Source organism: Bifidobacterium castoris, from assembly GCF_003952025.1.
Lineage (GTDB): Bacteria > Actinomycetota > Actinomycetes > Actinomycetales > Bifidobacteriaceae > Bifidobacterium > Bifidobacterium castoris.
Genome location: NZ_QXGI01000001.1, coordinates 115,344 through 172,439, shown reverse-complemented (window position 1 = coordinate 172,439; position 57,096 = coordinate 115,344). Strand labels below are relative to the sequence as shown.

General features: G+C 65.8%; 53 protein-coding genes, 2 tRNA genes and 1 pseudogene (2 of these 56 running past the window's edge). 15 read left to right on the top strand and 41 right to left on the bottom strand.

What is annotated here, in order from left to right:
- From D2E22_RS00750 to D2E22_RS00715, 8 genes are all read right to left on the bottom strand, one after another.
- Positions 1-588 carry the 5' portion of a DUF881 domain-containing protein gene (locus D2E22_RS00750; RefSeq protein WP_420897224.1) on the bottom strand. Its footprint begins 384 nt before the window's first position, so only the first 588 of its 972 coding nucleotides appear in the window; its start codon is at positions 586-588; the stop codon falls past the left edge of the window.
- Between the two features lie 7 nt (positions 589-595).
- A complete protein-coding gene (locus D2E22_RS00745) occupies positions 596-1,216 on the bottom strand; it encodes a CDP-alcohol phosphatidyltransferase family protein (protein ID WP_126031216.1) in 621 nt (206 codons plus the stop codon).
- Positions 1,217-1,228: 12 nt separating this feature from the next.
- Positions 1,229-2,080, bottom strand: coding sequence for an ATP phosphoribosyltransferase (gene hisG, locus D2E22_RS00740; RefSeq protein WP_126031215.1), 852 nt, complete (start codon positions 2,078-2,080; stop codon positions 1,229-1,231).
- A gap of 56 nt (positions 2,081-2,136) precedes the next feature.
- A complete protein-coding gene (locus tag D2E22_RS00735; RefSeq protein ID WP_095613655.1) occupies positions 2,137-2,400 on the bottom strand; it encodes a phosphoribosyl-ATP diphosphatase in 264 nt (87 codons plus the stop codon).
- A gap of 119 nt (positions 2,401-2,519) precedes the next feature.
- Complete coding sequence (rpe, locus tag D2E22_RS00730; protein WP_126031214.1) at positions 2,520-3,185, bottom strand: ribulose-phosphate 3-epimerase; 666 nt, start codon at positions 3,183-3,185, stop codon at positions 2,520-2,522.
- Positions 3,186-3,244: 59 nt separating this feature from the next.
- Entirely contained in the window at positions 3,245-4,213 is a 969-nt protein-coding gene (gene lgt, locus D2E22_RS00725; protein WP_126031213.1) for a prolipoprotein diacylglyceryl transferase, read from the bottom strand.
- Positions 4,214-4,322: 109 nt separating this feature from the next.
- Entirely contained in the window at positions 4,323-5,240 is a 918-nt protein-coding gene (gene trpA / locus D2E22_RS00720; RefSeq protein WP_126031499.1) for a tryptophan synthase subunit alpha, read from the bottom strand.
- Complete coding sequence (locus D2E22_RS00715; RefSeq protein ID WP_126031212.1) at positions 5,233-7,317, bottom strand: bifunctional indole-3-glycerol phosphate synthase/tryptophan synthase subunit beta; 2,085 nt, start codon at positions 7,315-7,317, stop codon at positions 5,233-5,235. The genes trpA and D2E22_RS00715 overlap by 8 nt, the downstream gene beginning before the upstream one ends.
- Before the next feature lie 240 nt (positions 7,318-7,557).
- On the opposite strand from D2E22_RS00715, the gene D2E22_RS00710 reads away from it, so the two are divergent.
- The 4 genes from D2E22_RS00710 (at position 7,558) to D2E22_RS00700 (ending at position 10,111) form a co-directional block, all read left to right on the top strand.
- The gene (locus D2E22_RS00710; RefSeq protein WP_126031211.1) at positions 7,558-7,872 is read left to right on the top strand and encodes a hypothetical protein; all 315 of its coding nucleotides are present in this window, start codon (positions 7,558-7,560) and stop codon (positions 7,870-7,872) included.
- A gap of 228 nt (positions 7,873-8,100) precedes the next feature.
- Positions 8,101-8,250 carry a hypothetical protein gene (locus D2E22_RS10415; protein WP_164518353.1) on the top strand — a complete coding sequence of 50 codons (150 nt, stop codon included), beginning with the start codon at positions 8,101-8,103 and terminating at the stop codon, positions 8,248-8,250.
- Positions 8,251-8,372: 122 nt separating this feature from the next.
- Positions 8,373-9,401, top strand: a complete 1,029-nt coding sequence (locus tag D2E22_RS00705) for an adenosine deaminase (RefSeq protein WP_241218101.1) — start codon at positions 8,373-8,375, stop codon at positions 9,399-9,401.
- Between the two features lie 119 nt (positions 9,402-9,520).
- Positions 9,521-10,111 (top strand): uracil-DNA glycosylase family protein, encoded by a 591-nt coding sequence (locus D2E22_RS00700; RefSeq protein WP_126031210.1) that lies wholly within the window; start codon positions 9,521-9,523, stop codon positions 10,109-10,111.
- Positions 10,112-10,198: 87 nt separating this feature from the next.
- On the opposite strand, the gene D2E22_RS00695 is transcribed toward D2E22_RS00700, so the two are convergent.
- From D2E22_RS00695 to hisF, 3 genes are all read right to left on the bottom strand, one after another.
- Positions 10,199-11,755, bottom strand: a complete 1,557-nt coding sequence (locus D2E22_RS00695) for a chorismate-binding protein (protein WP_126031209.1) — start codon at positions 11,753-11,755, stop codon at positions 10,199-10,201.
- The gene (gene hisI, locus D2E22_RS00690; protein ID WP_126031497.1) at positions 11,752-12,168 is read right to left on the bottom strand and encodes a phosphoribosyl-AMP cyclohydrolase; all 417 of its coding nucleotides are present in this window, start codon (positions 12,166-12,168) and stop codon (positions 11,752-11,754) included. Before hisI ends, D2E22_RS00695 begins: the two co-directional genes overlap by 4 nt.
- Positions 12,169-12,229: 61 nt before the next feature.
- On the bottom strand, positions 12,230-13,000 hold the full coding sequence (gene hisF / locus D2E22_RS00685) for an imidazole glycerol phosphate synthase subunit HisF (RefSeq protein ID WP_126031208.1): 771 nt from the start codon (positions 12,998-13,000) through the stop codon (positions 12,230-12,232).
- A gap of 307 nt (positions 13,001-13,307) precedes the next feature.
- Here hisF and D2E22_RS00680 point away from each other — a divergent pair, with 307 nt between their 5' ends.
- A complete protein-coding gene (locus D2E22_RS00680; protein WP_126031207.1) occupies positions 13,308-14,333 on the top strand; it encodes a helix-turn-helix transcriptional regulator in 1,026 nt (341 codons plus the stop codon).
- A 63-nt stretch (positions 14,334-14,396) separates the two neighbouring features.
- Here the strand turns inward: D2E22_RS00680 and D2E22_RS00675 are convergent, their stop codons facing one another.
- The 14 genes from D2E22_RS00675 to D2E22_RS00610 form a co-directional block, all read right to left on the bottom strand.
- Entirely contained in the window at positions 14,397-14,717 is a 321-nt protein-coding gene (locus D2E22_RS00675) for a DUF5067 domain-containing protein (RefSeq protein WP_164518352.1), read from the bottom strand.
- Positions 14,718-15,187: 470 nt separating this feature from the next.
- Complete coding sequence (locus D2E22_RS00670) at positions 15,188-15,940, bottom strand: ABC transporter permease (RefSeq protein ID WP_126031205.1); 753 nt, start codon at positions 15,938-15,940, stop codon at positions 15,188-15,190.
- Entirely contained in the window at positions 15,937-16,662 is a 726-nt protein-coding gene (locus tag D2E22_RS00665; RefSeq protein WP_126031204.1) for an ABC transporter ATP-binding protein, read from the bottom strand. The genes D2E22_RS00670 and D2E22_RS00665 overlap by 4 nt, the downstream gene beginning before the upstream one ends.
- 3 nt (positions 16,663-16,665) lie before the next feature.
- Positions 16,666-17,244: a TetR/AcrR family transcriptional regulator gene (locus D2E22_RS00660; RefSeq protein ID WP_126031203.1), complete on the bottom strand. Its 579-nt coding sequence runs from the start codon at positions 17,242-17,244 to the stop codon at positions 16,666-16,668.
- 201 nt (positions 17,245-17,445) lie between these two features.
- Entirely contained in the window at positions 17,446-18,663 is a 1,218-nt protein-coding gene (gene rlmN, locus D2E22_RS00655) for a dual-specificity RNA methyltransferase RlmN (RefSeq protein ID WP_126031202.1), read from the bottom strand.
- A 61-nt stretch (positions 18,664-18,724) separates the two neighbouring features.
- A complete protein-coding gene (locus D2E22_RS00650) occupies positions 18,725-19,693 on the bottom strand; it encodes a phosphatidate cytidylyltransferase (protein ID WP_126031201.1) in 969 nt (322 codons plus the stop codon).
- Positions 19,694-19,822: 129 nt separating this feature from the next.
- Positions 19,823-20,377 carry a ribosome recycling factor gene (gene frr / locus D2E22_RS00645; protein ID WP_126031200.1) on the bottom strand — a complete coding sequence of 185 codons (555 nt, stop codon included), beginning with the start codon at positions 20,375-20,377 and terminating at the stop codon, positions 19,823-19,825.
- Between the two features lie 54 nt (positions 20,378-20,431).
- Positions 20,432-21,178, bottom strand: a complete 747-nt coding sequence (gene pyrH / locus D2E22_RS00640) for a UMP kinase (protein WP_126031199.1) — start codon at positions 21,176-21,178, stop codon at positions 20,432-20,434.
- A 200-nt stretch (positions 21,179-21,378) separates the two neighbouring features.
- The gene (gene tsf / locus D2E22_RS00635; RefSeq protein WP_126031198.1) at positions 21,379-22,239 is read right to left on the bottom strand and encodes a translation elongation factor Ts; all 861 of its coding nucleotides are present in this window, start codon (positions 22,237-22,239) and stop codon (positions 21,379-21,381) included.
- An 84-nt stretch (positions 22,240-22,323) separates the two neighbouring features.
- Positions 22,324-23,226: a 30S ribosomal protein S2 gene (gene rpsB, locus D2E22_RS00630; protein WP_126031197.1), complete on the bottom strand. Its 903-nt coding sequence runs from the start codon at positions 23,224-23,226 to the stop codon at positions 22,324-22,326.
- A 259-nt stretch (positions 23,227-23,485) separates the two neighbouring features.
- Positions 23,486-23,971 carry a peptide deformylase gene (locus tag D2E22_RS00625; RefSeq protein WP_126031196.1) on the bottom strand — a complete coding sequence of 162 codons (486 nt, stop codon included), beginning with the start codon at positions 23,969-23,971 and terminating at the stop codon, positions 23,486-23,488.
- 86 nt (positions 23,972-24,057) lie between these two features.
- Positions 24,058-26,154 carry an AMP-dependent synthetase/ligase gene (locus tag D2E22_RS00620; protein WP_126031195.1) on the bottom strand — a complete coding sequence of 699 codons (2,097 nt, stop codon included), beginning with the start codon at positions 26,152-26,154 and terminating at the stop codon, positions 24,058-24,060.
- Between the two features lie 42 nt (positions 26,155-26,196).
- Positions 26,197-26,862 (bottom strand): Rv3235 family protein, encoded by a 666-nt coding sequence (locus tag D2E22_RS00615; RefSeq protein ID WP_126031194.1) that lies wholly within the window; start codon positions 26,860-26,862, stop codon positions 26,197-26,199.
- A 580-nt stretch (positions 26,863-27,442) separates the two neighbouring features.
- Complete coding sequence (locus tag D2E22_RS00610; protein ID WP_126031193.1) at positions 27,443-28,564, bottom strand: GuaB3 family IMP dehydrogenase-related protein; 1,122 nt, start codon at positions 28,562-28,564, stop codon at positions 27,443-27,445.
- A 128-nt stretch (positions 28,565-28,692) separates the two neighbouring features.
- Here D2E22_RS00610 and D2E22_RS00605 point away from each other — a divergent pair, with 128 nt between their 5' ends.
- Positions 28,693-29,910 carry an NADP-dependent isocitrate dehydrogenase gene (locus tag D2E22_RS00605; RefSeq protein ID WP_126031192.1) on the top strand — a complete coding sequence of 406 codons (1,218 nt, stop codon included), beginning with the start codon at positions 28,693-28,695 and terminating at the stop codon, positions 29,908-29,910.
- Between the two features lie 180 nt (positions 29,911-30,090).
- On the top strand, positions 30,091-31,521 hold the full coding sequence (locus D2E22_RS00600) for a substrate-binding domain-containing protein (protein ID WP_164518351.1): 1,431 nt from the start codon (positions 30,091-30,093) through the stop codon (positions 31,519-31,521).
- Positions 31,522-31,524: 3 nt separating this feature from the next.
- Here D2E22_RS00600 and D2E22_RS00595 read toward each other — a convergent pair whose 3' ends face one another.
- From D2E22_RS00595 to D2E22_RS00585, 3 genes are all read right to left on the bottom strand, one after another.
- Positions 31,525-32,109 carry a M23 family metallopeptidase gene (locus tag D2E22_RS00595; RefSeq protein WP_241218100.1) on the bottom strand — a complete coding sequence of 195 codons (585 nt, stop codon included), beginning with the start codon at positions 32,107-32,109 and terminating at the stop codon, positions 31,525-31,527.
- Between the two features lie 204 nt (positions 32,110-32,313).
- Positions 32,314-32,700, bottom strand: a complete 387-nt coding sequence (locus tag D2E22_RS00590; RefSeq protein ID WP_126031190.1) for a transcriptional regulator — start codon at positions 32,698-32,700, stop codon at positions 32,314-32,316.
- Positions 32,701-32,771: 71 nt separating this feature from the next.
- Positions 32,772-32,845, bottom strand: a tRNA-Pro gene (locus D2E22_RS00585).
- A 98-nt stretch (positions 32,846-32,943) separates the two neighbouring features.
- Here D2E22_RS00585 and D2E22_RS00580 point away from each other — a divergent pair.
- Positions 32,944-34,149, top strand: coding sequence for an ABC transporter permease (locus D2E22_RS00580; RefSeq protein WP_126031189.1), 1,206 nt, complete (start codon positions 32,944-32,946; stop codon positions 34,147-34,149).
- 116 nt (positions 34,150-34,265) lie between these two features.
- Here D2E22_RS00580 and glgX read toward each other — a convergent pair whose 3' ends face one another.
- The 6 genes from glgX to D2E22_RS00550 form a co-directional block, all read right to left on the bottom strand.
- Positions 34,266-36,410, bottom strand: coding sequence for a glycogen debranching protein GlgX (glgX, locus tag D2E22_RS00575; RefSeq protein WP_241218099.1), 2,145 nt, complete (start codon positions 36,408-36,410; stop codon positions 34,266-34,268).
- A 44-nt stretch (positions 36,411-36,454) separates the two neighbouring features.
- Complete coding sequence (locus D2E22_RS00570; RefSeq protein WP_420897231.1) at positions 36,455-37,054, bottom strand: NUDIX hydrolase; 600 nt, start codon at positions 37,052-37,054, stop codon at positions 36,455-36,457.
- Between the two features lie 85 nt (positions 37,055-37,139).
- Positions 37,140-38,060 (bottom strand): Nif3-like dinuclear metal center hexameric protein, encoded by a 921-nt coding sequence (locus D2E22_RS00565; protein ID WP_126031187.1) that lies wholly within the window; start codon positions 38,058-38,060, stop codon positions 37,140-37,142.
- Positions 38,061-38,138: 78 nt separating this feature from the next.
- A complete protein-coding gene (gene polA / locus D2E22_RS00560; RefSeq protein WP_126031186.1) occupies positions 38,139-40,964 on the bottom strand; it encodes a DNA polymerase I in 2,826 nt (941 codons plus the stop codon).
- A 121-nt stretch (positions 40,965-41,085) separates the two neighbouring features.
- Positions 41,086-41,853: an ANTAR domain-containing response regulator gene (locus D2E22_RS00555; RefSeq protein WP_164518350.1), complete on the bottom strand. Its 768-nt coding sequence runs from the start codon at positions 41,851-41,853 to the stop codon at positions 41,086-41,088.
- A gap of 126 nt (positions 41,854-41,979) precedes the next feature.
- Positions 41,980-42,576, bottom strand: a complete 597-nt coding sequence (locus D2E22_RS00550) for an NUDIX domain-containing protein (RefSeq protein ID WP_126031184.1) — start codon at positions 42,574-42,576, stop codon at positions 41,980-41,982.
- Between the two features lie 1,242 nt (positions 42,577-43,818).
- On the opposite strand from D2E22_RS00550, the gene D2E22_RS00545 reads away from it, so the two are divergent.
- The 4 genes and pseudogenes from D2E22_RS00545 to D2E22_RS10930 form a co-directional block, all read left to right on the top strand.
- The gene (locus D2E22_RS00545) at positions 43,819-44,247 is read left to right on the top strand and encodes a hypothetical protein (protein WP_126031183.1); all 429 of its coding nucleotides are present in this window, start codon (positions 43,819-43,821) and stop codon (positions 44,245-44,247) included.
- A gap of 152 nt (positions 44,248-44,399) precedes the next feature.
- A complete protein-coding gene (locus D2E22_RS00540) occupies positions 44,400-44,627 on the top strand; it encodes a hypothetical protein (protein WP_126031182.1) in 228 nt (75 codons plus the stop codon).
- Between the two features lie 29 nt (positions 44,628-44,656).
- Positions 44,657-44,956, top strand: coding sequence for a hypothetical protein (locus D2E22_RS00535; protein WP_126031181.1), 300 nt, complete (start codon positions 44,657-44,659; stop codon positions 44,954-44,956).
- A 531-nt stretch (positions 44,957-45,487) separates the two neighbouring features.
- Positions 45,488-45,751, top strand: a pseudogene (locus tag D2E22_RS10930) (tyrosine-type recombinase/integrase); the annotation flags it as partial.
- 183 nt (positions 45,752-45,934) lie between these two features.
- On the opposite strand, the gene D2E22_RS00525 reads toward D2E22_RS10930, so the two are convergent.
- From D2E22_RS00525 to D2E22_RS00495, 7 genes are all read right to left on the bottom strand, one after another.
- Positions 45,935-46,011 (bottom strand) — tRNA-Leu (locus D2E22_RS00525).
- A 141-nt stretch (positions 46,012-46,152) separates the two neighbouring features.
- Complete coding sequence (pyk, locus tag D2E22_RS00520) at positions 46,153-47,595, bottom strand: pyruvate kinase (protein WP_095613692.1); 1,443 nt, start codon at positions 47,593-47,595, stop codon at positions 46,153-46,155.
- A 123-nt stretch (positions 47,596-47,718) separates the two neighbouring features.
- Positions 47,719-48,705 carry a TerC family protein gene (locus D2E22_RS00515; RefSeq protein WP_126031180.1) on the bottom strand — a complete coding sequence of 329 codons (987 nt, stop codon included), beginning with the start codon at positions 48,703-48,705 and terminating at the stop codon, positions 47,719-47,721.
- A gap of 67 nt (positions 48,706-48,772) precedes the next feature.
- Positions 48,773-50,884, bottom strand: a complete 2,112-nt coding sequence (gene uvrB / locus D2E22_RS00510) for an excinuclease ABC subunit UvrB (protein ID WP_126031179.1) — start codon at positions 50,882-50,884, stop codon at positions 48,773-48,775.
- An 8-nt stretch (positions 50,885-50,892) separates the two neighbouring features.
- Positions 50,893-51,531 carry a dephospho-CoA kinase gene (gene coaE / locus D2E22_RS00505; RefSeq protein WP_126031178.1) on the bottom strand — a complete coding sequence of 213 codons (639 nt, stop codon included), beginning with the start codon at positions 51,529-51,531 and terminating at the stop codon, positions 50,893-50,895.
- A 159-nt stretch (positions 51,532-51,690) separates the two neighbouring features.
- Entirely contained in the window at positions 51,691-53,172 is a 1,482-nt protein-coding gene (gene rpsA, locus D2E22_RS00500; protein WP_024541270.1) for a 30S ribosomal protein S1, read from the bottom strand.
- A gap of 176 nt (positions 53,173-53,348) precedes the next feature.
- Positions 53,349-54,239: a bifunctional methylenetetrahydrofolate dehydrogenase/methenyltetrahydrofolate cyclohydrolase gene (locus D2E22_RS00495; protein ID WP_126031177.1), complete on the bottom strand. Its 891-nt coding sequence runs from the start codon at positions 54,237-54,239 to the stop codon at positions 53,349-53,351.
- 132 nt (positions 54,240-54,371) lie between these two features.
- Between D2E22_RS00495 and D2E22_RS00490 the strand changes: the two genes are divergently transcribed.
- The 3 genes from D2E22_RS00490 to D2E22_RS00480 form a co-directional block, all read left to right on the top strand.
- Positions 54,372-55,403 (top strand): metal ABC transporter solute-binding protein, Zn/Mn family, encoded by a 1,032-nt coding sequence (locus D2E22_RS00490; RefSeq protein WP_126031176.1) that lies wholly within the window; start codon positions 54,372-54,374, stop codon positions 55,401-55,403.
- A gap of 89 nt (positions 55,404-55,492) precedes the next feature.
- Positions 55,493-56,389, top strand: a complete 897-nt coding sequence (locus D2E22_RS00485) for a metal ABC transporter ATP-binding protein (RefSeq protein WP_126031175.1) — start codon at positions 55,493-55,495, stop codon at positions 56,387-56,389.
- Positions 56,386-57,096: the 5' portion of a metal ABC transporter permease gene (locus D2E22_RS00480; protein WP_126031174.1), read on the top strand. Its footprint extends 123 nt past the window's final position; only the first 711 of its 834 coding nucleotides appear in the window; its start codon is at positions 56,386-56,388; its stop codon lies off the right edge, out of view. The genes D2E22_RS00485 and D2E22_RS00480 overlap by 4 nt, the downstream gene beginning before the upstream one ends.

Here is a 57,096-nt window from a genome sequence, read left to right as displayed (position 1 = left end):
ATCCGATGCGGCGGCGACCGGATTGGCGATCGTCATGACGATGCCCTCGCCTTCGACCGGCGTGGCGCCGGCCGCGGCTTCGTTCTCCTCGACGACCTGCTCGATCGGCGACTTCGTCGCCGACTTCGACTGCTCGTCCACCTGCTTGCGCAGGTCCGCGATGTCCTTGTCGAGCGCGTCGACGTGCGCGTTGTTCGCCACAAGCTGATTCGCAAGCGATTCGCGGACCTGCTTGCGCGGATCGGTGTTGAGCAGGCGGACGAACTGGCTGCCGAAGAAGCCGACGACGATGCAGATGAGGAACACGACGACACGCGTGCCCCAGTAGACGATCTTGGAATCGGGCTTCGTGACGAGGCGCGAATCGCTGTACAGCTGATCCATCGGCCGATTGATGAGGTCGTCGATGAGCTGGAGCGAATCGTCGCCGTTGCGCCGATGGCGCGTCCGGTGACGCAGCTCGTCCGGTGACGCCGCATGATGGGACTCGATCGACGCCCAGCCGCGCGAGAAGACGGCACGCCGGCGCACCGGCTCATGTCCGGGCGCGATCGGCTGGACGGGCGGCATCGGGGATTGATCGGCCAACGGGCACCTACCTGTCGACGGCGCGGCGCCGAGCAGCGCGGTCGGCGCGGATGAGCGAGACCCCCTGGCGCAGATAGATCACACCGGCGAGCCAGTAGAGGCCGATGCCCCATATCGCACATGCGATCGCGCCGTAGTGCAGGATGTCGAGCGGGACGAACGAGCGGCGGATGTCGGCCACCATCAGCCCGATGATCGAGATGAACAGCACGGCGGTGCCGGTCTTGCCGATGAAATGCACCGGCAACGGCCCGTAGTCATGCTGGGCGAGGACGAGCGTGAGGACGCCCAGCATGATGTCGCGCAACGCGACGAGTACGAGCATCCACCAAGGGACGACGCCGCAGACCGCCAAAGCCAGGATGCTGCAGATGATGAGCAGCCGGTCGGCGATCGGGTCGAGGATCTGGCCGAGCTTGCTCACCTGGTTGAAGTTCCTCGCGATGAGGCCGTCCAGTCCGTCCGACGCCGATGAGACGGCGAGCAGAACGAGCGCCCACACCATGTCGTGCCTCGCGATGAGCCAGGCGATCACCGGGATCGAGATGATGCGCAGCGCGCTGATCAGGTTCGGGACCGTCAGGATCACGTCGCGCGGCTCGGGGCTGTATTTTCCTTCAGCGGCCATGGGCAACCACCGTCACATGCGGGTGGCCTGGATCGCCGTGACGATGATGCCGCGCGCGCCCACCGCATACAGCTCGTCCATGAGCCCGTTGACCTTCGCCTTGGGGACCATGACGCGCACGGCCGACCACTGCTTGTCATGCAGCGGCGAGATCGTCGGGCTTTCGAATCCGGGCGTGATGTCGACGGCGGCCGAGATGCGGTCGACCGGGATGTCGAAGTCCATGAGCACATAGCGCTTGGCGGTCAGCACGCCCTGCAGGCGCCGCTCAAGCCGCTCGAGACGCGTGTCGTCCGGCTCGAGACGCGGCGAGCGAATGAGCACGGCCTCGGAATGCACGATCGGGTCGCCGAAGATGCGCAGGCCGGCGTTGCGCAGCGTCGTGCCCGTGGACACGACGTCGGCGATGAGGTCCGCCACGCCGAGCTGAACCGACGATTCGACGGCGCCGTCGAGGTGAATCGTCTCGGCCTGGATGTCATGCGCGATCAGATAGTCGTGCACGAGCTTGTCGAAGGACGTCGCGACACGCTTGCCGTCGATGTCGGCCAGCTCGCGGATGTCCGAATCCTGCGGCGCCGCGAAGCGGAACGTGGACGCCCCGAATCCGAGGTCCATGACCTCCTGCGCGTCGGTGCCCGAATTGAGCAGCAGGTCATGGCCAGTGATGCCGACGTCGATCGTGCCGCGGCCGACGTAGACGGCGATGTCCAGCGGACGCAGATAGAACAGCTCCACGTCGTTGTCCGGATCCTCGACGACGAGCTGACGCGGGTTGCTTCTGAGGCGGTATCCGGCCTCCTCGAGCATGTTCCAGGCAGGTTCGGACAGCATTCCCTTGTTCGGTACGGCGATGCGTAGCATGGGCTCCTCCAAAGATAGTCATGCGCACGGGCGGCCGGCCGCGTGCGCGGTGCCGGTCACAGGTTCTTGTAGATGTCGTCGAGCGTCAGGCCGCGGTCGATCATCATGACCTGCAGATGGTAGATGAGCTGGCTCATCTCCTCGGCCGTACGCTCGGCGCCCTCGTATTCGGCGGCGATCCAGGTCTCGCCGGCCTCCTCGACGATCTTCTTGCCGATGAAATGCGTGCCCTTCTCAAGCTCCTGCACGGTCAGCGAGCCCGGCGTCTTCGCGGCGGCCTTCGCGCTCAGTTCCTCGAACAGCGATTCGAACGTCTTCATGATGGTGGTTCCTGTCAGTCTGGGCGCGCGCCCAGACGGGCGCGCATGGTCATGGTCATGGATCCGGCCGCGGCGGATGCGCGGCCGGTGATATCGGATGGGATGCGTCGGGGACGCGTTCAGTCGCGGTAGGCAGCGCGCGCGGCGTCGCGGATCTCGTCGATCGCCTTCGCCGGGTCGTCGGCGCCGTAAACGGCAGATCCGGCGACGAGGATGTTCGCGCCGGCCTCGGCCACGATCGGCGCGGTCTTGACGCCGACGCCGCCGTCGACCTGGATGTTCGTCCCCAGACCGCGGCGCGTGATCTCGTCGCGCAGGCGACGCACCTTGCCCATCTGGTTGGCGAGGAACTTCTGGCCGCCGAATCCAGGTTCAACCGTCATGATCAGGATCGTGTCGAACTCCTCGAGGATGTCGAAGATCGGCTCGACCGGCTCGGCGGGACGCACCGCGAACCACGCCTCGCAACCCATGTCGTGCAGCTGGCGAGCCAGACGCACCGGGGCGTGGGTCGCACCCATATGGAAGGTGACGGAATGCGCACCGCGTTCGGCGTAGCCCGGAGCCCAACGATCCGGGTCGTCGATCATCAGATGGACGTCGACCGGCAGCTTCGTGACCTCGCAGATGCGCTTGACGACGGGTTCGCCGATTGTGAGGTTGGGGACGAAGTGATGGTCCATGACGTCGACGTGGACGAGGTCGGCGTTCGCGATGCGATCGAGGTCGCGCTCGAGATTGCAGAAGTCCGCGGAAAGGATGCTGGGTGCGATTTTGATATCCATGTCTGTCATTCTAAATAGGGCAAGCGACGAACATACGGGCCGCCGTGGGTCCGACGGTGTCAGGCGCCGCGCCGGCCGGAGACCGATTCGCCGCGCGCCGCGCGCCCGTCATGCGCGGCGCCAGAGCCTTGGACATCATGCGGGCGTTCCTCGAGCTCGGTGACGGTGCGCAGCTTCTCGGCGAGCAGCGGCGTGGGCTTGCCCGCCCGTTGGACGACGATGAAGGCGATGACGCCGAGGATGAAGACGATGATCGAGACCCAGACGTTGACGCGCAGACCGAGGAACTCGTGGGAGAAGTCGATGCGCAGCATCTCGATCCAGGTGCGCCCGGCCGTGTACCAGACGACGTAGAGCGCGAACAACGAGCCCGCCTTGAGCATGCGCACGGTCCTGCGCCCGATCCAGATGATGAGCGCCGCGCCGATGAGGTTCCAGATCATCTCGTACAGGAAGGTCGGATGGAACAACGTGCCGGTGGGGCACGTCGCGCCGTCGTAACACTGCTCGGCGTTGCCGATCGCGGAACCCTCGGTGTTGAGCCTCAGGCCCCATGGCAACGTCGTGGGCTTGCCGTAGAGCTCCTGGTTGAACCAGTTGCCGAGGCGGCCGATGGCCTGTGCGACGAGCAGCGCGGGCGCGATCGCGTCGGCGAGCAACGCCATCGGATAGTGCCGGTGGCGCACCCAGGCCCAGGCGCCGAGGGCGCCGAACACGATCGCGCCCCAGATGCCGAGTCCGCCGTTCCAGACACGGAAGATCTCCACCCAGTCGCCGTCCGGTCCAAAGAAGCGCTCCGGTGTCGTGATGACGTGGTAGAGGCGCGCGCCGACGATGCCGCACGGCACCGCCACAAGCGTCGTGTCGAGGATCTGGTCGAAGGTGCCGCCGTAGCGTTTCCAGCGTGCGCTCGTGATCCACACGGCGGCGACGATGCCGAGCAGCATCGTCAACGCGTAGATGTGGATCGTCAGCGAGCCGATGTGGAACTGCGAGACCGTCGGCGAGGGGATGTAGGCAAGGTTCATGGTTCCCGATGGTAGCAACAGGTGCATCCGCCGCCCATATGGGGGCGGCGCGCGCCCTCCGGCCGTAGGGGCCGGGGCGTGCGCCGCCCGGGGAATGACGTTCGGCGGCTTATCGCCTGCAGCCGTGGATCGCCTCGGCCAATGCGGCCGTCGTATTCGCCAGCGCGCCGATGCCCTGGACGGGGTCGCGCACGTCGCCGTTCTCGTCGAGAAGCGTGTGCACGAGCGCCGATCCGACGATGACGCCGTCCGCGTACCGTCCGACGACGGCCCCCTGGGCGGGCGTCGAGACGCCGATGCCTACGCAGACGTTCTCGGCGCCGGCGGCCCCCGTGCGTTCGACGAGTTCGCGCGAGGAGTCGTCGAGTGTCGAGCGCTCGCCGGTCACGCCCATGCGGGCGGCCGCGTAGACGAATCCACGCGCGTTCCTGGCGACGAGACGCAAACGCTCGTCGGTCGAATCCGGGGAGACGAGGAAGATGCGGTCGAGCCCGTGACGGTCGGAGGCCTCGATCCACTCCCCCGCCTCGTCGGGGATCAGATCCGGGGTGATCAGGCCCGCGCCGCCGGCGTTCGCGAAGTCGGCCGCGAAACGCTCGACGCCATAGTGGAAGATGAGGTTCCAGTAGCTCATGATGAGCGGCACGCCGCCGGCGTTCGCGACCGTCTCGACGGCCCTGAACACGTCGGCGATACGCTCGCCGTTGCGCAGCGCGATCTGGCTGGCCGCCTGGATGACGGATCCGTCCATGACCGGGTCGGAGTACGGCAGGCCGATCTCGACGATGTCGGCGCCGTTGTCGACCATCGTGCGCAGCGCCTCGAGCGACAGGTCCGTGTCGGGGAAGCCGAAGGGCAGGTATCCGATAAACGCCGGCATGTCCTGCGCCTTGTGCTCGGCGAACAGCCGGCGGCACGGACTCGGCCGGTGCGAGATGCCCAGCGGCTGGCCCGACGGGGTCGCAGCCTCGGTCACGTCGGCGACGAAGCCGTCGCCGTTCTCGATGATTTTGTTCGTCTCACGCATTGTCACCCTGTGCTCCATTCGCTTCCAGTGCCTTGCTCTGCTCATCGGTCAGATAGCCGAACCATTTGCCCGCGGTGTTCATGTCCTTGTCGCCGCGGCCGGAGATGTTGACGATCATGACCGGATGCTCATAGCCCTTCGCCTTGAGGTCGGCCGCCGCCTTGTAGGCGCCGGCGACGGCATGGGAGGATTCGATCGCCGGGATGATGCCCTCGGTCTCGCACAGGTCCCTGAACGCGCTCATCGCCTCGCCGTCGGTCGCCCACGAGTAGTTGACCCGGCCGATCTCCTTGAGCCAGGCGTGCTCGGGTCCGACCGACGCGTAGTCGAGGCCTGCCGAGATCGAGTAGGTGTCGAGCGTCTGCCCCTCGTCGTTCTCGAGCAGATAGCTCTTCGCACCCTGGAACACGCCGAGCTCGCCGGTGCCCGGCGCGAAGCGGATCGCGTGGCGTCCCGATTCGGGGCCGTCACCGCCCGCCTCGTAGCCGTAGAGGTTGACGCGCGGGTCGTCGAGGAAGGCGTTCATGATGCCGATCGCGTTCGAACCGCCGCCGACGCACGCGCAGATCGCGTCCGGATGGTCGATGCCGTACCAGTCGCGCAGCTGCTCCTTCGCCTCCTCGCCGATGACCTTCTGGAAGTCGCGCACCATCTCCGGGAACGGATGCGGCCCGGCGACGGTGCCGAGCAGGTAGTGCGTGTCCTTCACGTTGGTCACCCAGTCGCGCAGCGCCTCGTTGATCGCGTCCTTGAGGATGCGGTCGCCGAGCGTGACCTCGACGACCTCGGCGCCGAGCATGCGCATGCGTGCGACGTTGAGCGCCTGGCGGCGCGCGTCGACCTGCCCCATGTAGATGCGGCATTTGAGGCCGAGCATCGCGCACACCGTGGCCGTCGCGACGCCGTGCTGTCCGGCGCCGGTCTCGGCGATGACGCGCGTCTTGCCCATGCGCTTGACGAGCAGCGCCTGGCCGATCGCGTTGTTGATCTTGTGCGCGCCGGTGTGGTTGAGGTCCTCGCGTTTGAGGAAGACACGCGCGTCGAGCCCGGTGCGTTCGCGCAGGCGCTCGGCGAAGCGCGGCGCCTCGGTGAGCGGCGAAGGACGCCCCACGTACTGCTTGTTGAGGCGCGCGAGCTCCTTGTGGAACTCCGGGTCGCGCTTGGCGTCCTCGTACACCCGTTCGAGCTCGTCGAGCGCGGTGATGAGCGCCTCGGGAACGTATCGTCCCCCGAAGCGGCCGTAGTACGGACCGTGGTGGGCGCCGAGCGGCTGAGCCTGCGAGGCCTTCACCTTGGCGCCTGCGTTCACCAAACGTTCCACCGCCAGCTCATGGTCGTCGGCCGTGGCCACGCCTTCGCCGACGAGTACGGCGTCCGCGCCGGCACGCGCGTAGTCCTCGACCTCCGTTTCGCCGAAGACCCCCGATTCCGCCACCTTGATGACGTCGTCCGGCAGCCCGTCGGCAAGCGCCGCGTACCTGCCGACGTCGACGCGCAGGTCCTTGAGGTCGCGCGCGTTGATGCCGATGACGCGGGCGCCCGCCGCGACCGCCCGTTCGATCTCCTGGCGGGTGTGCGTCTCGACGAGCGCCGTCATGCCGAGCTCATGGGTGAGGGCGAGCAGACGTCCGAGCACGTCGTCGTCGAGCGCGGCGACGATGAGCAGGACGATGTCCGCCCCGTGCGCGCGCGCCTCCCAGATCTGGTAGTCGGTCGTGATGAAGTCCTTGCGCAGCACCGGCACGCCGACCGCGGCGCGCACGGCGTCCAGGTCGTCGAGCGATCCGAGGAAGCGACGGCCCTCGGTGAGCACCGAGATCGCGGCGGCACCGCCGCGTTCGTATTCGCGGGCGAGCGACGCCGGATCGTCGATGTCCGCCAGACGTCCCTTGGACGGGGACGCGCGCTTGATCTCGGCGATCACCGGCACAGCGCCGTCGCGCCTGAGCCATCGCTTCGCGTCCATCGGGGCCGGAGCCGAGGCCGCCATGGCCTTGAGCTCGTCCAGCGACGTGACACGTGCACGGTCGCGCTGATCCTCGAGCGCGCCCGCTACCAGTTCATCCAAAACCGACATGCTCCTCCTTGGGGATGCGATGGCGAAGACGGGACCTTCCCGCCATGGCACACTCTAACGGAAGACGGATGACGGGCGCATGTCGGCGTCTGAATGGTGGTCGCCCGGCCGCGGCGCACCTAACATGTCGGCGTACGCGCCGGACATAATTTCACTTGAGAGTGGAAAAGCCGCTGATGCCGCCATCGACGGTGGTCTAATGGGACGTAACCCATAACCGTATGGCGAAAGGAGCCGATCATGGCAGACATCAAGGAGCATTTCGAGGAATTCAAGGACCACATGGAGGAGCGTCACGAGGAGCATGAGGCGAACCGCGACGAGAAGCGCGCCGAACGCGCCGAGGAGCATGCCGCCAAGGTGATCGCCAAGGAGGACGAGAAGATCGTCAAGGCCGCCGGCGACCCGCAGGCCAAGCTCGAGAAGATCACCGACAAGGCCGACGACAAGAAGGACAAGGCCGAGGGCAAGGCGGCCACCAAGGAAGCCAAGGCCACCGAGGATCAGGTCGAACTCAACGACCGCTTCGGCCGTCAGCTCGACCTCGACGACTGATTCGGATTCCGGTCCGTCCGTGAAAGGCGGGGCGTGGTCGCGTGCGACCACGCCCCGCCTTTCGCATGCCTGACGGGCGACATGCCGATCCGGAGCATGTGCAGCGTAGCGGATGAAACTGGGAGAACGCCGTGTTGCCCCGAGCGAGGAACGAGCCATGGCGCACGCCCATCCCTGCTGTAATGGAGGAAGCGGCGCATACGGCGCCCGACACGAAAGGAGCCAATCATGGCTGATATGGCTGAAAAGATCGGCGAACTCAAAGGCAAGGCCGAGGTCAAGGCGGACAAGGTCAAGATGAAGGCCGGCGAACTCAAAGGCAAGGCCGAGGCCAAGCTCGACGAGTTCAAGAAGGACCACGAGGACAAGGCCGAGTGATCCCGCGCCGGCACGGCGCCGGCCGCATACGGTGAGGGCAGGACGCGAAACGGTCGGAGGACCGGATATCCTGCCCTCACCGTATGCACGGGAGGAACGGGACCCACACGGAAAGGACACCGATGAGCAACACGACGGACATGCAGACCGCGCTCGCGACGATGCCCAAGGCGGAGCTCCACCTGCACATCGAAGGCACGCTGGAGCCTGAACTCGCGTTCGAGTTCGCCCGCCGAAACGGCGTGAGGCTGCCCTGGAGGACGCTCGACGAGCTGCGGGCGCAGTACCGGTTCGCGAACCTCCAGTCGTTCCTCGACCTCTACTACGCGCTGATGAGGACGCTGCGGACCGCGGACGACTTCCGGGACCTCATGCTCGCCTACCTCGAGCGCGCCGCGCGCGACGGCGTCATGCACGCCGAGATCTTCTTCGACCCGCAGGTGCACGTGTTCACCGACCACGTCGACTACGACACCGTCCTCGACGGCCTGCGCGAAGGACTGCGGCTCGGCGCCGAACGCTACGGCGTCACCGGCGCGCTGATCCTGAGCCTTGTGCGCGATATGGACGTCGCCACCGCCGACCGGATCCTCGACATGGCCCAGACCCGCAGCGACGAGGTCATCGGCGTCGGCCTCGACTCCGCCGAGGCCGGCCACCCCCCGTCGATGTTCGTCGACCAATTCGCCCGCGCGCGCTCCCTCGGATGGCACGCGGTGGCGCACGCCGGCGAGGAGGGCCCCGCCGACTACATCCGCCAGGCGCTCGACCTGTTGCACGCCGAGCGCATCGACCACGGCATCCACATCCTCGACGACGACGAGCTCGAGGCGCGCGTGATCCGCGACCGCATACCGCTCACCTGCTGCCCGCTGTCCAACCTGCGCCTGCAGGTCGTCGGCTCGATCGACGACCATCCGCTGCCGCGCATGGTGCACGACGGACTCGTCTGCACGGTCAACTCCGACGACCCGGCCTACTTCGGCGGCTACGTCGCCGCCAACTACGCCGCGCTCGCCTCGACCGGCATGCCGCTCGACATGCTCGCCGCGCTCGCGGCCAATTCGATCGAGGCGTCCTTCGCCGACGATGCGGACAAGGAGCGCATGCGCGGACGGCTTGCCCGCTGGCGCGACGAGCACGGCCTGTGAGCCGGCGCATCCATGCGCCGCGACGACGGGATTGACGCCCTCGGCGCAAAACCGCCGTATCCCGCGCCCGCCCGGGCGGCGCATGCTAAGCCGGTAGGAAGTACGACCAAGGAGCGCATATGGCAACCATCGCATCCATCACCAAGCAGATCATCGACGACCCGCGTGACGCCGAGTTCACCGCACGCGGCGAGAAGCCGGTGTTCTCGGCGCCGGCGGACGCCGTCATCACGATCGTCGGGCAGTCGCCGAGCCTCGACGCCCAGACGCATGGCCTGTGCTGGGACGACCGCAGCGGCGACACGCTGCGCGCATGGCTCGGCGTGGATAGGAAGACCTTCTATGATTCGGGCAAATTCGCGCTCGTGCCGATGGATTTCTACTATCTTGGGGACACGCCCGCAGACAAGGGCATGGAGGCGCCACGCGAATGGGTGGCGCCGACCTTCCATCCCGAGATCATGAAGCTGCTGCCGAAGGTGCGGCTGACGATCCTCGCCGGATCCTATGCGGTGCGTTACTACCTCGGTCAGGATTCGAAGGCGCGGCTCGAGGACACCGTCAAGGACTTCGAGCGGTATCTGCCGCAGTACTTCCCGATCGTGCATCCCTCCGGACGCACCGACATATGGCGCGCCGAACACCCGTGGTTCGACGAGACGGTGGTCCCGGCGCTGCGCGGGCATGTGCACGCGCTGCTCGGCGTCTGAGCGACGACGGCATGAACGGCGGTGGCCCGGGGAACGTGATCGTTCCCCGGGCCACCGCCGTTCATCGTCTGTGCCATGCGGCGCAGCTCACACGCGGCGCAGCTGTGCGGCGATCTTGATCGCCTCGACGCTCGCGCCAGCCTTGTTGCGCGTCTCCAGCCACTCGGTCTCGGGCACCGAGTCGAGCACAAGGCCCGCCCCGGCCTGCACTGAGGCCTGATGGTCGCGGATGAAGGCGGTGCGGATCGCGATCGCCATGTCCATGTTGCCGGAGAAGTCGAAGTAGCCGACGGTGCCGCCGTAGATGCCGCGATCGGCCGGTTCCATCTGGTCGATCAGCTCGATCGCCTTCGGTTTGGGCGCGCCGGAGAGCGTACCGGCGGGGAAGGCCGACGTGAACACGTCCATGACGGTCATGTCGGGACGCACCCGTCCGGTGACCGTCGAGCAGATGTGCATGATGTGGCTGTAGCGCAGCACATCCATCAGCGAAACCACTTCGACCGATTCCGGTTCGCACACGCGGCTCAGGTCGTTGCGCGCCAGATCGACGAGCATGATGTGCTCGCTGCGCTCCTTGGGATCGGCGAGCAGCTCGTCATGCAGCCGCTCGTCCTCCTCCGGCGTCGCGCCGCGCGGACGGGAGCCGGCGATCGGGAAGCTCATCGCCAGGCCGTCGTCGACCTTGATGAGCGTCTCCGGCGACGAGCCGATGACGTTGAAGTCGCGGCCCTGCGCGTCGGTGAGCGTCATGAAGTACATGTAGGGGCTCGGATTGAGCGTGCGCAGCACGCGGTAGACGTCGAAGGGGTCTGCCGGCGAATCGATGTCGAGACGCTGGGAGCCGACGACCTGGAACACGTCGCCGTCGATGATGTGGCGCCGCGAACGCTCCACCATCGCGAGGAAGTCCTCCTTCTTCGTGCGGAAACGCAGTTCGGGCTGCTCGATCGAGGGATCAAGCACGTTGACGCGGAACTCGTCCTGCGTCGGCGTGGCCGCCCGCAGCTCCATGCGCCCCACACGGGCGACCGCCTCGTCATAGGCGGCGTCGGCGCGCGTCGACCGGTCGTCGACGTTCACGGCGTTCGCGATGAGCCACACCGATCCGGTCTTGTGGTCGACGACGGCGATGTCGGTGGCCAACGCGAGCGTCAGCTCGCTCTGTCCGGTCTCGTCGGGCGCGTTCGCCGGCAGCGTCGGCTCCCAATGGCGGATCACGTCCCATCCGATGTTGCCGACGAGGCCGCTCGTCAGGTTCGGCAGCCCCTCGATCCTCGGCGAACGCAGCACCTCGAGCGTCGCGCGCGCCACGTCGATGACGTCGCCTTCGCGCGGAACGCCCGCGGGCACCGTGCCGAGCCAGTCCGCGCGCCCGTCGTTCGAGCGCAGCTGCGCCATCGAGTCGACGCCGATGAAGCTGTAGCGGCTCCAGGTGCCGCTCGTCTCGGCCGATTCGAGGATGAAGGTGCCGGAACGGTGTCCGGCGAGACGCTCGTACAGGCCGACCGGCGTCAGCGAATCCGCGAGGATCCGACGCACGATCGGGATGATGCGGTAGCCCTCGGCCGCCAGCGCATGGAACCGTTCACGACTCGGCCAGGTCTCCCCCCAGCCCAGGTCTCGCACACTGTTGCCGCTCATGACCGCTCCCCCAGTCCCTCGGGGCGCATGCCGACGGCGGCCGGCAGCGGGCCCCCTTCGTCGAAGCAGCTGCGCTTGCCGGTATGGCACGCCGCGCCGACTTGGTCGACCTCGACGAGCAGCGCGTCGCCGTCGCAGTCGAGACGCACCGACTTCACATACTGCACATGGCCGGAGGTATCGCCCTTGCGCCAGTACTCCTGCCTGGACCTGGACCAGAACGTCACGCGGCCGCCCGTCAGAGTGCGGCGCAGCGCCTCGTCGTCCATGTAGCCGACCATGAGCACCTCATGCGTGTCGTACTGCTGGACGACGGCGCACACGAGCCCTTTGTCGTCGTACTTGAGCCGTGCCTTGATCCGCGGATCGAGCGTCACGGAATTGTCGTAGGTCTTCTCAGCTTCGCTGCCCATCATGCTCCCATATCATCATCGTTCGCAACGACAAAACCACATCATCATACCCGTGCCCGGCTCAGCGCACCGTGTAGCCGGCGGCGCGCAGTGCGTCCTTGACCTCGCCGATCGTGACCTTGCCGTAGTGGAAGATCGAGGCGGCGAGCACGGCGTCGGCGCCGGCGGCGATCGCCGGAGGGAAGTCGTCGGCCTTGCCGGCGCCGCCCGAGGCGATGATCGGAATCGATACGACCTCGCGCATCGCGCGGATCATCTCCAGGTCGAAGCCCTGCTGCGTACCGTCGGCGTCCATCGAATTGAGCAGGATCTCGCCGGCGCCGAGCTCCTCCGCGCGCCTCGCCCACCACAGCGCATCGATGCCGGTCGATTTGCGCCCCCCCATCGTCGTTACCTCGAAGCCCGAGCCCGTGTGGCGGTCGCCGCGCTCGCGCCGCGCATCGACGGACAATACGAGCACCTGGTTGCCGAAGCGTTCGGCGACGCGGCTGATCAACGTCGGATCGTTGATCGCGGCCGTGTTCACGCTCACCTTGTCGGCGCCGCAGCGCAGCAGCGAATCGACGTCCTCGGGCGTGCGCACGCCGCCGCCGACGGTCAGCGGGATGAAGATCTGCTCGGCCGTGCGCGTGACGACGTCGACCATCGTCTGGCGGTGCGAGCTCGATGCGGTCACGTCGAGGAAGGTCAGCTCGTCGGCGCCCTGACGGTGGTATTCGGCGGCGAGCTCGACCGGATCGCCCGCGTCGCGCAGGTTCTCGAAATGGACGCCCTTGACGACGCGCCCGGCGTCGACGTCGAGACATGGGATAACACGGACCGCCAAGGACATGGGTGCACCTCTCCAATCATGGTGTGTGGACGGCAAAACGGATGGTTCCAGCGTAGCGATTCCCTGTTACATCGCCGTCAGTCGCGGCCGTTGCGCCCACATCGTGGACGATGCGAAACTGCCTCCCGACGGTCGCCGGATGCGGAAAACGTTGGAACCGTGCCGATGCAACCGGAGGTTGCATGCGCCGGTCCGGTTGCGCGCGGGCGATGCAACCGCAAGCTGATGGACGGAGCACGGGCCGGTCGGGCATAGTGGATGCCGAAAGACCCGGGCGTCCGGCTCGGATTCGACAGGAGGGAAGACTATGGGCTTCAGGGACAATCTGCAGTATCTGCGCGCCGAGCGCAATATGACGCAGGAGCAGCTCGCGATGCTGCTCGGCGTCTCCAGGCAGGCGATCAGCAAATGGGAGGGCGACAAGGCGTATCCGGAGATGGACAAGTTGCTGATGATCTGCGACCTGTTCGGCGTGACGCTCGACGACCTGGTCATCGGCGACGTCCGCACGTGCGATGCGGCGCAGGACGGCACGGACAGAGGCGGGGCGCGCCGCCCAAAAGACCGCGCCGGGACGGGGACGGGACCGCTGCCCGAGGCCTCGGCGCTGCCGCAGGACATCACCGGCTATGACGAGCACATGCGCTCCTTCGACACGAGGATCTCGGCGGGCGTGTTCGCCGTCGTCTTCGGCGTCGACGTCGGTCTGCTGTTCACCGGCGAGCATGCGATACCGGTGGCGCCGTCGATCGGCGACTTCCTCGTCTTCCTGTGCATTTCGATCGGCGTGCTCGTCGGACTCGCCTGCTTCATCCCCGCGGGCCTCGGTCACGCCGAGTTCATGCGGCGCCATCCCTTCGTCGAGGACTTCTACACGCGCGAGGACCGGCAGCAGGCGACGCGCACGCTCACGGTCAGCCTCATCTTCGGCATTGGCCTGATCCTCATCGCCGTCGGCTTCATCATGGTCGCCGACAGCGTCATGCACATGGACGAGGGATGGCCGGTCGCGCTGTTCATGATGATCGTCGCGGGCGGCGCGACCGCATGCACCTACGGCGGCATGAACTACGCGCGCGTCAACGTCGAGGAGTACAACAAGACGGCGGTCCGAGAGGAGCGCAGCCGGCGCATGGACACGGCCGAGGGCGTCAACGGCGCGATCTGCGGCACGATCATGATCCTCGCGACGATCGTCGGACTGTCGATGCTGTTCTTCTTCGACGGCGGTCCCAAGGGCATGTTCTGGATGGCCTGGGTCATCGGCGGTCTGTTATGCGGCATCTCGTCGATCATCACGAACGCGATCGCCGACCGCGACGGACGGCCCTGAGCGTCCGCGCGCGGCTCTGCGAGGGCGTCCCCCCGGTGCTCGGGGAGACGCCCTCGCGCATGGTCAGCGCATCTCGGGCACGGTCTCGCTGCCGAAGGCGTTCGGCGTGCCATCGGCCACCTGCAGCAGCACCGGCGCCGCCTCGTCGATGAGCGCATAGCCGAACTGGATCGACGTCTTCGTGCCGGGAAGCACCGTGCGGAAGCGCGACGCCTCCTCGAACCCGGCCTGGCCTTCGTCGCCGTAGGCGGCCTTATCGAGCACGATGCCGTGCTGCGAAAAGGTGAAGGTCGGCACCAACCCGGTCGTGTACGCCGTCGTGTTCTCCCATTCGACGGTGAGCAGCACCGTCTTGCGTCCTTGCGCATCGTCCACCGCGCGCACGGCCGTGACCGATTCGATCGTCGGACGTTTCGTCGGCTCCTGCGCGGCGCCCGGCGACGAATCCCCGTCCTCCCCGTCACCGTTCGCGCGTACGACGTGCGCCGCGTCCGCCGCCTGTGCGCCGTGTCCGCGTCGCCGGCGCGCTCAGCGCCTTCGCCTGCCATCCGCCGAGAAAACCCAATGCGAGCACGAACACCATACCGGCGACGAGCGGAGCGGCGCCGATGGACGCATGCGGGCGGCGCCGCCGCGATGCGCCGGCCGCGACGCCAGTCGATGCCGATGCCCTTCTTGCGTGTGCTCCGGCCATGAGATGCTCGCTTCTCGATGTTCCCGCGGGGCGGCGCGCCCAAGCGCGGCCCCGATTCGATCCACCGCGTATTGGAGCGGCAAGACATCCGTCGACGGACGCGACGCCCTCTATGTAAGACCGTTTCCGTGAATCTTCACGGTTCCCGCGGCGCCAACCGTCACCGGTCGCGCTTGCGCAGTGCGAAGACGACGACCGCGGCGATGGCGCATCCGGCGGCGTAGGCGCATACGATCCACAGATGCGGCCAGATCCGCCCGGGGTCGCCGTCGACGGCCGCGATCGTCGCCTGCGTCGCGTTGTAGAACGGCAACGCCTGCACGACACGGCGCAATGCGTCCCCCATGATCGCGATCGGCACGGTGACAGCCGACAGGATGAACGCCACGGTCGTCAGCATCGCGCCGCAGACGCCACCGACGGCGCGGTCGCTCATCAGGCAGCCGCACAGCAATCCGATCGCCGTGTACATCAGCGCCACCGGCAGGATGACGACGACGCCGAGCAGCAGCCGCACGGAAAGACGATACCCGAAAAGCCCTGCGCACACGAAGGTGATCAGCGACTGCGCGAGCGAGACCGCCAGCATCGGCGCCGTGTAGCCGAGGATGAAATCGACCGCCGTCATCGGAGAAACGAACAGGCGCGACAGGAAGCTCGACGTCCTGTCCCTCGCAAGCAGCATGCCGGCGAACAACGACAGGAACACCGGGGCATAGGCGGCGACCGCCGCCGTCAGATCGCCGACCGGCACGGTGACCGCACCCGGGATGGCGCCCACCTGCCGGTAGATGACGGACAGAGCCCACAGCAGCAGCACCGGGAACGCGGCTCCGAAGAACAGGTTCACCGAATCGCGCAGCACCTCCTTCATCGTGCGCACCGAGAAGACCCAGATCCTACGCGCGTTCATCGTGAACCTCCCGCAAGCTTCACGAACGCGTCCTCCAACGTATCCGTTCCCGACCGACGTTCCAGATCGGCCACGGTACCGCTGGCGACCACCTTGCCGGACACCATGACCGCGACGGAGTCGGCCAGATGCTCGACCTCCTCGAGATAATGCGTCGTGAGCAGCATCGTGACCTTGCCCTTGAGCGATGTGATGGCGTCCCACAGTTCCCGACGCGCGAACACGTCGAGACCGACCGTCGGCTCGTCGAGGAACAGGATCCGCGGATCGGTGATCAACGCCATCGCGATGCTCAGACGGCGCTGCATGCCGCCCGAAAGCACCTTCGCACGCTGGCGCGCCACGCCGGCGAGCCCGAATTCCCCGATGACGCGCTCCGCGTTCGCGGCCGCCTTCCGGTGGGGCTGCCCGTAGACGCCGGCGATGAGTTCGAGGTTCTCGCGCACAGTGAGGTTCTCCGCGACGGCCGTCTGCTGCGGGGCGACGTTGATCCGCTCGCGGATCCACGCGCCGTCGGAGAGGATCGATTTGCCGAGCAGGTACGCGTCGCCGGACGTCGGACGCGTCAGCCCGGTGAGCATCGAGATCGTCGTCGTCTTGCCGGCGCCGTTGACGCCGAGCAGCGCGAAGATCGCGCCCTCCTCGACGACGAGGTCCTCCTTGTCGACGGCGACGAGGTCGCCGTATCGTTTCGTCAGGTCGACGGTGCGTATCGCATCCATGCCCTATTCCCCTTTCTCCGTTTTCTGCGCGTCGAGCTCAGCCTTGAGCGCCAGATACACCTGCGACGTGGACCGCTCGACGAACTCGGCGTCCCAGATCAGGTAGTGCGACGCGATCATCGTCGCCAAACCGTGCACATACACCCACAGCTGCATATGGAAACCAAAGGCGCGCTCGTAGTCGACGCCGAGCTGTGCGGCGACGAGCTCCACGATCGGCGCCGCGTCGCGTTCGGCCTGCGCCATCTCCTCATCGGTGCGCGGCCGCATGAACAGCATCGCGAACAGTCGCGGCTCCGTCCTCGCGAAATCGACATAGGCAAGGCCGCTCGACAGATACGGCTTGTCCGAACCGCGACGCATCGCATCAGCGATGAAGTCGCCGTACGCTTCGTGCGCCCGCCGCCAGACGGCGTGGCGCACCTCCTCCATGCCGGCGAACTGTCCGAAGATCGGCTTGACCGAACAGCCGAGGCGCGCGGCGAGCGACCGCGCGCTGAGCGACTCCTCGCCATCCTCGCGCACGATCGCGAACGCGGCGTCGATGATCTGCTCCGATGAATATCTGGGCGCCCGCGGCATCCGGGGACCTCGCTTCCTGTGGCCATCAATTGGGACGTATAACGCAACAACTGTTGCGCAACATGTGTTACCCTATCACGTCGGCGCAGCGCACGCAATCTCACGGCGATTTGCCCGTCGATGCCTATGACAATCGACCCGGCATGCGCGATGGGACGGCCGTGTCCCATCGCGCATGCCGGGTCAGTGGGCTCATGCGGATCAGGAGCGCTGCCGCATCGTCATGTCGATCGTCTTTGCGGCGAGCTGGCCGCAGGCGCCGTCGATGTCCCGGCCGCGCGTATCGCGCAGCGTCGCCGTGATGCCGGCATCGTGCAGGATCTCGATGAACCTCGCCTCGTCCTCGGGCTTGGACGCCGTCCATTTCGACCCCTCGATCGGGTTGAGCGGGATCGGGTTGACATGCGCCCAGTTGTCGCCGTAGTGGTTGAGTCGGTTCACGAGCTGGCGCGCATGCACCTCCTGGTCGTTGATGCCGCGCATCAGCGCGTATTCGATGCTCACGCGCCGCTTGCTCGCCAGATAGTAGTCGTGCGCGGCGTCGAGCACCGCCTCGACGTTGAAGCGGCGGTTCATCGGCACGAGCTCGTCGCGAAGTCCGTCGTTCGGCGCATGCAGCGACACGGCGAGGCGCACCGGCAGCCCCTCCTGCGCGAGCCGGCGGATGCCGGGGACGACGCCGACGGTCGAGACGGTGATGTTGCGCGTCGAGATGCCGAAGCCCTCGGGAGGCATCGCGCCGATCTGCCGGACGGCCGAGATGATGGCACGGTAGTTGCCCATCGGCTCCCCCATGCCCATGAAGACGACGTTGCTCAGGCGCCCCGGGCCTCCGGCCACTTCGCCGCGCGCCATCATGCCGGCGGCGATGCGCACCTGCTCGAGGATCTCGCCGGTGGACATGTTGCGCGTCAGCCCCAACTGGCCGGTGGCGCAGAACGGGCAGCCCATGCCGCAGCCGACCTGCGACGAGATGCACAGCGTCGTGCGGTTCGGATAGCGCATGAGCACCGATTCGATCTTCGCGTCGTCGAACAGGTTCCACAGCGTCTTGATCGTCTGTCCGTCGTCGGCGACCTGCCGCGTCACCTCGGTGATCAATGTCGGGAAGAAGGCCTCCTGCGCCGTCTGGCGCGCCGACGCCGGGAAATCGGTGAAGTCGGCGGCCTCGGCGTCGAAATGACCGTAGTAGTGGGTGGCGAGCTGCTTGACGCGGAACCTAGGCATGCCCAGCTCCTTCGCGCGCGACTCGCGTTCGCCGGCGGTCATGTCGGCGAAATGCAGCGGCGGCTTGCCGCGTCGGGCATGGTCCTTCGCGAGCACGTCGCGGAACGCGCCGGAGGTGCCGCCGGGCGTGATGCCGCTGTCCACGTCGTCTTGCGTCTGCTCGGTGGGGCGGAAGGTCTCGTTGGAGGTCATGATGGAATCGGCTTTCGTCGAGTATCTTGATGGTTCGGACGGTTCGGGATGCACGCGGCCGTCACATTCCGGTCATCCACAGCAGCACGCAGATGAACGGCGCGCACAGCAGGATCGAGTCGACGCGGTCGAGGATGCCTCCATGTCCCTTGAGCAGGTGGCCCATGTCCTTGATGCCCAGATCGCGTTTGATCAGCGACGCGCACAGGTCGCCGAAGGTGCCGACGACGCCGATCATGGCGCCGGCGACGATCGGGACCCACCAGCGTGACGCCCACAACGACGCCTCGTAGGTGCAGGCGAAGACGGCGAAGCAACCCGCCATCGCGAAAAGAATCGATCCGAGCAGGCCTTCGACCGATTTCTTCGGGGAGATCGTCGGGCACAGCTTGTGCCTGCCGAGCCACGCGCCGGCGAACAGTCCGCCGGTGTCGCTGAGCGCCGGCATGAACACGATGAGGATCGCATGCGCGACCGGATGGCCGTTGAAGGTGATCGGCATGATGATGCATGAGGCAAGCAGCGGGATGTAGAGCACGGTGAACATCGCGACGGCCACCTGCGTCAGGCGGCTGTGCGGCTCATCGGCGCGAAGTTCCGTCCGCGCGTCCGGCGCGGTCGTCGCCTTGCCGGCGACGGCCTCCGATGTGCGGCCGTTGAGCGTGATCTGCAGGCTCGCGGTGACGGCGACGACGAGCAGCGACGCCAGCACGCCGACGGCCAACGCCACGACATGCCATTCGCAGAAGCAGACGGCGAGCAGCGTCGCCGTCGAACAGATCCAGAGCGTGAGCACCGGAATGCGCAGGCCGCGCGTCGCGAAATCCACGCGCAGCTCCCACAGCCCCGGAATCATGAAGACGATGACGAGCATCGCGAACAGCATCGGACTGATGAACAGGCACGCGAGGATGACCACGATGAGGACGACGGCCGTGGCGACGGCCTGCGGCATGTTCCTGCCGGTCCTTTGATTGATCTGCTGAAACTTCTCCTCGGTCTCACGGGATTGCTGCGTATGAGGCATCATGGCCCTCCTTCGGGAACATGCGCGACGATGTGCGCCGCGCGCTCGCGCGGCGCACATCATGGATGCGCCTGCGCGTCCACGTCGCCTGAAGCCGTGGCGGTCGCGCGCAGGCGCATCCATTCGGGAGGATCAGACCTCCATGATCTCCTTCTGCTTGCCTTCGAGCAGGACGTCGAGCTCGTCGGTGACCTGCTTGGTGACCTTGTCGAGCTCCTTGAGCAGGCGGTCGCCCTCATCCTCGCCCATCTCGCCGTCCTTGACGGCCTTGTCGATCGCTTCCTTCGTCTTGCGGCGGATGTTGCGCACGGCGACCTTGCCGTCCTCGGCCTTCGTCTTGGCGAGCTTGACGTACTCCTTGCGACGGTCCTCGGTGAGCTCCGGCATCGTCAGCAGGATCTGCGCGCCGTTGCGACGCGGGCTCGCGCCGAGGTCGGAGTCGCGCAGCGCCTTCTCGACGGCGTTCGCCTGCGACGGGTCGAAGGGCGTCACCGACAGCGTGCGCGGCTCCGGCACACCGATGGTGGCGACCGACTTGAGCGGCGTCGGCGCACCGTAGTATTCGACGACGATGCCGTTGAGCAGCGCCGGATTGGCGCGGCCGGTGCGGATGCCGGAGAAGTTCTCCTTCGTCGATTCGACGGACTTCGCCATCTGTGTCTTGGCCTGATCCACGAGATTTGCCATGTCTGTTCTCCTTTGATGAAACCTGTTGTCGGCGTCGCGGGCGCCGCCTGGCGTTCACGCCAGCTGCGACTCCCCGTTGGACACCAGCGTACCAATCGACTCGCCGAGCAACGCGCGGGTGACGTCGCCGGGGGTCTCGAGCCCGAACACGCGGATGCGCTGGTCGTTGTCGCGCGCCATCGCCATCGCCGAGGCGTCCATGACCGCGAGGTTGTCGACGAGCGCGCGCTTGTAGCTCAGCCGCGCGAAACGCTTCGCCTCCGGATCCTTGCGCGGATCGGAGGTGTAGACGCCGTCGACGCCGTTCTTGCCCATGAGCACCTCGTCGCAATGGATCTCGAGCGAACGCTGGATCGAGACGGTGTCGGTCGAGAAATACGGCATGCCGGCGCCGGCGCCGAAGATGACGACGCGTCCCTTTTCGAGATGGCGGATCGCCTTGAGCGGAATGTACGGCTCGGCGACCTGCCCCATCGTGATCGCCGTCTGCACGCGCGTCGCCTGCCCCTCCTGCTCGAGGAAGTCCTGCAGCGCGAGGCAGTTCATGACCGTGCCGAGCATACCCATGTAGTCGCCGCGCGAACGGTCGATGCCGGCCTGCTGCAGCTCGGCACCGCGGAAGAAGTTGCCGCCGCCGGTGACGATGGCCACCTGCACGCCGGCCTCGACGGCCGGCACGATCTCGGAGGCGATGCGGCGCACCACGCCGGTGTCGATGCCGACGCTACCGCCGCCGAAGGCCTCCCCCGAAAGCTTGAGCAACACCCTGCGCGGTTCGGATTGCGTCGATTCCTCTGCCATATCATGCCTTCCTCGTCGATGGATCGCAAAATACCGTCTTTTAGAGTATCGGTGGCGTTTGACACCACGCGACGACGAGGCCCATGAACGCGGATGGGCCGCACGCCATCATGGCGTGCGGCCCATCCGATCACAGGCATTTCACCGATGCGCGGTTCCGGCGCCATGGTCGCATGGCCGTGCCGGAAATCCCGGTCGCGTCAGTCGACATCGGCCTCCGGTCCCTTGCCGACCTCAAGGCGGGCGAAGGCGAGGGCCTGACCGCCGACCTCCTTGAAGAGGTCGCCGATCGTCTTCGACGGATCCTTGACGTAGGCCTGCTCGAGCAGCACGTTCTCCTTGAAGAACGAGTTAAGACGACCGTCGACGATCTTCGGGACGATCTGCTCCGGCTTGCCTTCGGCGAGCGACTTCTCGGTGGCGACGCGGCGTTCGCTCTCGACGACGTCCTCCGGGACGTCCTCGCGGGTGAGCCAGCGGGCGCCCATCGCCGAGATCTGCAGCGCTGCCTCATGGGCGACGGCAGCGCCGGCCTCGTCGGTCGCGATCATCGCGACGATGCTCGGCGGCATCTCGGCGGACTTCTTGTGGGCGTAGATCTCGACGCGCGGGCCGGCGATCTTCGCGAACTGACCGACCTTGACGTGCTCGCCGAACAGCGCGGCGGCTTCTTCGATGTCGGTCTTCACGACGCCGTCGGCGGACGGCGCGTTGAGGACGTCGTCGATGCTGTCCGCGTCGGCCTTGACGGCGTCGGCGAGGACGGTGTTGGAAAAATCGACGAACTTCGGGGTCTTCGCGACGAAGTCGGTCTCCGAGTTGAGCTCGACGGCGTAGCCGGTCTGGCCGTCCGCGGAATCAACGACGGTCGACGCGATCGTGCCTTCCTGGGCCTTGCGGCCTTCACGCTTGCCGGCCGCCTGAATGCCCTTGGCGCGGATGATCTCTTTCGCGCGCGCAACGTCGCCGTCGGCCTCGGTGAGCGCCTTCTTGACGTCCATCATGCCGGCGCCGGTCTCTTCACGGACCTGCTTGATCAATGCTGCGGTGATTGCTGCCATTGATGTCTCCTTGGTTGAATCGGAAAAAGAAAAGTGTATGGAGGCAAGCTGATGGCGGCGCAGGACGTCGCCATCAGCTTGGGATCACTTGGACTCGGTGTCCTGCTCGGCCTGCGACGCCTCGAAGTGGGCGTCCGAACGAGCGGCTTCGGAGGAGGCGCCTTCGGCCTCGTCGTCTTTGAGCACGGCGCTCTCGGTGACTACCGCGTTCTCACGGTCGGCGTTCTCGAGCAGTTCCTTCTCCCAAGCGGCCATCGGCTGCTCGGAGGAGGCGCCTTCGGTCTGCGCGCTCTTGCCGGAACGCTCGAGCAGGCCTTCGGCCACAGCGTCGGCGAAGAGCGTCGTAAGCAGTTCGATGCCGCGGATCGCATCGTCGTTCGCCGGGATCGGGTACTCGACGGTCTCCGGATCGGCGTTGGTGTCGACGATCGCGACGACCGGGATGCCGAGCTTGTGGGCCTCCTCGACCGCGAGGGCCTCCTTGTTGACGTCCACGACGAACATCGCGGAAGGCGTGCGGCTCATGTTGCGGATGCCGCCGAGCTGCTTCTCCAGCTTGTCCTTCTCGCGCTCGAGGAGCAGCAGCTCCTTCTTCGTCAGGCCGGAGCCGTGCACGTCGGAGAAGTCCATCTCCTCCAGCTCCTTGAGGCGGGTGACGCGCTTGGAGACGGTCTGGAAGTTGGTCAGCATGCCGCCGAGCCAACGCTCGGAGACGTACGGCATGTTCACGCGGGTGGCCTGGGTCTTGATGGCCTCCTGGGCCTGCTTCTTCGTGCCGACGAACAGCACCGTGCCGTTGTGCGCGACGGTCGTCTTGATGAAGTCGTAGGCGACGTCGATCAGATCGAGCGTCTTGAACAGGTTGATGATGTAGATGCCGTTGCGCTCCGTGAGGATGTACTGCTTCATCTTCGGGTTCCAACGGCGGGTCTGGTGTCCGAACTGGAGACCGGCCTTGAGCATCTCGCTCATCGTGATCTGAGCCATGGTATCGCTACCTTTCTTGTCGGTTATTGCCTGGCCATGCGGCATTGCGTGCAATCTCGCCCCGAGGGGTCCGACCGACCGACACAAGCCGTCGCTCGCATGGCGCGTTGTCGCGGTGCGCCGTATAGGGGATGTCCGGTGGCGGCCCATGCGTGCGACTGCACGGGATGCCGGCTGGCACACCGTTGACGAATATACCATGCGCCCCTCCCAGAATCAATGGTTCCGCGAGGGGCGCATCCGTGGCGTTCGGGGCCGGTCAGGAGTTCAGGCTGCGCATGCGGCGCATCGCGGCGCGGCGTTCGTCCTTTTCGAGCCGGTCGACGTAGACGTGGCCGTCGAGGTGGTCGGTCTCGTGCTGGAGCATGCGCCCCATGATGCCGTCACCCTCGAGGACCACCTCGTTGCCGTCGAGGTCGATGCCGCGCACGCGCGCGTAGTCGGCCCGTCGCGTCTTGTACCACAGGCCCGGCAGGGACAGGCAGCCTTCGTCGCCGTACTGCTCGCCGCGCGTCTCCTCAAGCACCGGGTTGAGCACATAGCCGACGGTGCCGTCGATGTTGTAGGAGAAGGCGCGCAGACCCACGCCGATCTGATTGGCGGACAGGCCCGCGCGGCCGGGGTCGTCGACGGTGTCGAGCAGATCCTCGACGAGGCGGCGTACCGCCGGCGTGATCTCGGTGATCGGATCGCACGGCGTGCGCAGGACCGGGTCGGGTACGACTCGTATTTCGCGGATTGCCACTGTTGTGCTCCTCTTCGTTGCTTCGTTGGTTCCTGATTTGCTGGTTCTTCTCGGCGCCCGCCGGCCTTTGGCTCGGCACGAGGCGGTCATCGCGCTCCGGTCGCGCCGTCCTTCGCGCCGGAACCGTCCTGGGCGTCGGCACCGGCATCGACCTCGGGAGCGGGGGAAGACGCGTCGTCATCGCGCCCGCGGGAGGCGTCGCCGTGCTCGTCGCGCCATTCGCCGAGTCGCTCCTGGACGTTGCCGATCGCCTGACGCACGCGCGGCGTCACGTTCTCGGAGGCGGCGCGTACGCTTTCACCGGCCTTCTTGACCGTCTCGGTCGTGCTCTCCAGGATCTGCATGCCGACGTTCGGCGTGCGCATGGAGGCGACCGGCGCATACAGTTCCCCGTCGATCACCTCGGCGTACCGCGTGAGCACCTTGGGACGCACGACCTTCATGCTCGCGGTCATCGTGCCCTCCTCAAGACTGAAGTCCTGCGGCAGCACGATGAACTTGCGCACCGACTCGGCGCGCGAGACGTCCGCGTTCGCCCGGTCCACGTACTGCTGGATAAAGGAATGGACGGCGTCGCTGTTCGCGACGTCCTCCATCGGCATATGCGGGTCGAGCCCCTGCTCCCCCAGCCATGACGGCGTCATCTCCGGATCGAGCGTCACGAGGGCGCCGACGAACGGCCTGTTGTCGCCGACGACGATGGCGTGCGCCACGATCGGACATTCGCAGATCGTCCCCTCCATCGGCGCCGGGGAGACGTTCTTGCCGCCGGCCGTGATGATGATGTCCTTTTTACGGCCGGTGATGTACAGGAACCCCTCGTCGTCGATCGTGCCGAGGTCACCGGTGTGGAGCCAACCGCTCGGCTCGAGGACCTCGTCGGTCATGCCGGGGTTGCGGTAGTAGCCGAGGAACACGTTCGGCCCCTTGACTTCGATCTCGCCGTCCTCGGCGGTGCGGATCGCCATGCCGGGTCCCGGCCGGCCCACCGAACCGGGTCGGTTCGCCTTCTGCCAGTTGACGACCATCGGTGCGGCGGTCTCCGTCATGCCGTAGCCCTGGATGAACGTGATGTCGTCCATGCCGTTGAAGAAATGCACGAGGTCGGTGTTGATCGGCGCGCCGCCGCATGCGAGGTAGCGCAGGTTGGGACCAAGCGCCGAACGGAACGAGGAGGCCACGGTGCTCATATAGAAGGAGTGCTTCATGCGCATGATGGCCGACGGTCTCTTACGCTCCGCCTCCATCTTCGACCATGCGACGAAATGCTTGAAGGCGTTCGCGAAGATGCGTCCCCGCATGCCGGTGCCGGCCTTCTGCGACGCGGCGTTGTACACCTTCTCGAAGACGCGCGGGACGCCGAGCAGATACGTCGGCCTGAAACCGCGCAGGTCGGCGAGCAGGTGCTTCGCGCCGGGCACGTACCCGACGACTCCGTGGCCGCCGATGGCCGTGTATTGGATGTAGCGCGCGAAGCAGTGCGCCAGCGGCAGGAACAGCAGCAGGCGGTTCGGCTCGTAGAGCATCTCGGGAAGGATCTCATAGCCGTTCTTGACGATGTGCGTGAAGTTACGGTGGGACAGCATGGCGCCCTTCGGCTTGCCGGTCGACCCCGACGTGAAGACGATCGTCAGCAGGTCGTCGGCGCGCACGCGCCCGATCGCCTCGTCGAGCGCGTCGTCGTCGAGCGCCTCGCCGTAGTCGATGAGAGCGTCCAATGCGCCGTTCTTCAAGTTGAGGACATGCTTGAGGCTCAGATGGTCGGCGGCGATGTAGTCGAGCGTGTGGGTATGCTCCTCGTCGCCCCCGAAGGCGATGAGCGGTTCCACCTCCTCGATGATGGACGCCGCCTGCTTGGGCGAATCGGTTTCGTAGATCGGCACCGACACCGCGCCGATCGCGGCGCACGCGAAGTCGAGGACGCCCCATTCATAGCAGGTGTCCGAGTACAGCACGACCATCGTGCCCTGCTTCGCGCCAAGGGCCATCAGGCCCTTGGCGACGCTGCGCACCTGGGCGAGCATCTCCCCCGCCATCACGTCGTTCCATTGACGGGTCCTCTCATCTTTCCATTGGGCGATGAGGTCGTCCGGTTCGGCGATCGCGCGGTCGGACAGCAGCGCGTACACCGTGTCCTTCTGCGTGGTCACATAGATGTTGTCGAGTCCATATTCCCTGAGCATGCCTCCCACTATAACGCACGGCGGAACACCGGACGTCTGCGTTCAGCCGAGGTCCATCATGTCGCACACCCAGCGCGCGCCCTGCCGCACAAGGCGCATGTTGCCGCAATGGGGCGTCGCGCCGAGCGAGATGTGGATCGAGATCTCGAGCGTCCCCTCATTGAGCATCATCGCATGCACGAGGCGCGGCATGACCGGCGCATAGCGCATCCTGAGCGCGGGCTCGGGCAGCAGGCTGGGATTGCCCGCGAGAACCGAGCGCATCGTCTCGATGCGCTCGATGCATTCGGGCTTGACGTACTTCGCGAGCGAACTGCCGGTCTGGCGCGCACGCATGACCTCGACCGCGGCGCAGACGGTACGGCAGGCCTGCATCACCAGGTTGCGGATGTATGCGTCCGTGTACTCGTGCTCGAAGCACAGTTGCACGTGGTAGTGCAGGGACTCGTCGCGCACCGCCAGCGGGATGTCGCCGTCGTAGGACGGCAGCGTCCGTCGCCTCGTGTCGCGCTGCATGCGGCCGACGGCCCGCATATCCTCGATGCGCGCGCGTTCGGCGCGGCGACGGTCACGCTCGACCGCCTCGTCGAACTCCCTGCAGCTGCGCTCGTCCATCTCCTCGTAGAACGCCGCCAGTCCCAGATCGAGGACCTCCGCGTCATCGGCGTCGTCGAACTCGTCATTCCGGTAGTCGTCGTTGGCTTTCATCGAATGAACCCTTCCGCTTCTCCCGCCCCCGGGAATCCCCCGCACGCACATGGCCGCAGCCGTGCACGCACGGAACCATATTCCCGCTTTGCTGATACGTTGACGCGAGACCGCCTTCCCGGAGCGGGCCAAAAGGACCGGCGGGTCGTCCCGTCGAACACGAATCTAGCGTATTCCGCAACGAAATGCCAACGGTTGCAGCACGAATGTCCATTTGTGGAAAACTTCTCGGCTATCCACATGCATGCGGATTCATTGTGGACAATGTCGAGAGACCACACATATGAAGCCCTTAACATGGCATTCCAGCACGGTTTTCGAGGAGCGCTCTTGAATACGTTTGCACATCTGAACGAGCAGATATGCGCCATATTACGACGGTTTATGCAGGACTGCCTAATCCATATAGTGAACAATGTACGGATTTTGCGCCATGCGCGGTGTGCATATTATGCCGTGCGCATAACCCCTCGGTACGGCGGCACCTGCGCCCCCTGCGCGACGAGGCGAGGGGCCCGCGTGACGGCGGGGATGTCCCCGCCGTCACGCGGGCCCCTCGCCTCGCGCAAAACGGACGCGGTCAGCGACCGGTCGGCGTCACGACGACGTCGCAGCGCTGGAAGTTCTTGAGGTCGACGTAGCCGGTCGACGCCATCGCACGGCGCAGCGCGCCGATGAAGTTCATCTTGCCGTCGGCCATGCGGCTCGGCCCGTAGAGGATCTCCTCGAGCGTGCCGACGGTGCCGACGTCGGAGCGCGAACCACGCGGCAGCGTCGCGTGCCGGGCCTCGGAGCCCCAATGCATGCCATGGCCAGGCGCCTCCTGCGCCCTCGCCAGCGGCGCACCGAGCATGCATGCGTCGGCGCCCATCGCAAGGGCCGTCACGAAGCTGCCGGAGTCGCCCATGCCGCCGTCGGCGATGACCTGCACGTAGCGGCCGCCGGATTCGTCCATGTAGTCGCGACGCGCTTCGGCCACATCGGAGATCGCGGTCGCGAGCGGCACATGCACGCCGATCGTCTTGCGCACGGCGGAGACGGCGCCGCCGCCGAAGCCGACGAGGACGCCGGCGGCGCCCGCGCGCATCAGATGCAGCGCGGCCGTGTAGTTCGCGGCGCCTCCGACGATGACCGGCACATCGAGGTCGTAGATGAGCTTCTTGAGGTTGAGCGGTTCGTGGTCGGTCGAGACATGCTCCGCGGAGACCGCGGTGCCGCGGATGACGAAGAGGTCGACGCCCGCCTCGAGCACCGTGGAGTAGTACTGCTGCGTGCGCTGCGGGGACAGTGCGCCGGCGACGGTCACGCCGGCGTCGCGTATCTCATGCAGCCTGGAGACGATGAGCTCCGGCTTGATCGGTTCGGCGTACGCCTGCTGCAGATAGGAGGTCGCCTCCTGCGGGTCGAGCGCGGCGATGCGCTCGAGGATCGGCTCCGGATCGTCGTAGCGGGTCCACAGGCCCTCGAGGTCGAGGACGCCGACGGTGCCGAGACGGCCGAGCTCGATCGCCGTCTTCGGGCTCGTCACCGAGTCCATCGGCGCGCCGATGACGGGGATGTCGAACTGGTAGGCGTCCACCTGCCAGGCGGTGGAGACGTCCTGCGGATCGCGTGTACGACGGGACGGGACGATCGCGATGTCGTCGAGACCGTAGGCGATGCGGCCTTTCTTGCCGAGGCCGATTTCAATTTCCTGAGACATGGCTCCTAGGCTAATGCGCAGCTGTGACACGGGCGCGACGCGGTTTTGGACAATCGTCCGTGGACGAAACAGTCATGCGCTATGCATGACTATGGAAAGTTCCGAGTCACTCATTGGAGGAATCCCCCATGGCGAAAATCAAGGTCGAAGGCACGGTCGTCGAGCTCGACGGCGACGAGATGACGCGCGTCATCTGGAAGGACATCAAGGACCGTCTCATCCTGCCCTACCTCGACGTCAACCTCGACTACTACGACCTGAGCATCCAGAACCGCGACGCGACCGACGACCAGGTGACCGTCGACGCCGCCGAGGCGATCAAGCGCGAGCACGTCGGCGTCAAATGCGCGACGATCACGCCCGACGAGGCCCGTGTCGAGGAGTTCGGCCTCAAGAAGATGTGGAAGTCGCCGAACGGCACGATCCGCAACATCCTCGGCGGCACGATCTTCCGCGAGCCGATCGTCATCTCGAACATCCCGCGTCTCGTGCCGGGTTGGACGAAGCCGATCGTCGTCGCCCGCCACGCCTTCGGCGACCAGTACAAGGCGACCGACTTCAAGGTCCCGGGTCCGGGAAGCCTGACCGTGACGTTCACGCCGCAGGACGGCTCGGCGCCGATCGAGCATCTCGTCTTCGACTATCCGGGATCCGGCGTCGCGCAGGTGCAGTACAACCTCGACGATTCGATTCGCGGATTCGCGCGCGCATGCTTCAACTACGGACTGCTGCGCGGCTACCCGGTCTACCTGTCCACGAAGAACACGATCCTCAAGGCCTACGACGGCGAGTTCAAGGACGTCTTCGCCGAGGTGTTCGAGACCGAATACAAGGAACGCTACGAACAGGAGGGCCTGACCTACGAGCACCGCCTCATCGACGACATGGTCGCCAGCTCCCTCAAGTGGCACGGCGGCTACGTGTGGGCCTGCAAGAACTACGACGGCGACGTGCAGTCCGACACCGTTGCGCAGGGCTTCGGCTCGCTCGGCCTGATGACCTCGGTGCTGATGACCCCCGACGGCCAGACCGTCGAGGCCGAGGCCGCTCACGGCACCGTCACCCGCCATTACCGCCGCTGGCAGCAGGGCGAGAAGACGTCGACGAACCCGATCGCGTCGATCTATGCGTGGACCGGCGGCCTCAAGCACCGCGCGAAGCTCGACGGCACGCCCGAGGTCGCCGATTTCGCCGAGAAGCTCGAGCAGACGATCATCGCGACCGTCGAAGGCGGCCAGATGACGAAGGACCTCGCGCTGCTCATCGGCCCCGATCATCCGTGGCTCGACACCGAGGGCTTCATGGACGCGCTCGACGAGAACCTGAACAAGGCGCTGCGCGGCTGACGCCGGCGCTCCCCTCGTGTGATGCCCCTTTCCGCTCCGGGAAAGGGGCATCACACGTTTTGCCGACTTCCTCGGGTACAATCGTTCCCGTCCCCATCCCCCATAAGAAAGCGGTACGGCATGTCCCATCCGGGCTTCTCACTTCTGCGACGCTGCATGGCGATGGCGCTGTGCTGCGGCATGACGGTCCCATTGGCGGCCTGTTCGCATTCGGCGGCGGACGGCGCGTCCACGGCCGCGACGTCGTCCATGACGAACGGCCAGGTGGAGATGTTCGTGCCGAACGACAGCTTCACGATCTCGCAGAACGTGCCGATCAACACCTGGAACCGCCTCGTCGAGGCCACATCGGACGCGCTCGTCGAGCATGGCTTCGACGACGACGACATCACGACGCACACCGACGCCGACCTCGACGAGCAGAGCCGCAGCATCGAAGACTACGTCCGCGACCATGTCGAACGCGACGACGGACGGCGCGCCGACGGACGGACGCTCGTCGTCGCGCCTGCGGTGCGCACGGCCGAATCGACGAAGTACTACGGCGACTATGCGACGCAGACGCTCGAATCGACGACGGACGACGACGCGAAGACGAAGGAGGCGCTCGACCGCACCGTCGCGGCGCTCAACCGGGCGAAGTCGGCCGGCGTGCACGTCATCGTCCTGTCGACGCGCATCCCCGGTTTCACCCCGGACGCCTTCGTGTCGATCTGCGACGCCGAGCAGATCGGCCGCATGCAGGCGCAGCAGCTCGTCAACAAGCTCGAGCTCGACAAGACGAGCAGGGACAACCCCAGACGCATCGAGATCATGCTGCCCTTCGATGGCGAGGCCTCGCATCCCGACGACGAGCAGCGTTTCGCGCGCGACGCGTTCAAGGGCGTATGGAGCGTGCTCGGCACCTACTTCCGTTCCGGAGTCGCCGTCAGTCCATCATTGAAGCTGTCCGCCTCGTCGACCGAGGACGACTGGCGCGCCGTGGCCTTCCAGGCGCGCAAGACCGATGACGTCGTCGCCGAGATCAAGGCGCGCCTGCACACGGACACGAAGGGCGCCTTCACACCGATCGACGGCGTCGTCTCGATGAACGATTTCGTCGCCGACGGCGTCATCAAGGGACTGACGGCCATGGGCTACGTCGGCACGGCCGCCGACGTCAACCCGTCGATCACGATCGGCGACGTCCTCGGCAACATCGCCGGACGACGCGACGTGCAGCGCGGAAAGGTGCCGGAGCCGACGCAGGCCCCGCAGACCGGCGACGGCGACGACGGAAACGACGGCTCCGGCGACGGCGAGGCCGTCCCGGTGACGTCCAACCGCTGGCCGATCGTCACCGGCTACGGCTCGTATGTGAGCAACATCCCGAACATCGTCGACGGCAAGCAGTGGATGACCGGCCTCGCCGACCGCAACGGCAACGCCTCCGGCATCGCCGCCATATGCAAGGCGCTCAACCGCGACGACACGAAGGCCTCGCTGGACCACTTCAACACCGTCGATGGCGTGCCGACGATGGCGCTGCCGCTCATCGCCGTCAGCGCAGGCAACCTCAAGGCGACGCTCATCGACCCCGGTTACATCTCGCTCGCCGACGCCGACCTGTAGGCGTCAGTCGACGAGCACGATGCGCTGCGGCCGCAGCCAGCGCTCCGGGTCGACGTACCGCCTGCCCGCCATGCGGATGCCCCAATGCACGCATGCGCCGTCGCAATGGTCGCTCGAACCGGACATCGTGCCGAACTGACGTCCGCGGCTCACCTTCGAGCCGACGGCCAATGTCGTGACCGCCGGTTCGAAGGTGAGCGTCCACGCGCCGTGGACGATGCTCACGACCGACTTGCCGCCCACCTTCCCGGCGAAGCTGACGGTGCCGTCGGCGGGGGCGACGAGCGGCGTGCCTTCGGCGGCCGCTATGTCGATGCCCCGGTGACCGGCGAACCACACCTGCTCCGGGGCGTCGAAGGGAGATACGACGGTCCCTCCCCTGACCGGCAGGACCATCGCCGGCACGCAGCCGCCTTCGGCGTATGCGCAATCGGCCGTACGCACGCCAATCGCGATCGTCGCGGCAGCGGCGGCGATCAGCGTCGACGTCGCCACGAGCGCGTTGAGCCGCCGACGGCCACGCATCGCCTCGAATCGCCTTCTGCGCCGGGCGCGGCGCGCACGCGTCTCCTCATCGTGACGTCCCATATGACTCCTCCTTCGGCTGGCGGAACATGTCGTCGTTCCACTATCCGCCGCCGGGGACGCGCATGTCCACCGTGACGGGGACATGTGTACGGACGGTCCCGAACACGGCGTGTCGCGACCAAAACAGGCCAATTGATGTGGATGGCCGTCGCATATGCAACAAAATCGCCGCGGTGAAAGACCGGAGGGGAGACGCGCACGCCGTCAGTCGAGCGAGTCGAGCACGTCGTCGATGAGCGTGCGCTCCGGCATGCGTCCCTCGTCGAGGTCACGCAGCCGCGGGAAGCGGCGCAGCGCGTTCGTCGGGCTCGCCCCCGCCGCGCGCGACACATTCGACTTGCTCACGCCATGGCCCACCGCGCGTTCGGCGAGACGGTCGACGAGCGAGTCGCACACCTGTCGCAGCCGTTCCGCCACCCACAGCTGCGCGAGCTCGGGCGACATGCCGCAGTCCTCGACGAGTTCCGCCGACGATTCCTGCACCGCCGCCCACAGCACCATGAACGGTTTGCGGTAATAGGCGATCTGTTCATCGAGCGGTTCCCCGTCGAGCTGCCCGAGCGCATGGCGGTCATCGGTGTTCACACTCATACGCCCCTCCTGCCCGGATGCGGAACCTTTGCAAAAGAGCCACCCCTTCAGGATGGCTCTCGATATCGAAGTCGGGCTGACAGGATTTGAACCTGCGACATTCTGCTCCCAAAGCAGACGCGCTACCAAACTGCGCCACAGCCCGTCATGCGAAGGCATCCGCCTTCAGGCACAAGATGAAATAATACCATGACTTGCGGCCACCTCATTACAATGTGGAGTGTCGTACCGGAAAGGGAAAGCATGAAACGTCATCAAAGGGCCGAATCAGCCGGCTTAATCTCGTTCTTCTGCTGCGCGGTGGTCGGCGGCCTCGCCATCATGGCCTATCTGCGCTGGGCGCCCGCCATCTGGCAGCTGTCGCAGCGCCGGTTCATGGCCGCCGCCGCGTTCGTCGGCGCCTGCGGCGTCGTCTCGTTCGTCATCGGCTACACGCACCGCATCAGGACGCTCGACGAACACGTCATGTGGGCGATCCACCTGCGCCGGGCCTTCGAGATCGTCGCACTCTCCTTCGTCTACGCGGTCACGCTGTTCCTGACCAGCTACACCCTGTTCTGGGTGCTCAACTCGATGATGGGCAAGGTCGTCTTCGAGATGTACCTGCCTGCGCTCACCGCGACCTTCGCCGGAGTCTGCGGCTACCTCACCTTCGTGCAGGCCGAACTGATGAACGCGAAGACGCTCGCGTCGCTGCTGCCCTTCTTCGTCGTCGCCGGCGTCGGCACCGCCTGCTCGACGACGAACGACCCCCACTGGTTCCGCAACAACTTCTCCGAGCTCGGCGACCGCACGACCTTCGCGGCGAGCATGTTCAACATCACGCTCGTCTTCGGCGGCCTGTCGATCATCATCATCACCTACTTCGCGATCTCCGAGCTCATCGCCACCTATCAGGTCATCCGCCCCAACGGCTCCATAGGCATCCGCACCCCGCAGGTCTCCTACCACATCCCCCGTTTCAAGGTGCGCATCACGCTGCTGTCGATCCTGCTGACGCTCTCCGGCATCGCGTTCATCGGCATCGGCACCTTCCGCTACACACCCCACCCGATCCTGCACAACGTCTTCGCCCGCGGCATGCCCTGCGTCATGTTCACGCTGCTCATCGCGCTTCCATGGCTCGCACCGCAGCTGAGCCGCGCGTTCTTCGTCATCTCCGACATCGCGATCCTCGTATGCGTCATCGCCGGAATCGCATGGCTGCAGGGCGAGAACACGCTCACGAACGTCGAGGCGCTCGCGGCGATGCTCTTCCTCGGTTGGTTCATCGGATTCTCCCGGCAGATCGCCGCGATCGAGGCGGATCGCATCCAGCAGCAGCTCATCGCGCATGAGGTCGTCAACACCGACAAGCTCGACAACCTGATCAGCGACGAGGAGAGCTCCGGATTCGGCACCGTCCTGACCGACACCAATTCGTCGGTGTTCGCCGCGCAGCAACAATAGCGGGCGGCCTCGGCAGCCCGCCCACGACCAGCGGACGCTCGCCATGGGAAGGCCCCGGATGTCTTGTGGGCATCCGGGGCCTTCCCATGCGCCGCCACTGAAGCGCGCCTTCCGACTCAGTCGAAGAGCGCTACGCCGTTCGCCTTGTCGTCGCTCATGAGCAGCAGGAAGCTGCGCGACTGCGCGTTGATCGCGAATCCGGCTTCGTAGTTGAGTTCCGGTCCGTCCGGGTTGTGCGTATCGACGACAAGCTTCCATTTGCGGCCGTACCGTTCATCCGGCAGCGTGAACATGATCGGCTCGTAGTGCGCGTTGAAGATGAGGATGAAGTCGTTGTCGACGATCCTGTTGCCGTACCAGTCGGTCTCCGGGATGTCGCCGCCGTTGAGGAACACCATGATGGACAACGCATGCGCGTTCTGCCATGCCTCGAGATCCATGATCGCGCCGTTGTGGTCGAACCATTCGACCTGCGGCAGCGCGCCGGCCGGCATGTCCGCCTCGCGGCCGGTGAAGAAACGGCGCCGGTGCAGCACCGGATGCTCGAGACGCAGATGGATGAGCTTCGAGACGAAGCCGAGCATGTCGCGCTGGTAGTCCTTGAGGTTCCAGTGGGTCCACGAGATCTCGTTGTCCTGGCAATAACCGTTGTTGTTGCCCAGCTGCGTGCGGCAGACCTCGTCGCCGCCGCAGATCATCGGGATGCCCTGGCTGAACAGCAGCGTCGAGAACATGTTGCGCATCTGGCGATGACGCAGCTCATTGATGTCGCGGATCGTCGTGGGTCCTTCGACTCCGCAGTTCCACGAGCGGTTGTTGTTCTCGCCGTCGCGGTTGTCCTCGCCGTTCGCCTCGTTGTGCTTGTTGTTGTAGCTGACCAGATCGTTCATCGTGAAGCCGTCGTGCGCCGTCACGAAGTTGATCGACGCCACTGGCTTGCGGCCGTTGTGCTGGTAGAGGTCGGAGCTGCCCATGATGCGGCTGGCGAACTCGGGCAGCGTCGCCGGCTGGGACCTCCAGAAATCGCGCACGCAATCGCGGTAGCGGCCGTTCCACTCCGACCAGCTCGGCGGGAAGCCTCCGACCTGATAGCCTCCCGAACCCAGATCCCACGGTTCGGCGATGAGCTTGACACGGGAGATGACCGGATCCTGTTCGACGATGTCGAAGAAGGCCGACAGCTTGTCGACCTCCTGGAACTGCCGTGCGAGCGTCGCCGCGAGATCGAAGCGGAAGCCGTCGACATGCATCTCCTGCACCCAGTAGCGCAGCGAGTCAGTGATGAGCTGCAGCGTGTGCGGGGAACGCATGAGCAGCGAATTGCCTGTGCCGGTCGTGTCGAAGTAGTGCAGGTTGTCGTTGTCGACGAGACGGTAGTAGGACAGGTTGTCGATGCCCTTGAAGCTCAGCGTCGGTCCCTTGTCGTTGCCCTCGGCGGTGTGGTTGTAGACGACGTCGAGGATGACCTCGATGCCGGCGGCATGGAAGGCCTTGACCATCGAACGGAATTCGTTGACCTGTTCGCCGCGCTGCCCTTGGCTTGAATAGGCGTTGTGCGGCGCGAAGAAGCCGATCGTGTTGTAGCCCCAGTAGTTTCCCAAGCCCTTTTCCTGCAGGAAGGGGTCGTTGATGAACTGGTGGATCGGCATCAGTTCGATCGCGGTGACGCCAAGTCCTTTGAGGTAGTCGATGACGGCGGGGTGCGCCAGACCCGCGTAGGTGCCGCGGATCTCCGGAGGCACGTTCTTGTTGAGGTTCGTCATGCCGCGCACATGCGCCTCGTAGATGACCGAATCCGAATACGGGATGTTCGGACGCTGGTCGTTGTCCCAGTCGAAGAACGGGTTGACGACGACCGATTTCATCGTATGTCCCGACGAGTCGAGGTCGTTCATGTCGTCCGGGTTGTCGGCGTCGTTGAACCAATAGGAGTACAGGCTCTCATCGCCGTCGATGTTGCCTTCGATCGCCTTCGCGTAGGGATCGAGCAGCAGCTTGTTGGGGTTGCACCATTCGCCGTTGTGTGGATTGTACGGACCGTATACACGGTACCCGTAGCGCTGACCGGGCTGGACGCCGGGGACGTAGATATGCCATACGAACGAGTTCTGTTCGGTCAGCTCGACGCGGGTCTCGTTGTCCTGCTCATCGAACAGACACAGCTCCACCTTCTCTGCCATCCGTGAGAACAGTGCGAAATTGACTCCCGCCCCATCGTAGCTTGCTCCGAGCGGGTACATGGATCCTGGTCTTGTCTGCATGTTTTCAGTATGGCACATCCGTGCCGCATCCTCCCGGGTTTCGTTCATCGGATAGCGTCGAGGCCCTGAGCGGTGGCGGCGCCGTCCATCCGTTCGACCAGACGGCGGATCCGCTCATGCTGGATCGCGATGATCGAGTTCGACGCCGTGATCGGCAGCGTCAGCAGCGTCGGCCAGTCGACCCAGGCCGATTCGACGTGCTCGTCGGCGTCGAATCGGCGCTCCCCTTGGCTCCAGCCATGCATGTGCAGCACGGCGATGTGCGCGAGCTCGTCCGTCATGCCCTCCGACGAGTAATAGGAACCGGCCTCGTCGATGTCGACGTCATCGGGGATGACGCCCGTCTCTTCGCGCAGTTCACGCAGCATCGCCTGATGCGGCTCCTCGCCGGCGTCGATGAGACCCGCCGGCAACCCAATCGTCGTGATGTTCGAACCGGCGCGGTACTCGCGTTCGACGAGATACCTGTCGGCTCGCACATCGTGTACGAGCATGACGACGCAGGGCGCGTGCACGACGACCTGCCGGCGGATGAGCGTCTCGCCGCCTTCGTTGCGCGCCAACGCCACCGTGCGGTCCTCGACGGTGAAGATCGCGCCGCGGTACTTCGTATCGCTGTCCACGACGCGTGCCGGCACGTCCATGTCGATGCCGTCGGATGTGGCGTCGAACAATGAATCGAGTCGTGTGAGGCGCCCGTTGTGCCGATTCGTGCCAAGGCGTGCGTGTTCAGCGACCATCGACGTCCCCCTTCGTGAAGTTCGCGCCCAACGACAGGTCCCATGGGTCGGTGTTCGTGCGGTTCCAACGCACCTGCGGGCGCGAGCCGGTGGCGAGTTCGACGGCGTTCGGCACATCCTCGAGCGCATAGGAGAACCACAGCGATTCGATGGCGCTGTGCGGCGTGTTGATGAGCGCGGGGCGCATCTGGCCGTCACCGTGCCCGAGCGGCACGCCCCTCCTGCGCATCGCCGCCTCGTACAGGCTTTCCTGCAGCTCGTCGGTCGCCGGGTGGTGACGCAGGTCGCTCGTGACGTAGACATCAACGCCAAGCGCGTTCACCTCGTTGAACATCGAATCCCCCGAGCCCGGCAGCACGCCCACCGTGCGCACCGGCGCGTCGAGATCCCCGGCGACCTGGACACCGTAGCGCGTGGCGGGCAGCGCCTGCGCGACATGTTCGGCGAAGTCGCGCAGCGTCATCGGCGCCGGCAACCGCCCGACCCTCCCGAGACCGACGGCATGCGGAGTGCTCGCGTCGTCGATCGGCACCATCGGCGTCTGGTCCATGAGGCCGAATGCGTCGGCCGCGGCCATGCCGACGCCGCGCCATGCGGCGTCGGCGTTCGTGTGGCCGACCCACAGCGCGCAATGCCCGCGGTAGAGCCGTGAGACGATTTCGCCGCGGAACGTGTTCCCGGAGACCTCATGCACGGCGCGGAAGAACAGCGGATGGTGGCATACGAGCAGCTGCGCGCCGCTGTCGACGGCGTCCCGGACGACGTCCATCGTCGGATCGGCGGCGAACACGATCGAATCGACGGGGTCGTCGAGATCCCCGACGATGAGCCCAGGATGGTCCCATGATTCCGCATATCGCAGCGGATACAGCGTCTCGAGCACGTCGACGGTCTGCTTGAGGTTTGTCATGAAGCTTCCTTTCCGTAAGTTACTGATTACTTTGAAGCAGAGACGTTCCCCCGGGAGGCACGGAGGAAACGTCTGGGGTCAGTGGGCGGCGCGCTGCCAATCGGTGCCGACTCCGGTGGAGACGTCGAGCGGGACCGCAAGGTCGACGGCATGCTCCATCGCATCCTTGACGAGCGCAGTCACCTCCTCCACCTCGCCGGCGGCGAGTTCGACGACGAGTTCGTCATGGATCTGCAGCACGACGCGGCTCGTGAGCTTCGCGCCGCGCAGCGCGCGATCGGCGCGGACCATCGCGATCTTCATGATGTCGGCGGCCGATCCTTGGATCGGCGCGTTGAGCGCGCCGCGTTCGGCGGCGTCGCGACGCTGCCGGTTCGGCGAATTGAGATCCGGGAAATAGCGTCTGCGCCCGAAGATCGTCTCGGTGTAGCCGGTGCGCCGCGCGTTCGCGACAAGCGACTCGAGATAGTCGTGCACCTTGCCGAAGGTCTCGAAATACCGGTCGCGCAGCGTCGTCGCCTCGCTGTTCGGGATGCCGAGCTGCTTGGACAGACCATAGGTGCTCAGTCCGTAGGCCAGGCCGTAGCTCATCGCCTTGACGCGGGCGCGCTCATCCGGCGTGACCTCGTCGACCGGTATGCCGAAGACGAGGCTGGCGACGTAGCGGTGGAAGTCGGCGCCCGCCCTGAAGGCCTCGATGAGCGCCTCGTCGCCGGACAGGTCGGCCATGATGCGCAGTTCGACCTGCGAGTAGTCGGCGCTGAGCAGGTCGACGAATCCCCCACCCGGCACGAACCCAGAGCGGATCTCGCGTCCGGCGGCGTTGCGGTTGGGGATGTTCTGCAGATTCGGGTCGACCGAGCTCAGACGTCCCGTCGCCGTGACCGTCTGCGTGAAGGTCGTATGGATGCGGCCGTCCTTCGGGTCGATCGCATCGATAAGCGTCTCGACGATCTGCTTGAGCTTGTTCGTCTCGCGGTGCCTCAGCAGCGCGCCGAGGAACTCGTTCGCCTTCGACCCCTCCTCGCTTGTCGAGTACAGCATCTGCAGCGCGGCGGCGTTCGTCGTGTACGATCCCTTTCTCGTCTTCTTCGTGGGCTTCAGTCCCATCTCCTCGAACAGGACGACGCCGAGCTGCTTGGGGCTCTGCAGGTTGAGGCTGCGGCCGGCTGCACGTTCGGCGATCGTCTCCATCCGCGCCGACTCGTCGGCGAATTGCGCATGCAGTTCGTCGAGGCGTACGCGGTCGACGCTCGCGCCTATGCGCTCCATATGGAACAGCACGCGCGAGGTAGGCAGTTCGATGTCGCGCAGCAACGGATACTGCTCACGCCGCTCGAGCTCGGGGGCCAGACGGCGCGCAAGTGCGGCGACAACGGCCGCGTGGTCGATGCAGCGTTGGACCGGATCCTCGTCCTGGTCGTCGTCTTCGAAGCCGAGGGTGCCTTGGCTCGGCCCACCGGCGCGTTCGTCGATGTGGATGTCGAGGAAGTGGGCGGCGCATTCCTCGAGACCGCCGCCTTGGAAGTCGGGGTCGATGAGGTAACCGCCGAGGTTCGTATCGAACAGGACGGCCGGGCAGCTCAGGTCGGCGGCGGCGAGCATATGCAGAAGTTCCTTGAAGCCGTGCACGCTCAGGCTGCCCGCGTGGGTGTCGAGCAACGCGCGCAGCGTGTCGTGGTAGCGCGGGTCGGCCGGGTCGAAGGCGACGGCGTGCGCGCCGGCCATGATGGCGGCCATGCGCGCTTCGGCGTGGCCCGGTTTGGCGTCGCCGTCGACGTACAGCGTCCATGAACGGCGCACGGCGTCGGCGCATTGCGTACTCTGCCGATCGTATTCGGCGATGACGTCGAGGCTGCGGTCGGGTCCGTCTCCGGTCGCGTCGGCCGGCGGGCAGTATTGTTCAATCCACATGCGCAGGGACGCGACATCGGTGAGCGTGTCGACGAGCGGTTCGACGATTGCGGGGATCGCCGGCTGCCCCTGGCCACCCAAGGCATCCGGCGCCGTGTTGAAGGACGCGAGCAGTTTCGTGCGGGTGCGTTCGCCGAACTGCAGCTCGCCGAAGAGCCGTTCGGTGAGATCGGCGTCGACATGCCCGTAGCCGAGGTCGTCGATCGTCACACCGAGATCGAGATCGCGCACGAGCGCGTTGACACGGCGGTTGAGACGGACCTGATCGAGGTTCTCACGCAGCGCTTCGCCTTTCTTCCCGCCGATCTCGTCGGCGTGTTCGATGATGGCGTCGAGGCCGCCGTACTGGTTGATCCATTTCGCGGCGAAGCCGTCGCCGACGCCGGGCACGCCGGGGATGTTGTCCGAGGTCTCGCCGCGCAGCGCGGCGAGGTCGGGGTATTGCCGCGGCGTCACGTGGTACTTGGCTTCGACGGCTGCGGAATCCATGTGTTTGAGGTCCTTGAAGTGGTAGCCCGGGTAGAGCACGGTCACGTCGTCGTCGATGAGCTGGAAGGCGTCGCGGTCTCCGGACAGGACGAGGACGCGGCAGCCGTCGCGCTCGCCCATCGTCGCGAGCGTGGCGATGACGTCATCGCCTTCGTAACCTGTCTTTTCGATCCAGCGCACGCCGAGCGCGGTCAGCGCCTGCTGGATGAGCGGCAGCTGGCTGAGCAGCTCCTCGGGAGCCGCTTCGCGCGTGCCTTTGTATTCGGTGAGCAGTTCGTTGCGGAAAGTGCCCCCCTTGACGTCGAAGGCGATGCCGACGCGATCGGGCTTTTCGGCTTCGATGACTTGGGAGAGCATCGTCAGGAAGCCATATACGGCGTTCGTGGCCTGACCGTCCTCCGTGCTGAAGTTGTCGACGGGCAGCGCGTAGAACGCACGGAAGGCGAGCGAATGGCCGTCGACGACGAGCAGCGTTGGGCGCGGGGTTGTTGAGGGGTCCATGGGTGTCCGATCATGCTTGGGGTTGAGTGGGATGGGTGGCGCGAAGCGCCGCGAAACGACGTCGCGGGTGCACGATCCCGATGCGGGATCGCGCACCCGCGATCTGTCCGTGGGCGTGCGATCAGTCGTTGTCCTGATCGTCCTCGCCGTATTTCTCGATGATGGCCTGGGCGAGGCGCTTCTTCGGGATGCGCTGATCCATCGACGTCTTCTGGATCCAACGGAACGCGCCCTGCTCGGTGAAGTTCGCCTTGTCCATGAGCAGGCCCTTCGCACGGTCGACGAGCTTGCGTTCCTCAAGCGTGTCCTGCGCCTTCTTGAGCTTCTCCTCGGCGTCCTTGAGCTTCTCCTGCGTGTCCTTGAGCTCGTTTTCGTTGCGTTCGACGCTGTCGAGCAGTTCGTTGATCTCGGCGAAACGGCCCATTGCCACCGCCAACGCCGGCAGCAGCTTCGACTCCTCGTACGGCTTGGTCACATAGGCCATCGCGCCCGCGCCGATCGCCTGCTTGACAAGGTCGATCTGCGAGAAGGCGGTGAGCATGACGACCGGCGCGATGTTCTCGTCGCAGATGACGCCCGCCGCCGTGATGCCGTCCATATGGGGCATCTTGACGTCCATGCACACCACGTCCGGCTTGAACTCACGCGTCAGCGCAATCGCCTCCTCGCCGTTCGCGGCCTGGCCGACGACGTCATAGCCGTTGTCCTCGAGCATCGCGACGAGGTCCATGCGGTTGACCGATTCGTCCTCGGCGACGACGACGGTGGGCTTGCGCCCCTCCGTCCTCTTCTCCTCGTCCTGTTCGGCATTGCTCGCCGCGTCGCCGTCAACGGCGAGCGTGTCCAGCTCCTCCTCGGTGAGGACCTCTTCTTCGTGTTCTTTGTCCATATCCTGTACAGTCATCCGTCCCATGTCTCTTTCGCTTGGCGCCGAAGACGACGGCGCGCAGTGGTCCTTATGCAGTATAGCGCAGGTCATGGCACGTCCGGAACGGCACGCCTGCGCGGAATCGAGTCAGTTCTGGACCATGTGGTTCGGCGACTCGTAGACGCGCTGGATCGCGATGATCGACTTCGCATCGAGGATCGTGCCGTTGAGCACCATCTTGTGCGCCTCCTCGGGCGTGAAGTACCGCACCGACGAGCGCAGCTCCTCGGGCGCCTCCTGGGGCGATGCCGGCGTGAGGCCGGACGCGAAGAACAGCGCGGTGTACTGCGTCGAATAGCTCGGCGTGTTGATGAAGCGGCAGAACTGCGTCAGATGGGACGCCGTATAGCCGACCTCCTCGACGAGTTTGCGCTGCGCCACGTCCGTCGGACGCTCCCCCGCCTTGATCGCATGCCCGGCCGGGATCTCCAACGTCCAGCGGTGCACGGCGACGCGGTACTGCTCGATGAGCGGGATCAGGCCATCGTCGGTCAGACCGATGACGCCGACCGAGTCGCCGTTGTTCTTGTGCAGGATGTAGCGGTCGAAGTGGCCGATATCGCGCGAATCATAGGACACCTGGTCCACCGTGAAGTAATGGCCGCCCAACACGGTCTTGCGCGACTCCTCAACGACCGGCGCCACACGCCACGGATCGAAGCGGCGATATGTCTCCTTGCCCATTGGGATGCTCCTTTCGAGTACGAACAACACACTGGTGCCATTGTATACGGCGGGCATCGGCGACTTCCCGCACAGACGAAAACACTCGGAGGATCGCCACGCGTTCCACCATCCCCCATCCAATCGACCTTTGGCAACGGGCACATATTGACTCAAGGCCGCTGGACGGGGGGCTGGATCGGCTGTGACGACCTCCATATCGCAGTCCGCTCATCGTTCCGCAGCCGCCGCAAGGTCGGCGGGACTCCCCCCCTACACGCCCGCGAGCGCCGCGCCGCGCGCTTCGGCGGCCGCATCGGGTGCGTCCTTCAGCCGGTACGCCGTCCGGAGTGGATGGACGTCGGCTCGAACGGGCATGTGCTTCTTTTGCGTGTGCGGGTGGATGCCGATGGTGCGCGCATAGGTGCCGACGTCGTCGATCTGGAGCGGGGAGGTATTTCGGCTGGGCGCGTTCGGGGCGCGCGTCCCCGCGGTTCTCGGACTCGTTTGTCGCGGGATTGCTGATGTGTTCGGTGGGTCGAAGCGTCGGTCTTGTCATTGTTCTGGGTGACTGTGAGCATCTTCTTCATCGCCGGCAGGTCTTGTCGCCGTAGGCTTGGTTTGCTCGCTGGTGGATGGGCTTCGTGTGCCGGGGCTTGCTGTCATGTCTTCGATGGTGCGGTCGTCGCGCGGTGTGGGCGGGTCGAATGTGCTGCGTCTCGGCCGTGATGCGCCGTGCGGGCAGTCGGCTGCTTTCTTCGCGATGGCCGTGGCTGTGCCTGTCGCTGTTTGGTGTTCGCCGATGCCGGCGGCCGTGGTTCCGCGACGTGCCGGATTATTCAGACGTTTATCCTTGTGACATGGCATGCGATGGGCGACGACGGGGAGCTTTCGGGATAGTCGCGAGCGGCTGTCCCGCCGCTCTCCGGGAGAGGGCCGGTGGTCTCTCCTGCCGACGACGGGCCGGGTCAAACGACCTCAAGCCCGGTCGGCCCGGGGTCGTCTTCACAAGAGGGCGCCTCGCTGTCAGTGTCAGCCCGTCATGCATTCTTGCCGCCGATACCGCGAGCGCAGGAGGGGCTCCCTCCTGTATAGGGGTATATGTCGCGTGTGTGGCGACGAACGAACGGGTTGCGCAGCTCGGCGTCGTAGTGGAGCGCATCGCCATCGGGTGGGGGCGGATCTCGTACGAGGATCCGCCGTGGGGAGTTTTGGTCTCGTATCGTCGCGGGGCCGCCCCGCCCATGAGGGCGGGGGGAGGTCGTGGCGCAGGCAGTTGTGGCGCCCTCAGCGGAGGGCATCATCATGGGCAACGTGGAGGCGAAATGCTACTGTTCACGGGTGGGCCTCGACGGAAGCGTCCTGACGATTGAGTTCGGTGTTTGCACAAGTCCGCTCTGGGCATCGATCGTGACCGCCACAAGGATATTACTCGCCGGCCCGTTCGCCTCGGCCTTCTGGAAACGCAAGAGCGGCGGAAAGCGGCTCAGCGTCATCGGACCGGATTTCGCATGGGTGGCGAAGGCCGGTATGAAGCATATCCCGGACGCCATCGAATTCTCGACAGACGCATATGCGGAATCGATGTATGAGGGCGATACGATCGGCATGGCGGGGAAGCTCAACGTGATGCCGTGGGCGGTCGAGACGTTCCGCGAGCGCCTGGATGACAATCCAGGTTCGGCCGTGTAAACAAGAAGACACGATGTTAGACGGCAAAACCGTGAAATTAGAGCATTGGTGCTATCTGGATGAGACCGGCACCCCTGGTTACGATCCGGGCAGCACGCCGTATTTCGCGTTTGGAAGCGCCGTGTTCGAAGCGTGTCCATGGTCAGGCGATCATGGACACGCTTCGCGTGCGCGCCTGTCGCACCGGCGCATGGAGCGGGTTCCATGCGTCGCATGACAGCACCGATGCCAAAAGGGCGTTTTTCGAGTGCATTCGTGGCATGGATGTGAAGTTCTGTGCGACATTCATGGCGAAGTGCAACGCCTATGAATACGTGAAGTCCCGCGGCGACCTGTGGCTCTGCAAATACACGCTTTCCGCCATGCCTGAAGCGTCATAGAAAGCGTATGGGACGGCAGGGGCGACATCGTGGTGCATCTGGTGGCCGCCGGAATCAACCTCAGTCGTCGGGAGCGCGAGGTGAAGGAAGCCGTCGAGGATGTGCGGCGGCAATTGAATCAGGAGCATATCGCGGTGTTCGCGCATATATGGGATTCGGATTCGAGCGCTGGATCGCAGATTGCCGACCATGGCCTATGGGCGTTGCAGCGTACGATCGTGTCGGCAAGGCCGGGGCACTGCAACAGTGTGTATCAAAGACGAGGCGGGCGTCCTATTTGGCGCCCATGGCGGATGGATGGGAAAACTGAAGATCGGCTGTCCCCGTGAGGGGAAGGACACCCGTGGTATTCTTATCGCCGATCCGCAAGGTTCATCATACATTTGACGCTCCCTGTCAAGACAAATCAAACGTGGTCGAACATAATCGTAGCTGACGAACGAAAGGCATCATGGGGTGCGAGTCCGGCAGTGGGCGCGGTGTTCTCGCCCTCGGCACGGCCGCGAGCGCGTGATTGGCCGTCGTTGGTCGCGCTCGGCTGCGCGGTCATCGCCGCCGTGTTCTCGCTCATGGGAGGCGGAGACGATCGATGCATGGAACGCTGCACATCCCGGCCAAGGGGACGGCCCTTATCTTGACGAGCGGCTCGTCGCATTGGCAGGCTGGAGCGGCCCACACGGACTTGCTCCCGCTCCCCCTCGGGTCGTGCGGCCTGCGGTGGGTCGCGGCGAGGAGGACGATCTGCGCGTCCGCGACGTGGATATGGAGCGTGGCGTGCTCCACATTCGCCGCGCCATCACCGAAGTGGCGAGGGAGGATGCGGGGGGCTGCCCAAGAGCTGGGAGTGACGTGACGTGCCCATGCCGGCGAGCCTCATGCTCCGTCTGATGGCCTCGCTCCCCCATGATCCCGACATGCCCGTATTCGCGGAGCCGGGCGGGCGCCCGTTGAGGCGGCAGTCGTCGTCGCCGTCGTGGGGCTGGCGGTCGCGGGCGCTGGGATGTGCGGGGCTAGAGCGCATGACGTGCCATGGCCTGCGGCCTACGGCCGCGAGCATCGCGGTGGGCAGCGGCGCGAACGTCAAGGCCCTGCAACGGATGTCGGGGCATAAGAGGGCCGCCATGACGCTCGATGTGCATGCGGATCTGTCCGACGAGGACCCGCGGCATGTCCGCGCGTGTCGACGAACGCGTCCAGAGGCTGCTCTGATTTGTTTCGTGGCCAAAACGTGTCCAAACCGGCATGCGTCCGGAAACGACAAGGACCGGCAATCGCTGGAATGTCAACGATTGCCGGTCCTTAATGACTGGTGCCCCCGGTGGGACTCGAACCCACACTGTACAGATTTTGAGGCTGTCTCCTCTACCAATTGGGATACAGGGGCGTCGCGGCGCGACGAAGTTCAACTATACCATAACGGACGCGCGGGGCGACACGCAGGGACGGCGAAGGCCGCCCGGGGACGGATGCCCCGGGCGGCCTTCGCAAGGACCGACGCGGAACGACGCGCCGTTCATGCCGTACGTCAGTCGCAGGCGCCGACGGTGTGGACGTAGATCGAGTCGGTGCGGCCCGGCTGATGATCGCCCTGCGCGGAGCTCAGGACGACGATCTTGTCGCCGTTGGAGACCTTGCCGGCCGCGCGCAGCGTCTTGTCGGTGAAGGTCATCAGGTCCTTGCGGGACATGTCGTGGTAGTCCTCGTCGAGCAGGATGCCCTCGGTGCCCCAGCTGAGCGCGAGCCAGTGGTAGGTGTGCTCGTTCGTCGTCAGGCCGTAAATCGGCGTGGCCGGACGCTCGCGCGAGACGCGATGGACGGTCGAACCGGTCTGCGTGTAGGCGACGATCGCCTTCGCGTTGAGCTTCTCGGCGAGATCGACGGCGGCCGAGGAGACGGCGCCGGTGCTCGACATGTCGAGGTCCTTGAGCTTGGGGATGCGGTCGAAGCCGTGCTCGGTCGCATAGCCGGAGATGCGGGCCATCGTCCTGACGGTCTCGGTCGGATATTCGCCGACGGCCGTCTCGTTCGAGGTCATCGTCGCGTCGGCGCCGTCGAGGACGGCGTTCGCGCAGTCGGAGGCCTCGGCGCGCGACGGCACCGGGGAATGCACCATCGAACCGAGGACCTCGGTGGCGACGATGACCGGCTTCGCGTACTGGCGGGACAGCTCGATGCAGCGCTTCGTGACGAGCGGCACCTCCTCGAACGGCATCTCGACGGCCATGTCGCCGCGGGCGACCATGATGCCGTCGAAGACCTTGACGATGTCCTCGAGGTTCTCGACGGCCTGCGGCTTCTCGATCTTCGCGACGATTGGGATGCGGCGGCCCTCCTCGTCCATGATCTCATGGGCGCGGTCGATGTCGGTGGCGAAGCGGACGAAGGACATCGCGATGATGTCGGCGCCGGTGCGAATCGCCCAGCGCAGGTCCTGCTCGTCCTTCTCGGTGAGCGCCGGCAGCGAGACGGCGACGCCCGGCAGGTTGATGCCCTTGTGGCTCGAGACCGGTCCGGCCACGATGACCTTCGTGTAGACGTTGTTGCCCTCGACCTTGGTCACCTCGAGGCGGACCTTGCCGTCGTCGATGAGGATCGGGTCGCCGGGGTGGCAGTCGCCCGGCAGCCCCTTGAAGGTCGTGGACGTGATGTGCTCGTCGCCCTCGACGTCGTCGGTCGTGATGATGAACTCCTGGCCCTCCTTGAGCAGGACCTTGTCCTCGCCGTCGGCGTTCTTCTTGAACCAGCCGCAGCGGATCTTCGGGCCCTGCAGGTCGACGAGGACCGCGACGTTACGGCCGGTCGTCTTCGAGGCCTCGCGCACGTTGTTGTAGACGCGCAGGTGGTCCTCCGGCGTGCCGTGCGAACGGTTGAGACGCGCGACGTCCATTCCCGCCTCGACGATGGCGGTGAGGTTCTCAAGGGATTCAGTGGCTGGACCGATGGTATCTACGATCTTTGCTTTGCGCATGGATGCCTACCTATTCTTTGTGATTACTTTTCGGGACGAAGCCCGAACGCCGGTACAAGCTTACAACACCCGGCGCCGCGTGTTGCGCTGGGGGACGATTTTTCTTGTGAGCGATAACACCGCTCAGCGTCCCCTCCGCCTGGCGAGGCTGCGCATCTTGAGCACGCTGAACAGCGCCGACAGCCCGATCGCGAGCACGATGACGGCGAGCGACATCCATGTCGGCACTTCGGGCACCATCGTCAGCGGCCGCCCGTGGTTGATGAACGGCAGCGCGTTGCCGTGCAGCGCCTCGAGGATGAGCTTGACGCCGATGAAGCCGAGGACGACCGACAGGCCGACCGGCAGGTAGACGAGCCTGTCGAGCAGCGCGCCAAGCAGGAAGTACAGCTGCTGCAGGCCCAGCAGCGCGAAGACGTTCGACGTGAAGACGATGAACGGGTCCTTCGTCAGGCCGAAGATCGCCGGGATCGAATCGAAGGCGAACATGACGTCGGTCGTGCCGATGGTCAGGAACACGAACAGCATCGGCGTCCAGTATTTCACGCCGTCCTTCGTGACGCGCAGCCGCTCGCCGTCGTATTCGTTGGTGATGTGGCTGACCCTGCGCAGCATGCGGATGAGCGCGTTCTCATGGAACTCCTCGTCGTCGTCCTCGCCGCGGGCGACCTTGACGGCCGTGTAGATCAGGAACGCGCCGAAGATGAAGAACACCCATGTGAAGCGCTGCACGAGCGCGGCGCCGACTAGGATGAACAGGCCGCGCAGCACGAGCGCGATCGTGATGCCGACGGACAGCACGAACTTCTGCAGCTGCTTGGGCACCGCGAAGTTCGACATGATGATGACGAACACGAAGAGGTTGTCGATGCTCAGCGAGTATTCGGTGAGCCAGCCCGAGTAGAACTCGATCGCCGGCCTGGATCCGGCGACCCACCAGATGAGGGCGCCGAAGACGAGCGCCATCGCGACGAAGAACGCGATGTGCCGCACGCATTCCTTCGTCGAGGGCACATGAGGGCGGCGTCCCAGGACGAACAGGTCGACGATGAAGAAGGCGGCGAGCACGACGTACGTGCCGATCATGAAGGAGACGGGTGTTTCTGCCATAGCCACCCAGCTTACGGAGCGTCGGCGACGCCGCCCGCCCGCGTCCGGCGCCGGACGCGGACACGGCTCAGCGCTTGGCCTCGGTCATCGCGCGCAGCTCCTTCTTCAGGTCGCGGATCTCGTCGCGCAGCCTCGCGGCGAGTTCGAACTGCAGCTGCTCGGCCGCCGTGTGCATCTGGTCGGACAGCTGGCGGATGAGGTCGGCGAGGTCCTGCGCCGGCAGGCCGGCCTTGAGGATCTCCTCGTGCCTGCGGTCGGCCTGACGCGGGTCGAGCGAGGGGACGCCCAGATGGGTGTTGCCGGCCTTGCCCGCGTTGCGGTAGCCGCCTTCGAGCAGCGTCTGCGTGTCCACATCCTCCTTGGCGAGCATGTCGTTGACGTCGCTGATCTTCTTGATGAGCGGCTTGGGGTCGATGCCGTGCTCCTCGTTGTAGGCGATCTGGATCTCGCGGCGGCGTTCGGTCTCCCCTATCGCCCGGCTCATCGCCGCCGTCATGTCGTCCGCGTACATGATGACGGTGCCGGAGACGTTGCGCGCCGCGCGGCCGATCGTCTGGATGAGCGAACGGTAGGAGCGCAGGAACCCCTCCTTGTCCGCGTCGAGGATCGCGACGAGCGAGACCTCGGGCAGGTCGAGGCCCTCGCGCAGCAGGTTGATGCCGACGATGACGTCGATCCTGCCCTCGCGCAGTTCGCGCAGCAGCTCGACGCGGCGCAGCGTGTCGACGTCCGAATGCAGGTACTCGACCTTGATGCCGCGTTCGAGCAGATAGTCGGTGAGGTCCTCGGCCATCTTCTTCGTCAATGTCGTCACGAGCGCGCGCTCGTTCCTGGCCACCCGTTCCTTGATCTCGGCGAGCAGGTCGTCGATCTGGCCGTCGACGGGACGCACCTCGACCTTCGGGTCGACGAGGCCGGTCGGGCGGATGATCTGCTCGACGACGCCGTCGGACAGGCCGAGCTCGTAGTCGCCGGGCGTCGCCGACAGATAGACGGTCTGCCCGACGCGTTCGAGGAACTCGGGCCATTTGAGCGGCCGGTTGTCCATCGCCGACGGCAGGCGGAAGCCGTGTTCGACGAGCGTGCGCTTGCGGCTCGCGTCGCCCTCGTACATCGCGCCGATCTGCGGCACCGTCACATGGGATTCGTCGATGACGAGCAGGAAGTCGTCGGGGAAGAAGTCGAGCAGCGTGTGCGGCGGCGTGCCGGGCGTGCGTCCGTCGAAATGGCGCGAGTAGTTCTCGACGCCGGAGCACACGCCCACCTGCGAGAGCATCTCCAGATCGTAGGTCGTGCGCATCGACAGGCGCTGCGCCTCGAGTTCCTTGCCCTGCCTGCGCAGTTCGGCGACGCGCTCGTCGAGTTCGTGCTGGATCGACCCGATCGCCTTCTCCATGCGTTCGGGGCCCGCGACGTAATGGGAGGCCGGGAAGATGTGCACCTCGTCCTGCTCGCCGATGACGTCGCCGGTGAGTGGATGGAGCATCGAAATGCGGTCGATCTCGTCGCCGAAGAACTCGATGCGCACGGCGAGCTCCTCGTAGACCGGGATGATCTCGACGGTGTCGCCGCGCACGCGGAAGGTGCCGCGCGTGAACGCGATGTCGTTGCGCTTGTACTGCATGTCCACGAACAGCCGCAGCAGCCGGTCGCGGTCGATCTGCTGGCCGCGTTTGAGGAACAGCATGCGGCCCGCGTACTCCTCGGGCGTGCCCAGGCCGTAGATGCACGAGACGGTCGCGATGACGACGCAGTCGCGGCGCGTGAGCAGGTTCGCCGTCGCCGCATGACGCAGACGCTCGACGTCGTCGTTGATGTTCGAGTCCTTCTCGATGTACGTGTCGGTCTGCGGGATGTACGCCTCGGGCTGGTAGTAGTCGTAGTACGAGACGAAGTAGCTCACGGCGTTGTCGGGCATGAGCTCGCGGAACTCGGCGCACAGCTGCGCGGCGAGCGTCTTGTTCGGCTCGATGATGAGCGTCGGCCTCTGCAGCCGTTCGATGAGCCACGCCGTCGTCGCCGTCTTGCCGGTACCGGTCGCGCCCATGAGCACGACGTCGTTCTCGCCGTTCTCGATGCGCACGGCGAGTTCGTCGATCGCCTGCGGCTGGTCGCCGGACGGCTTGTACTGCGACTTGACGACGAACGGCTTGTTCGTGCGTTCGATGTTGAATCCCATCGCGATCCTTACTCCTCGTCGAACCATGTCTCGACGAGGTTATCAACATAATCGAACATCTGTTCTATCGGCTGCGCCGCGTCGATGACTACATCGGCGTACCGCAGCCGCGCCGCGTCACTCCCCTGTTCCTCGACGCGCACACGCGCCTGCTCCGGCGTCATGCCGCGCGTGGCGACGAGCCGGCGCACGCGCTCGTCCTCGGGCGCCACGACGCAGACCACGACGTCGAACACGAAGGGGATCGTCTCCATGACCTCGCCCAGCAGTGGGATGTCATGGACGACGACATGGCAGGCGCCCCGCGAGAGAATGCTCCGTTCGCGGTTGCGCGCGAGCTCGTAGACGTTCGGATGCATGATGCCGTTGAGCGTTTCGAGCGCCCCCTTGGGCGCATCCGCGCCGAACACACGGTCCGCCAGCGCCTTTCTGTCGATGCCGCCGCGCGCATCCAAGACGTCATCCCCGAAGGCCTCGGCGATCGGGGCGATGACCGGTGAGCATGGTTCCTGCAGGATATGCGCGAGGAAGTCATAATCGATGACGTCGGCGCCGTCCGCGGCCATGCGCGCCGCGACGGTGCTTTTGCCCGCGGCGATGCCGCCGGTCAGCCCGACGCGCACGAGACGCCGTCGTTTCCCCTGCATGCCCGTCCCTCCCCTCGTCCGATCATCGACGTCCACATCGTAGGCGCGGCCGCCACGCCGTGTCAACCCATGGCGCCCCGCGCGTCCGCCGGAGACGAGAAAAGGCGCCGTGCGCGAACATGCGCACGGCGCCTGAGGGAAGCCTTGGGCTTCAGCGGCTCACTTCTTCTCGTTCAGCAGCTGCTCACGCAGGGCGGCGAGCTGATCGGAATCGGCGAGGGTGCCGTTAGACTCGGAATCGGAGGAGTAGTTCGAGATCTCCTCGACCTTCTCTTCCTTCGGCGCGTTCTGGCCGTCCTCGGCGGCGGACGCCTCGGCGTTCTCGAGCTCCTTGGCGACGAACTCCTTGTGCTGCTCCCACAGGTCGTGGGCGGCGGCGTACTGGGATTCCCATTCCTCGCGCTGCTTCTCGTATCCGGCGATCCACTCGTTGGTGTTCGGGTCGAAGCCTTCCGGATACTTGTAGTTGCCCTCCTCGTCGTACTCGGCCGGCATGCCGTAGAGCGCCGGGTCGAAGTCCTCGGAGGCCGGGTCGACGGAGTCGTTGGCCTGCTTGAGCGACAGCGAGATGCGACGACGGTCGAGATCGACGTCGATGACCTTGACGAAGACCTCCTCGCCCGGCTTGACGACGGTCTCCGGGTTCTCGACGTGGCGGTTCGCGAGCTCCGAGATGTGCACGAGGCCCTCGATGCCGTCCTCGACGGAGATGAAGACGCCGAACTGGACGATCTTCGTGACCTTGCCGCGCACGATCTGGCCCGGCACGTGGGTGCGGGCGAAGCGCTGCCACGGATCCTCCTGCGTCGCCTTGAGCGACAGCGAGATGCGCTCGCGGTCGAGATCGACGTCGAGCACCTCGACGGTGACCTTGTCGCCGACCTTGACGACCTCGGACGGGTGGTCGATGTGCTTCCAGGAGAGCTCGGAGACGTGGATGAGGCCGTCGACGCCGCCGAGGTCGACGAACGCGCCGAAGTTGACGATCGACGAGACGACGCCTTCGCGGATCTGGCCCTTCTTGAGCTGCGAGAGGAAGGTCTCGCGCACTTCGGACTGGGTCTCCTCGAGGTACTGGCGGCGCGACAGGACCACGTTGTTGCGGTTCTTGTCGAGCTCGAGGATCTTCGCCTTGATCTTCTGGCCGATGTACGGCGAGAGGTCGCGCACGCGGCGCATCTCGACGAGCGACGCCGGCAGGAAGCCACGCAGACCGATGTCCACGATGAGGCCGCCCTTGACGGCTTCGATGACGGTGCCCTCGACGACGCCGTCGTCTTCCTTGATCTTCTCGATGTCGCCCCAAGCGCGCTCGTACTGCGCACGCTTCTTCGACAGGATCAGACGTCCTTCCTTGTCCTCCTTGGTGACGACAAGGGCCTCGATGGTGTCGCCGACCTTGACGACCTCATCCGGATCGACGTCCTTCTTGATGGAAAGCTCGCGGGAGGGGATCACACCCTCGGTCTTGTAGCCGATGTCCAGGAGGACCTCGTCGTGGTCGACCTTGACGACCGTGCCCTCAACCAGATCACCATCGTCGAAGTTCTTGATGGTGGAATCGACTGCCTTGATGAAGTCATCGACGGTGCCGATATCGTTGATGGCGACCTTTTCGACTTCCTTATTGTTTTCTGCCATTAATGTGGTTCTTACAAAATAGTGGATGGATAATATCGTTCTTCAGTTATCAGCTGCGGCGCTCACGCGCGCGTGCGGCCATTGGACAAGACTATCGTGAGCCATGCCCAAAACCACATGCAGCATTTCGGGCGTGTCGTCTCCCTCCGCCTTCCCCAACAGCCGGCGCCGTTCCGTTATTCCGCGGAGCCGACGCCGACCGCGCGCTCGGCCATCTCGACGACGTTGCGCAGCAGCATCGCGCGCGTCATCGGACCGACGCCGCCCGGATTGGGCGTGTAGGCGCCGGCGGCCGCGTAGCAGCCGTGGTCCACGTCGCCGTGGACGCGCAGGCGCCCCTCGGCGTCGGGCAGCCGCGAGACGCCGACGTCGACGAGCACAGCGCCCGGCTTGACGTCCTCCGGACGCACGAATCCGGCGCGCCCGACGGCCGCGATGACGACGTCGGCCTCGCGCAGGTGTGCGGCGACGTCCTTCGTCCCCGTGTGGCACAGCGTGACCGTCGCGTTCACGTCGGCGCGCGTGAGCATGAGCCCGATCGTCCTGCCGATCGTGATGCCGCGTCCGAGCACGCACACCTGGCGGCCGTCGAGGTCGATGCCGTAGTGCCGCAGCAGCGTGAGCACGCCGTTCGGCGTGCACGGCAGCGGCGTCGTCAGCGCGCCGCGCGTATGCAGCACGAGCTCGCCGAGGTTGTACGGATGCATGCCGTCGGCGTCCTTCGCCGGGTCGATCGCGTCGATGACGGCGTTCTGGTCGATGCCCTCGGGAAGCGGCAGCTGCACGATGTAGCCGGTGCACGCCGGATCGGCGTTGAGCTCGGTGATGACGTCGAGCAGCTCCTCCTGGCTCGCCTCCGCGGGCAGTTCGCGGCGGATCGACGCGATGCCCACCTCCTGGCAGTCGCGGTGCTTGCCGGCGACGTATTTGAGCGAACCGGGGTCGTCGCCGACGAGCACGGTGCCGAGACCGGGCGTGACGCCGCGTGCACGCAACGCTCGTACGCGCTGTGCCAAATCCTCCTTCACCTGGGCGGCGACCGCCTTGCCGTCGAGTATCATTGCCATGAGGAAACCCCCTTCGTTGCCGTGGGACGATGTGCCTTGCCGTATCGTACGATACCGGCGCGCCAACGCGCGCCGGGGGATGCGGCCGCACGCGTGCCGCGACCCCGGTCTTACGCAAAGGAGCCACTGCTCATGGGCATACGAACCTCGTCACATCGTCTGCGGGCGGCGGTCGCGGCCGTCGCCGCGCTCGCGCTCGCGGCCACGCTCGCAGGCTGCGACCGCATCGGCGCCGACGGCGCCTCCCCATCCGCCTCCGACACGGCCTCGAGCGGACCGATCACCGTCGTCTCCTCGCTCAACCAGTGGGGCTCGCTCGCCGCGCAGATCGGCGGCGGCGACGCGAAGGTCACGTCGATCCTGTCGTCGACGACGGCGGACGCCCACGACTTCGAGCCCACCGCCAAGGACATCAAGACGCTGCACGACGCCGACGTCGTCATCGTCAACGGCGCCGGTTACGACGCATGGGCGAGCAAGAACCTGCCGTCGACGGCGACGCTCGTGTCCGCCGCCGACATCGTCGGCGCGATGGACGGCGACAACCCTCATCTGTGGTTCTCCCGCGACGCACGCTACGCGATGGCCGACGCGCTCAAGGACGCCTTCGCCAGGCTGCGCGCGAAGGACGCGGAGTCCTTCGACGCCAACCTCGCGGCGTGGAAGAAGAAGGAGGACGCGCTCGAGAAGCGCATCGAGGCCTTCGGCAAGGAACATGACGACCTCACCTACGCGGCTACCGAATCGGTCGCCTATTACCTGATGAACGACATGGGATTCGAGGACAAGACACCGTCCGGCTACGCGCGCGCGACGGCGTCCGAGTCGGAACCGACCGCGGCCGACGTGCGCGACATGCGCGAGCTGCTCGGCGACGACGGCGTGCGGCTGCTCGTCAACAACCCGCAGGAGGAGAACGAGACGACGCAGGGCTTCGTCGACATCGCGCGCAAGGCGAAGACGCCGGTGCTCGACGTCACCGAGCAGATGCCGCCTGACTACGCCGACCTCACGGCCTGGATCGAGGCGCTGTTCGACACCGTCGAGCAGGACATGGACACGTGCCGGGCCCCGGAGAAGGACTGCCCGACCGACGAATCCGGGGACTCCGCGAACGCCGGCAACACCGAACAGGACCGCGCCGTCAACGAGGGGGACGACTGAGCGCGGCGGCGCGGCACCACCGTTATTGAGAATCATTGTCAATAGCGGTTGCGATACTGATCGCGTCCCATCGGCGGAAAGGAGCCGCAATGCAACAGTCTGACGCGCCGGCGCGCGAGGGTCCGAGCGTCGAATGCCACGACATCGCCGTCAAACGCGGCGGGACCACGATCTGGAGCCACGGCACCTTCACGATCCCGCGGGGCACCGTCACGGCGATCGTCGGCACCAACGGCGCCGGCAAGACGACGCTGATGAAGGCGGAACTCGGACTGATACCGCTCTCCCACGGCACGATGCGGGTGCTCGGCTCCGCCCCCGGCGCGAGCAACGCGCGCATCGGCTACGTGCCGCAGAGCTACACGAACGACATCGATTCGAGCCTCACCGCAGAGCAGTCCGTGCTGCTGGGGCTGACCGGCACGCGCTTCGGGTTCCATCCGGTGACACGCCGCCAGCGCGCGAAGGCGCACGAGGCGATGGAGTTCATCGGCATCGCCGACAAGGCGAAGCTGCGGCTTTCGGAGCTGTCCGGGGGCCTGCGCCAGCGCGTCGCGATCGCGCAGGCGCTCGTGAGCGACCCCGAGCTGCTCATGCTCGATGAGCCGCTCGCCAACCTCGATCTGGCGAGCCAGCGCACGACGGTGCAGATCCTGTCCAGACTCAACGCCGAACTCGGCATGTCGATCCAGATCGTCGCCCACGACCTCAACATGCTGCTGCCGATCCTCACCGGCGCCGTCTACCTGCTCGACGGCCATCCGCATTACGCACGGCTCAACGACGTGCTCGACTCACAGCTGCTCACCCACCTGTACGGCACGAAGGTGCAGGTCGTGACGACGCCGCAGGGCGACATGTTCGTCACGCCGAACATGGCCGAACCCGGCGGATGCGACATGCACGACGCCGCCGAGGTGGCGCGCTTCCATCATCACGGGCACGCCCGGCCGGGCCCGTCGCAGGCCCAAGGAGCGACGCGATGACAACCTTCACCTTCGATCCCGCCTGGACGACGACGCTGACGACGCCGTTCATGGTCAACGCCTTCCTCGCCGGTCTGTGCATCGCCTTGGCGGCCGGCATCGTCAGCTATTTCACCATCGCGCGGCATTCGACCTTCGCCGCGCACGCGATCGCTCACATCGGCCTGCCGGGCGCCACCGGCGCCGTGCTGCTCGGACTGCCGGTCGCCGTCGGGCTCGGCGGCTTCGCGCTCGCCGGCGCGCTCGTCATCGCCGCGCTCGGCAAACGCGCCTCGGAGCGTGAGATCGCCACCGGCACCGTCCTCGCCTTCGCGACCGGCCTGGGCCTGTTCTTCGCGCGCATGTCGAGTTCGGCGTCCCAGCAGCTGCAGTCGATCCTCTTCGGCTCGATCCTGACGATCAGCGACGACCAGATCATCGGCTTCGCGGTCTTCGACGCCGTGCTGCTCGTCGCGATGGCGATCGTCTACCGTCCGTTGCTGTTCAGTTCGCTCGACGAGCAGGTCGCCCAGGCCAAGGGCGTGCCGATCGGCGTCATGAACGCGCTGTTCATGGCGGTCCTCGCCGGCGTCATCACGATCGCCGTCCCCGCCGTCGGCACGTTGCTGATCTTCGCGCTTGTCGTCACCCCCGCGGCGACCGCCACCGTGGTGACGACGACTCCGTTGCGCGCGATCGTCGTCTCGACGGCGTTGTGCCTCGTCTCG

Coding starts and splice junctions, on each gene's coding strand:
- D2E22_RS00615 (WP_126031194.1), bottom strand. CDS start 26,862: ATGAAAGCCAACGACGACTACCGGAATGACGAGTTCGACGACGCCGAT.
- D2E22_RS00595 (WP_241218100.1), bottom strand. CDS start 32,109: ATGGGACGTCACGATGAGGAGACGCGTGCGCGCCGCGCCCGGCGCAGA.
- D2E22_RS00485 (WP_126031175.1), top strand. CDS start 55,493: ATGCAACAGTCTGACGCGCCGGCGCGCGAGGGTCCGAGCGTCGAATGC.
- D2E22_RS00670 (WP_126031205.1), bottom strand. CDS start 15,940: ATGAACGCGCGTAGGATCTGGGTCTTCTCGGTGCGCACGATGAAGGAG.
- pyrH (WP_126031199.1), bottom strand. CDS start 21,178: ATGGCAGAGGAATCGACGCAATCCGAACCGCGCAGGGTGTTGCTCAAG.
- D2E22_RS00665 (WP_126031204.1), bottom strand. CDS start 16,662: ATGGATGCGATACGCACCGTCGACCTGACGAAACGATACGGCGACCTC.
- polA (WP_126031186.1), bottom strand. CDS start 40,964: ATGGACCCCTCAACAACCCCGCGCCCAACGCTGCTCGTCGTCGACGGC.
- D2E22_RS00660 (WP_126031203.1), bottom strand. CDS start 17,244: ATGCCGCGGGCGCCCAGATATTCATCGGAGCAGATCATCGACGCCGCG.
- D2E22_RS00610 (WP_126031193.1), bottom strand. CDS start 28,564: ATGTCTCAGGAAATTGAAATCGGCCTCGGCAAGAAAGGCCGCATCGCC.
- D2E22_RS00680 (WP_126031207.1), top strand. CDS start 13,308: ATGGGCTTCAGGGACAATCTGCAGTATCTGCGCGCCGAGCGCAATATG.
- D2E22_RS00580 (WP_126031189.1), top strand. CDS start 32,944: ATGAAACGTCATCAAAGGGCCGAATCAGCCGGCTTAATCTCGTTCTTC.
- D2E22_RS00710 (WP_126031211.1), top strand. CDS start 7,558: ATGGCAGACATCAAGGAGCATTTCGAGGAATTCAAGGACCACATGGAG.
- D2E22_RS00540 (WP_126031182.1), top strand. CDS start 44,400: ATGGACACGCTTCGCGTGCGCGCCTGTCGCACCGGCGCATGGAGCGGG.
- pyk (WP_095613692.1), bottom strand. CDS start 47,595: ATGCGCAAAGCAAAGATCGTAGATACCATCGGTCCAGCCACTGAATCC.
- D2E22_RS00515 (WP_126031180.1), bottom strand. CDS start 48,705: ATGGCAGAAACACCCGTCTCCTTCATGATCGGCACGTACGTCGTGCTC.
- D2E22_RS00490 (WP_126031176.1), top strand. CDS start 54,372: ATGGGCATACGAACCTCGTCACATCGTCTGCGGGCGGCGGTCGCGGCC.
- D2E22_RS00605 (WP_126031192.1), top strand. CDS start 28,693: ATGGCGAAAATCAAGGTCGAAGGCACGGTCGTCGAGCTCGACGGCGAC.
- D2E22_RS00700 (WP_126031210.1), top strand. CDS start 9,521: ATGGCAACCATCGCATCCATCACCAAGCAGATCATCGACGACCCGCGT.
- tsf (WP_126031198.1), bottom strand. CDS start 22,239: ATGGCAGCAATCACCGCAGCATTGATCAAGCAGGTCCGTGAAGAGACC.
- D2E22_RS00745 (WP_126031216.1), bottom strand. CDS start 1,216: ATGGCCGCTGAAGGAAAATACAGCCCCGAGCCGCGCGACGTGATCCTG.
- D2E22_RS00590 (WP_126031190.1), bottom strand. CDS start 32,700: ATGAGTGTGAACACCGATGACCGCCATGCGCTCGGGCAGCTCGACGGG.
- hisI (WP_126031497.1), bottom strand. CDS start 12,168: ATGGGCAGCGAAGCTGAGAAGACCTACGACAATTCCGTGACGCTCGAT.
- D2E22_RS00565 (WP_126031187.1), bottom strand. CDS start 38,060: ATGACAAACCTCAAGCAGACCGTCGACGTGCTCGAGACGCTGTATCCG.
- D2E22_RS00735 (WP_095613655.1), bottom strand. CDS start 2,400: ATGAAGACGTTCGAATCGCTGTTCGAGGAACTGAGCGCGAAGGCCGCC.
- rlmN (WP_126031202.1), bottom strand. CDS start 18,663: ATGACCTCCAACGAGACCTTCCGCCCCACCGAGCAGACGCAAGACGAC.
- hisG (WP_126031215.1), bottom strand. CDS start 2,080: ATGCTACGCATCGCCGTACCGAACAAGGGAATGCTGTCCGAACCTGCC.
- hisF (WP_126031208.1), bottom strand. CDS start 13,000: ATGTCCTTGGCGGTCCGTGTTATCCCATGTCTCGACGTCGACGCCGGG.
- frr (WP_126031200.1), bottom strand. CDS start 20,377: ATGGCAAATCTCGTGGATCAGGCCAAGACACAGATGGCGAAGTCCGTC.
- D2E22_RS00600 (WP_164518351.1), top strand. CDS start 30,091: ATGACGGTCCCATTGGCGGCCTGTTCGCATTCGGCGGCGGACGGCGCG.
- D2E22_RS10415 (WP_164518353.1), top strand. CDS start 8,101: ATGGCTGATATGGCTGAAAAGATCGGCGAACTCAAAGGCAAGGCCGAG.
- glgX (WP_241218099.1), bottom strand. CDS start 36,410: ATGCAGACAAGACCAGGATCCATGTACCCGCTCGGAGCAAGCTACGAT.
- D2E22_RS00620 (WP_126031195.1), bottom strand. CDS start 26,154: ATGCTCAGGGAATATGGACTCGACAACATCTATGTGACCACGCAGAAG.
- D2E22_RS00495 (WP_126031177.1), bottom strand. CDS start 54,239: ATGGCAATGATACTCGACGGCAAGGCGGTCGCCGCCCAGGTGAAGGAG.
- D2E22_RS00705 (WP_241218101.1), top strand. CDS start 8,373: ATGAGCAACACGACGGACATGCAGACCGCGCTCGCGACGATGCCCAAG.
- D2E22_RS00715 (WP_126031212.1), bottom strand. CDS start 7,317: ATGTCGGTTTTGGATGAACTGGTAGCGGGCGCGCTCGAGGATCAGCGC.
- rpe (WP_126031214.1), bottom strand. CDS start 3,185: ATGGATATCAAAATCGCACCCAGCATCCTTTCCGCGGACTTCTGCAAT.
- uvrB (WP_126031179.1), bottom strand. CDS start 50,884: ATGGGATTCAACATCGAACGCACGAACAAGCCGTTCGTCGTCAAGTCG.
- D2E22_RS00550 (WP_126031184.1), bottom strand. CDS start 42,576: ATGGGCAAGGAGACATATCGCCGCTTCGATCCGTGGCGTGTGGCGCCG.
- coaE (WP_126031178.1), bottom strand. CDS start 51,531: ATGCAGGGGAAACGACGGCGTCTCGTGCGCGTCGGGCTGACCGGCGGC.
- trpA (WP_126031499.1), bottom strand. CDS start 5,240: ATGCGTGAGACGAACAAAATCATCGAGAACGGCGACGGCTTCGTCGCC.
- rpsA (WP_024541270.1), bottom strand. CDS start 53,172: ATGGCAGAAAACAATAAGGAAGTCGAAAAGGTCGCCATCAACGATATC.
- D2E22_RS00570 (WP_420897231.1), bottom strand. CDS start 37,054: ATGGACGTGCCGGCACGCGTCGTGGACAGCGATACGAAGTACCGCGGC.
- D2E22_RS00695 (WP_126031209.1), bottom strand. CDS start 11,755: ATGAGCGGCAACAGTGTGCGAGACCTGGGCTGGGGGGAGACCTGGCCG.
- D2E22_RS00650 (WP_126031201.1), bottom strand. CDS start 19,693: ATGATGCCTCATACGCAGCAATCCCGTGAGACCGAGGAGAAGTTTCAG.
- rpsB (WP_126031197.1), bottom strand. CDS start 23,226: ATGGCTCAGATCACGATGAGCGAGATGCTCAAGGCCGGTCTCCAGTTC.
- lgt (WP_126031213.1), bottom strand. CDS start 4,213: ATGAACCTTGCCTACATCCCCTCGCCGACGGTCTCGCAGTTCCACATC.
- D2E22_RS00555 (WP_164518350.1), bottom strand. CDS start 41,853: ATGGACAAAGAACACGAAGAAGAGGTCCTCACCGAGGAGGAGCTGGAC.